We start from the raw sequence: 52,446 nt of genomic DNA on the forward strand, positions 1-52,446 counted from the left end.
AACGCCCGGTCCCATTCCGAACCCGGAAGCTAAGCCCTCCAGCGCCGATGGTACTGCACCCGACAGGGTGTGGGAGAGTAGGACACCGCCGAACATCCGTTACCGAAAGGGGACCCAACACACTGGGTCCCCTTTCGTGTTTTGTATGAAAGGAATGGCTGTGTCGGAAAGCAGTGGTGATCGTCGGAACTTCCGCGGAGACGGCACTCACCGTTCCGAAGGACACCAAGGACAGCAGGGAAACCGCGGTGGCCGCCCGTCGGATCGTCAGGGTTCACGTGACGACCGGCGTCAGGCGCCGAGCGGTGGGCAGGACCGTGCCGGCCGCCCCAACGGTGGCGGAGGCCAGTGGCGTGATCGCGACGATCGGCGCACCGAGAATCGCGGCGAGTACCGCGGTGGCGACAGTCGCACGGGCGATGCCCGCGGTGAGCGTCGCGGTGACGATCGTCGGCAGTTCGACAGTCGTGGTGACGACCGTCGCGGGACCGGCGGCGCCCCGCGCCGTCGTGGCGGCGAGGGCGGCTTCGGTCCGGCACGTGGCCGCGAGTCCATGGGCCCGAACCGTCGTGACGCTCGCCCCGACGAGCCGGATCTGCCTGACGAGGTCGAGGCCGGCGAGCTCGATCCCGCAGTACGCCGGGATCTGCTGAGCCTGGACAAGAACAATGCGAATGCGGTTGCCCGGCACCTGGTGATGGCCGGTCGGCTGATCGAGGACGACCCGCGTCTGGCACTCGCGCATGCCCGTGCCGCACGCCAGCGCGCCGGACGTATCGCGGTGGTTCGTGAGACCGCAGGAATCACGGCCTACCACGCTGGTGAGTGGGCCGAGGCACTGTCCGAGTTGCGTGCAGCCCGCCGGATGTCGGGTGGGCCGGGATTCCTCGCGGTCATGGCCGACTGCGAGCGGGGTCTGGGTCGTCCCGAGCGTGCCATCGAGCTGGGTCGCAGCGACGAGGCTCGGGCGCTCACCGGTGAGGACGCCAGCGAACTGCGGATGGTGGTCGCGGGTGCACGCATGGATCTGGGACAGTTCGACCAGGCCGTGGTGACGCTGCAGACTCCGGATCTCGACGCGTCGCGCTCGGGTGCGGCTGCGGCCCGTCTGTTCTACGCGTACGCCGACGCGCTCGTCGCGGCCGGCCGGATCGAGGACGGACTCAAGTGGTTCCTCAACTCGGCGGCCGCCGATCTCGACGGTGACACCGATGCGGAGGAGCGTGTGGCCGAGCTGACCGGAGACGGTCAGTGACGGAGGCAGTGGGTGTCCCGCTCCGCGCGGGGTACGACGTGTTGCTGCTCGACCTCGACGGCACCGTCTACCAGGGGCCGGAGGTCATTCCGGGTGCGCGGGAAGCCCTCGACGCGGGCGACGAGCGTCAGCTGTATGTGACGAACAACGCCAGCCGGAGTCCTGCAGAAGTCGCCGCTCATCTGCGTGACCTCGGCTTCCATGCTGCGGACTCGGACGTCGTGACGAGCTCGCAGTCGGCGGCGCGCTTGCTGTCGGAGCGTCTCGCTCCCGGTGCAGCCGTCCTCGTCGTTGGGACGGACGCACTCGCGGCCGAGGTCGAGAACGTCGGTCTCCGTGCCGTCCGGCGGTTCCAGGACGAGCCGGTCGCCGTCGTGCAGGGGCACTCGCCTGCCACCGACTGGGTGATTCTCGCCGAGGCCACGTTGGCAATCCGGGCGGGTGCGTTGTGGATCGCCGCGAACGTCGACACGACGCTCCCGACCGAGCGCGGGTTGGTGCTGGGCAACGGATCGATGGTTGCCGCGGTGCGGACCGCCACCGGGCGGGAGCCGATCGTCGCGGGCAAGCCCGCTTCTCCGTTGATGGAGGATGCGCTGAATCGTGCGGGCACCGGACGGCCGCTCGTCGTGGGCGATCGCCTCGACACCGATATCGCCGGCGCGAACGCGGTGGGTGCCGAATCGTTGCTGGTCCTGACCGGGGTGAGCACGACAGCCGATCTGCTGCGCGCCGACGAGACGCACCGTCCGACCTACGTCGCCGAATCGCTGGACGCTCTCAACCGTCCGGCTTCGGCATCTGCGGTCGGCACTCGGCCGGGGTGGCCGGTGGAATTCGTCGGGGGAGACCTCGTGATCCACGCTGCTCCCGGTGTCCCGGACGGGACCCGCACGGGCGCGTTCCTGTCGGTTCTCGCTGCCGCGTGGCGGCATCCCGAGTTCGTCCGTGTTCGCGCCGGTGACGACACGGCGCGCGCCGCCGTGTCGTACCTTCTGGGCGAGATGTGACGCCGCGACCGGTCGGGTCACCGGCCGGTCGCAGGTGGTCTGTTGTCGGGCGAATGGGCTAGGTTTGCAGCGATGAGCACGTCAGTACCACTTCCAGGCCAACACCTCCCGGACGCCGGCGGCGGAGCCGATCCGGCGGGCGTCCACCGCCGTGTCGACGAGCTGCTGTCGCAGCTCGGGGACGCTTCCGGTAGCTCGCCCCAGTCTGGTGATGCCGAGGAACTCGCACGTCAGGCACAGATTCTCGAACGGGCTCACGATGTTCTCGTCGAGTCCCTGGCAGCAGTGGACAAGGTCTGAGGTGGCACGTCGAGCAAGAGTCGATGCGGAACTCGTGCGGCGGGGGCTCGCTCGCTCACGTGAGCATGCGGTCGAATTGATCTCGGCCGGACGCGTCCTCATCTCGGGGAACGTGGCAACCAAGCCGGCGACCGCGATCGAGGCCGGCACGCCGCTGCTCGTGACCGACGTCGACGAAGAGATCTCGTGGGCGTCGCGCGGTGCACACAAGCTGATCGGTGCGCTCGACGCGTTCATGCCCGAGGGACTCACGGTCGAGGGTCGGCGGTGCCTGGATGCGGGCGCCTCGACCGGCGGTTTCACCGACGTTCTCCTGCACAACGGTGCACGTGAAGTTGTCGCCGTCGATGTCGGCTACGGCCAGCTCGTGTGGCGGCTCCAGTCCGATGATCGTGTCCACGTGATCGACCGGACCAACGTCCGATCCATCGATGCGGAGACCATCGGAGGTCCGGCCGACCTTGTGGTGACCGACCTGTCGTTCATCTCACTCAAACTGGTTCTGCCGGCACTGGTCGCCTGCGCCGCCGAGGGCGCCGATCTGGTGCCGATGGTCAAGCCTCAGTTCGAGGTCGGCAAGGAACGTGTCGGCACCGGTGGCGTGGTCCGCGACCCCCAGCTGCGTGCGAGCGCGGTGCTCGAGGTTGCGCAGGCCGCGGCCGAACTCGGGTTGCGGACGGTCGGGGCAGTGGCGAGCCCTCTGCCGGGGCCGTCCGGCAACGTCGAGTACTTCCTCTGGCTGCGCAAAGACGTCACCGCCGTCGCCACCGGCACCGCACCGGCCGAGATCGGGGGAGCCGGCGGTCCCGAGCCGTCGGTGGAGGACCTCATTCGTCGTGCCGTTCAGGAAGGTCCACAGTGACCGATACCCCCGCGACCGCCGGCCAGGAGGTCGCCGCGCCGCGCCAGATTCTGCTGGTCGCCCATTCGGGCCGTGCCGAGATCACCGAAACGGCCCGTCGTGTCGCGGCCATCTGTGCCCGCGCGGGCATCGCGTTACGACTTCTCGAGAACGAGGTCGATCTGGAGCGGGTCGAATCACTCGGGACGGGGTCGGACCGGCCTGACGTCTCCGTGGTACCGGAAGGGCCGGGTGCTGCCTCGGATTGCGAGATGGTGATCGTGCTCGGCGGCGACGGCAGCTTCCTGCGTGCGGCCGAGCTGGCGCAATCCGCGGATGTCCCCGTCCTGGGTATCAATCTCGGGCGGATCGGGTTCCTCGCTGAGGCGGAGGCCGAGCACCTCGAGGCGGCGATGGAGCAGGTGGTGCGGCGCGAGTACCGCATCGAGCACCGGATGACACTGGACGTGATGGTCCGGATCGAGGACCGGATCGTCCAGCGCGGATGGGCGCTCAACGAGGCGAGTATCGAGAACCGGTCCCGGCTCGGCGTGCTGGAAGTGGTCCTCGAGGTCGACGGCCGTCCGGTCTCCTCGTTCGGCTGTGACGGAGTGCTCGTCGCGACACCGACCGGATCGACGGCGTACGCTTTCTCTGCCGGCGGACCGGTCGTGTGGCCGGAACTTGAAGCGCTGCTGGTCATTCCGAGCAACGCGCATGCGTTGTTCGCGCGTCCACTGGTCACCAGTCCCGAGTCGATCGTCGCTGTCGAGACGGTAGCGGACAGCCACGACGGCCTCGTGTTCTGCGACGGACGGCGCACGCTGGAACTGCCGGCGGGTGCCCGCGTCGAGGTGATACGCGGCAAGGATCCGATCCGCTGGGTCCGTCTGGATTCCGCGCCGTTCGCGGACCGGATGGTGCGCAAGTTCGATCTTCCGGTGACGGGGTGGCGAGGGAGGAAGCGGTAACTGTGCTGGCGGAGATTCGGATCGACAACCTCGGAGCCATCTCGTCGGCCTCCGCTCAGTTCCACGCAGGCCTGACGGTACTCACGGGTGAGACCGGCGCCGGCAAGACCATGGTCGTCACCAGCCTGCATCTGCTCAGCGGTGCGCGCGCCGACGCCGGACGCGTGCGCGTGGGCGCGGCGCGTGCGGTCGTCGAGGGCCGGTTCACCGTCGACGACTCCGCCCCACAGGTCGACCGCGAGGTTGCGCGACTGCTCGAGTCGTGCGGTGCGGAGCGGGACGAGGACGGCAGCATCATCGCGGTGCGCACCGTGGGCGGCGACGGACGGTCCCGAGCCCACCTGGGCGGGCGCAGTGTCCCGGCCGGCGTGCTCTCCGAGTTCACCGACCCGCTGCTCACCGTGCACGGGCAGAACGACCAGCTGCGCCTCCTGCGGCCGGATCAGCAGCGTGCCGCGCTCGATCGGTTCGCGGACAAGACGATCGGCCCGCTGCTCACGCGCTACCGCAAGCATCGAGCCGAGTGGGTCGAGGCACGGACGGAGCTGATCGAACGGACCAGCCGGACGCGGGAACTCGCGCAGGAGGCCGATCAGCTGACGTTCGCGCTCGAGGAGATCGACCGCGCCGCGCCGACACCGGGCGAGGACACCGACATTGTCACCGAGGTGCGCAGGCTCGGTGATCTCGATTCGTTGCGTTCGGCCGCCGAGGGCGCGCAGGCCGCGCTCGCCGGCATCGACGACGACGCGCTGGGCGGAGCGTCGGCGGCCCTCGACCTGTTGGGTGAGGCCCGCTCGCGGATCGAGTCGTCGGACGATCCGGCCCTGGCGGGACTGGGGCCGCGGCTGGGCGAGGCGATCGCTGTCGTCGCGGACGTTTCGGGCGAGCTGTCCGGGTACCTGTCCGGGCTACCGAGCGATCCCGGTGCGCTGGACACTCTGCTGACCCGTCAAGCCGAACTGAAGGCACTGACGCGTAAGTACGCGGCAGACATCGACGGTGTGCTGGCGTGGGCCGACACGGCCCGTGAGCGGCTCGCGAAGATCGATGTCTCTGCGGACGCGCTCGCGGACCTGTCTGCTCGCGTCGACGAGACCGCGAAGCTCACCGCGGAGGCCGCGGTGAAGCTGACGGCCGCCCGCACGAAGGCGGCGACGAAGCTCGCGAAGGCGGTCAGCGATGAGTTGGCCGGTCTCGCGATGGGACGGGCCGCGCTCGACGTGTCGGTGCGGGCCCGCGAGGCCGGACCCAACGACTCGGCGCCGCTGGCGGTCGACGGCCGGGAACTGCATGCCGGAGCGTCCGGGGTCGACGAGGTGGAGTTTCGGCTGGCCGCGCACAGCGGAGCCCAGGCACTGCCGATCAGCAAGAGCGCGTCGGGCGGTGAGTTGTCCCGCGTGATGCTCGCGCTCGAGGTGGTGCTCGCGGGCTCGGATCGGGGCGCGACCATGGTCTTCGATGAGGTGGACGCCGGTGTGGGCGGCCGCGCGGCGGTGGAGATCGGACGTCGCCTCGCTCGTCTCGCGCGGACCCATCAGGTCATTGTCGTCACTCATCTGCCGCAGGTGGCGGCCTTCGCCGACACACACCTCGTGGTGGACAAGACCGACGACGTGCGCCGCGGCGTCGACAGTGGTGTGCGCACCCTGACCGAGGACGATCGGGTGGTCGAACTCGCTCGCATGCTCGCCGGCCTGGACGACACGGAGACCGGCCGCGCGCACGCCGAGGAGTTGTTGTCGATCGCGGGGCAGGAGCGCAGTACCGCCCACGCATAGCACGAAAACCGACTTTTCTGTTGGTATAGCTGTGACGGGTGTGGTAGTTGATACGGCGCGCCTCCACGATCATCCGCGTGCGACGGGCGATCATCGAGGTCATGAAGATGCCGGCGCTGCTCTCCCGAAAGACCGAATCCCTACCCGGAATCAGTGGCATCGCTCGAGTCGACCGCGACACCACCAAGTTGCTGCGTCGCGTCGGACACGGCGACATCGTCGTCCTCGACGAGATCGATCTGGACCGCGTCACGGCGGACGCCCTGGTGGCCGCCGGCGTGCTGGCGGTCGTCAACGCGTCCCCGTCCATCTCGGGTCGCTACCCGAACCTCGGTCCCGAGGTGCTGCTCGCCAACGGCATCGTGCTGGTCGACTCGGCCGGGACGGAGATCTTCAAGGCGATCAAGGACGGGTCGAAGATCCGCCTGCACGAGGGCAGTGTCTTCGCCGGTGACCGTGCCCTGGCGAAGGGTGAGGAGCAGACCGAGGCCGAGATCTCCGATCGCATGATCGAGGCCAGGACCGGGCTGGTCGACCATCTCGAGGCCTTCTCGGGCAACACGATCGAGTTCATCCGTTCCGAGAGTCCGCTGCTGATCGACGGCGTCGGCGTGCCGGACATCGACGTCGACCTCGAGGATCGCCATGTCGTGGTCGTGGCCGACGGACCGGACCACCAAGCCGATCTGAAGGCTCTCAAGCCGTTCATCAAGGAGTACTCACCGATCCTCATCGGTGTCGGCGCCGGCGCCGACACCCTGACGAAGGCGGGATACCACCCCGACCTGATCGTCGGCGATCCCGAGGACATCACCGCCGAGACCCTCAAGTGCGGTGCCGAGGTTGTGCTGCCGGCCGACCCGGACGGTCACGCGCAGGGACTGTCCCGGATCCAGGACCTCGGCATCGGCGCGATGACGTTCCCGGCGTCGGCGTCGCCGTCGGATCTGGCGCTGCTGCTGGCCGACCATCACGGCGCGTCGCTCATCGTCACGGTCGGCAGCACCGTCTCGCTCGACGAGTTCTTCGACCGCGGCCGCCGCGATACCAACCCGGCGGCCTTCATGACGAGGCTCAAGGTCGGGCCCAAACTGGTGGACGCCAAGGCCGTGGCGACGTTGTACCGCAGCCGGGTGTCCGGCGCGGCGATCGCGCTGCTGGTGCTGGCGGCGCTGACCGCGGTGATCGTGGCGCTCGTCGTCTCGAACATCGGCGGTGACGCAATGGACTGGGCAATCGACACGTGGAACAGCTTCGCGCTGTGGGTTCAGGGGCTGTTCAAGTGATTTCGATGCGTCAACATGCCATCTCCATAGCGGCGATCTTCCTGGCACTCGCGATCGGCGTCGTGCTGGGTTCCGGGCTGCTGTCGAACGGGATGCTCTCCGGGCTGCGGGACGACAAGGCCGAGCTGCAGAACGAGATCGAGGATCTGAACCAGGAGAACAACCAGCTCGGCGAACAGCTCATGTCGGCGGACGGTTTCGACTCCGCCGTCGCGGACCGAATCGTCCGCGACACCCTCGCGCAGCGTTCGGTGATCCTCGTCACGACGCCGGATGCCGATCCTGCCGACATCGACGGGATCAACCGTGTCGTGGCCCAGGCCGGTGGCGCGATCACCGGTCGCGTGTCGCTGACCAAGTCGTTCGTCGACTCCGTCAACGGCGATCAGTTGCGCACGACGGTGACGAACATCATTCCAGCGGGCATCCAGTTGCGGACCGGCGCGGTGGACCAGGGCAGTCTGGCGGGAGACCTGCTGGGCTCGGTGCTGCTCCTGAACCCGCAGACGGCGCAGCCGCAGACCACTCCCGAGGAGCGCGGTCTGGCGCTCGAGACGCTGCGTGGCGGCGGCTTCATCGACTACGACGGAACCGTTCAACCTGCACAGTTGGCGGTTGTGCTGACCGGTGAGGGGGATCCCGAGAACACCGGCGGTAACCGGGGCGCGGTGATCGCACGGTTCGCGGGAGCGCTCGACGGGCGTGGCGCCGGCACCGTGCTGGCAGGCCCACCGGCCGCCGCGGAGGGCAGTGGGCCGATCGCGGTGGCTCGTGCGGACGCGGCCGTCTCGGCGGTGCTCACCACGGTCGACAACGTCGATCGGGAGTCGGGTCGAATCACGACGGTGCTGGCGCTCCAGGAGCAGCTCGGAGGCGGTTCCGGACGGTACGGGACGGGTCCCGGCGCCACCGCGGTGACCGTCGGCGCGCCGACGCCGTAGGACAGGTGTGACGCCTGTCGCTCCCGAACTGGAGCGTCGTGCGAGGCGGCCGGGCGAGAAGGTGTTACCGTGAAGTCCCGTGGGTCGGCAGGCCCCAGAACGCTCAACTCAGACCAAGTCCTGCACAGTCGTCACGGGAGCCCCTTTGCCACAGTCACGCATCCAGTCGCGTAGCGCCACCAAGCACATCTTTGTGAGCGGGGGTGTCGCCTCCTCTCTCGGTAAGGGATTGACCGCTTCCAGCCTCGGTGAGCTGCTCACCGCGCGCGGACTGCGCGTGACGATGCAGAAGCTCGATCCCTACCTCAACGTCGATCCCGGAACGATGAACCCGTTCCAGCACGGCGAGGTCTTCGTCACCGAGGACGGCGCCGAGACCGACCTCGACGTCGGACACTACGAGCGGTTCCTCGACCGCGACCTCAACGCGTTCGCGAACGTGACGACCGGTCAGGTCTACTCCGCGGTCATCGCCAAGGAGCGCCGCGGCGAGTACCTGGGCGACACCGTCCAGGTCATCCCGCACATCACCGACGAGATCAAGAGCCGCGTCCTCGCGATGGCCGGCCCCGACGCCCAGGGCCAGGTGCCCGACGTCGTGATCACCGAGATCGGTGGCACCGTCGGCGACATCGAGTCCCAGCCGTTCCTCGAGGCGGCCCGCCAGGTGCGCCACGACGTCGGCCGGGAGAACGTCTTCTTCCTCCACGTGTCGCTGGTGCCGTACCTCGGCCCCTCCGGTGAGCTCAAGACCAAGCCGACGCAGCACTCGGTGGCCGCGCTGCGCAACATCGGTATCCAGCCGGACGCGCTGATCCTGCGCTGCGATCGTGACGTCCCGCAGGCGCTCAAGGCGAAGATCGCGCTGATGTGCGACGTCGACGTCGACGCCTGCATCTCCACGCCCGACGCGCCGTCGATCTACGACATCCCGAAGGTGCTGCACAGCGAGGGACTCGACGCCTACGTCGTCCGTCAGCTCGGCCTGCCCTTCCGTGACGTGGACTGGACGGTGTGGGGCGACCTGCTCGACCGCGTGCACAACCCGCGCGAGACGGTCCGCGTCGCGCTGGTCGGCAAGTACGTCGACCTGCCGGACGCCTACTTGTCCGTCACCGAGGCACTGCGCGCCGGTGGTTTCGCGCACCGCTCCAAGGTCGAGATTTCGTGGGTTCCGTCCGACGAGTGCGAGACCGAGGAAGGTGCCCAGGCCGCGCTCGGCGAGGCCGACGCCGTCCTGATCCCCGGCGGTTTCGGTATCCGCGGCATCGAGGGCAAGCTCGGCGCGATCCACTTCGCCCGCACCCGCCAGATCCCGCTGCTGGGCCTGTGCCTGGGCCTGCAGGCCGTCGTCATCGAGGCGGCGCGCTCGGTGGGTCTGAAGGACGCGAACTCCGAAGAGTTCGATCCGGACACCAAGCACCCGGTCATCTCGACGATGGCCGACCAGGAGCACATCGTCGCCGGCGAAGCCGACCTCGGCGGCACGATGCGCCTGGGCGCCTACCCGGCGGTGCTGGCCAAGGGATCGGTCGTCGCGAAGGCGTACGACAGCGAGAACGTCTCCGAGCGCCACCGTCACCGCTACGAGGTCAACAACGCGTACCGCGATCGCATCGCCAAGAGCGGTCTGCAGTTCTCCGGCACGTCGCCGGACGGCCATCTCGTCGAGTTCGTCGAGCTGCCCGCGGACAAGCACCCGTTCTTCGTTGCGACGCAGGCGCATCCGGAGCTCAAGAGCCGTCCGACCCGTCCGCACCCGCTGTTCTCGGCGTTCGTCGCCGCTGCCCTCGCCCGCAAGGCAGGTATGCAGGCGCCGGTCGACGCACCGGCCGATCCGGCCACCGCGGACAGCGTCGGATAGCGCACCCGTATGAGCCTGCCGGGGGAGCACGAGTTCGACACGGTCGACTCACGCGACGTGTACAGCGGGGCGATCGTGGCCCTGCGCGTGGACCGGGTCGCGATGCCCGGCGGGCGAGAAGCTGATCGGGAGGTCGTCGAGCATCACGGGGCAGTAGCCGTCGCGGTGCTCGACGACACCGACCGGCTGGTTCTGATCAAGCAGTATCGGCACCCGCTGGGCCGCCGACTGTGGGAGCTACCGGCCGGTCTGCTCGACGAGCCCGGTGAGGTGCCGTTGGATGCGGCGCGCCGCGAACTCGTCGAGGAGACCGGGCTGGCCGCCGACCGGTGGTCGGTGCTGGTCGATGTCGCGTTGTCGCCGGGGTTCACCGACGAATCGGTGCGGGTGTTCCTGGCTCAGGGTCTGCACGACGTCGGACGTCCGGACGCGCACGACGAGGAGGCCGACCTCGAGATCGCCCGCGTGCCGCTCGACGACGCGGTGGCGATGGCACTGCGCGGCGAGATCGTCAACGCGACCGCGGTGTCGGGCATCCTCGCGCTGGCGGCGGCCCGCGCACGCGGTGCGGTCCTGCGCCCGGCCGACGCGGACTGGGTCGACCGGCCCGAGACGTTCGCGCGACGCAAACACGCCGGGGCGGACCGCGGACCGGCATGACGGCGCTCGGCGGACAGATCGACACGTACCTGGACCACCTGGCCGTCGAGCGCGGTGCCGCGCGCAACACCCTCAGTTCATACCGGCGCGACCTGGACCGGTATGCACGGTTCCTCGCGGACCGCGGCATCGAGGATCTGCGATCGGTCGGTGAGGCCGATGTCAGTGAGTTCGTGGTGTCCCTGCGCAAGGGTGACCCCGAGAGCGGAACCGTCCCGCTCGCCGCGAGTTCGGCGGCGCGGGCGTTGATCGCGGTCCGCGGTCTGCACCGGTTCGCGGCCGCCGAGGGGGTGACGTCGGTGGACGTCGCCCGGGCAGTGAAGCCGCCCACCCCCGGCCGTCGTCTGCCCAAATCGTTGTCCCTCGACGACGTGCTCGCGGTCCTGGACGCGGCCGGTGGCGACGGCGCCTCCGACAACCCGCGCACTCTCCGCGACAGGGCGCTGCTCGAGTTGCTGTACTCGACCGGTGCGCGGATCTCTGAGGCGGTGGGACTGGACGTCGACGACCTCGACACCGAGTCTCGCGCGGTGCTGCTGCGGGGCAAGGGCGGCAAGGAACGCGTCGTCCCCGTCGGCCGGCCCGCGATCGCCGCGATCGACGCCTATCTGGTGCGGGGACGCCCCGCGCTGTCGGTGCGGGGCACGCCGGCGCTGTTCCTCAACATCCGCGGCGGCCGGTTGTCCCGGCAGAGCGCGTGGCAGGTCCTGCACACCGCAGCCGAGAAGGCCGGCATCACGGTCGCGGTGTCGCCGCACACGCTGCGGCACTCGTTCGCCACTCACCTGCTCGACGGCGGCGCGGACGTGCGCGTCGTCCAGGAACTCCTGGGCCACGCCTCGGTCACCACGACGCAGATATACACCATGGTCACGGTGGGTGCCCTCCGTGAAGTGTGGGCGCAGGCCCACCCCCGCGCACGTTGACGCGGTTGCGTGTTGGCAGTCGTTTGAGATCACGAAGCGGTAGCGTTACGGCATCAGCTATCGACAGGACGGGATCAACAGGACGGGGAGCATCGGACCGTGGTGACACCGCAGCCGCCTGAGGCGGAGCCAGCGCACCCGTATTCCAGGGGCGCGCTGTCATATGCAGAGAAGATCGAGATCGGGCAGGGCATCGAGACCGAATCGGAGGCGCCGTTGGGGCCCACCGGACGCCCGCTGCGCGAGGTTCCCGAACCGGCGCCCGTCAGCGGTCACGGGCCCGCCCGGATCATCGCGATGTGCAACCAGAAGGGTGGCGTCGGCAAGACGACGTCGACGATCAATCTGGGCGCCTCGCTGGCCCAGTACGGACGCCGCGTGCTGCTGGTGGATCTCGACCCGCAAGGCGCCTTGTCCGCGGGTCTCGGTGTGGCACACCATGATCTGGATCTGACGGTCCACAACCTGCTGGTGGAGCGCACGTCGATCGACGACGTCCTGATGCGCACCCGGATCGACGGACTGGATCTGCTGCCCAGCAACATCGACCTCTCGGCCGCCGAGATCCAGCTGGTCACCGAGGTGGGTCGTGAACAGACGCTCGGACGCGTGCTGCACCCGGTGCTCGACCGCTACGACTACGTGCTGATCGACTGCCAGCCGTCGTTGGGGCTGCTCACCGTCAACGCGCTCGCGTGCGCCGACAGCGTGATCATCCCGATGGAGTGCGAGTACTTCTCGCTGCGCGGTCTCGCGCTGCTCAACGACACCGTCGACAAGGTCCGGGACCGACTCAATCCCCGGCTCACGCTCGAGGGCATCGTCGTGACGATGTTCGACAGCCGCACGCTGCACGCTCGCGAGGTGATGTCGCGGGTCGTGGAGGTGTTCGGTGACCTGGTGTACGACACGGTCATCAACCGGACTGTGCGGTTCCCCGAGACCAGCGTAGCGGGGGAGCCGATCATCACGTGGGCCCCCAAGTCGGGCGGCGCCGAGGCCTACCGGGCGCTTGCCCGCGAGGTGATCCACCGTTCCGGCCGGTAGCGATGTGAGTACCGATGTCGCAGCGGCGGCGCCGGCCGAGCGGTCGGCCGGAGAGCAGTCGGGCTTCCGGCTGCGCCTGCGCAATTTCGAGGGACCGTTCGATCTGCTGCTGACGCTCATCAGCCAGCACCAGTTGGATGTCACCGAGGTGGCGCTGGCGGAGGTGACCGACGAGTTCATCTCGTACACCCGCAGCCTCGGCAGTGAGATGGGTCTGGATCAGACCACCGAGTTCCTGGTGGTGGCGGCGACCCTGCTGGATCTGAAGGCGGCACGACTGCTGCCCGCCGGCGAGGTGGACGACGACGAGGACCTGGCTCTGCTCGAGGCCCGCGACCTGCTGTTCGCGCGGCTGCTGCAGTACCGCGCCTACAAGCAGGTTGCGCAGCTGTTCGGAGAGCTCGAGACCGCCGCCCTGCGCCGCTATCCGCGGTCGGTGTCGGTCGAGGACCGATTCGTCGGGCTGCTGCCGGAGGTGCTGCTGGGTGTCGATCCCCGGCAGTTCGCGGAGATCGCCGCGACCGCGTTCCGACCGCGCCCGGTTCCGACCGTCGGACTGGATCACCTGCACGTCCCGACGGTGTCGGTGCCCGAACAGGCGGTACGGATCCTCGAGCTGCTCCGTGCGCGCGGCGCCGGCGTCTGGGCCCCGTTCGGGGATCTGATCGTCGAGTGTGAGAGCCAGGTGCAGATCGTCGCGCGGTTCCTGGCGCTGCTCGAGCTCTACCGGGAGCGATCGGTGCAGTTCGAGCAGCCCGAGCCGTTGGGGGATCTGCTGGTGAGCTGGACCGGCGAGGAAGTGTCGGCACCCGCGAGTGAGGAGGACTACGAATGACGTCGATCGATGCGGACGACATGAGCCCGTTCGAGGACGAGTTCGTCGAACTGCCCGACGACCGGCTCGCTGCCGCGCTCGAGTCGATGCTGCTGGTCCTCGATACTCCTGCCGCCCCCGCGACCCTCGCGTCGGCGCTCGGGCTGCCCGAGGCCCGGATCGAGACGATGCTGCGGACCATGTCCGCCGACTTCACCGCCCGCGGCAGCGGCATCGACCTGCGCTACGCCGGTGACGGCTGGCGGTTCTACACCCGCAACGAGTTCGCTCCCTACGTCGAACGCCTGCTCCTCGACGGTGCCCGCTCCAAGCTGACCCGTGCCGCGCTCGAGACGCTCGCCGTGATCGCCTACCGGCAGCCGCTGACCCGGGCCCGGATCAGTGCCGTCCGCGGCGTCAACGTCGACGGCGTGATCCGCACCCTGCTGGCGCGCGGTCTGATCACCGAAGCGGGCCCTGATCCGGATACCAATGCCACCACGTACGCGACCACCGAACTGTTCCTCGAACGTCTCGGCTTGGCGTCTCTGACCGATCTGCCGCCCATCGCGCCCCTTATTCCCGACGTCGATGTGATCGATGACATCGCTGAGAGCCTCGAAGCCGACCCGCGATTTGCGAGAATGGACAACGCAACACCTTCGACGGGGTCGGCAAACGCGCCGCACCCCGAGATCGACCCAGATAACTGACAGGGATCAAAAGTGAACAAGCCCGCTCGCCGTGATGGCACACCGGACCGCAAGAAGAAGCCGACGACAGGCCGCCCCGACGCTTCGGCAAAGAAGTCGCTGAACAAGCGTGGGAAGCCGAAGTCGACAAAGCCGCAGCGCGCCCAGGCGCCCGCGCCCAAGATCAGCAACGCCAAGCCCGCCCGCAACCAGTACGCGGAGGTCGATCGTGATCTCGCGCCCTTGAAGGGTGACGGGGTGCGGCTGCAGAAGGTACTCGCGCAGGCCGGTGTCGCCTCCCGCCGCGCAGCCGAAGAACTCATCGACCAGGGCCGAGTCGAGGTCGACGGCCGCATCGTCGTCGAACAGGGCCTGCGGGTCGATCCCGAGAACGCGATCGTCCGCGTCGACGGTATCCGCGTGGTCGTCAAGAAGGACCTCGTCCACATCGCGCTGAACAAGCCGCGTGGCTGGCAGTCCACGATGTCCGACGACCTGGGACGCCCGTGCATCGGTGACATCGTGTCCGAACGCGTCTCCGCCGGTCAGCGCCTCTTCCACGTCGGCCGGCTCGACGCCGACACCGAAGGCCTGATCCTGCTGACCAACGACGGCGACCTCGCGCACCGGCTGATGCACCCGTCGTACGAGGTGCCCAAGACGTACCTCGCCACCGTGCAGGGTGTCGTCGACCGCAACGTCGGCAAGCAGCTCAAGGCCGGTGTCGTGCTCGACGACGGCCCCGCCACGGTCGACTCGTTCGCCGTGATGGACATCAACGGCGGCAAGTCGCTGGTGAAGATCGTCCTGCACGAGGGCCGCAAGCACATCGTGCGCCGTCTGCTCGATGCCGTCGGGCACCCGGTGGTGCGTCTGGTCCGCACCGACATCGGTGCCGTCGCGCTCGGCGACGGGCGTCCCGGCACCCTGCGGGTCCTCGGCCGCGGCGAGGTCGGCGGCCTCTACGGGGCGGTGGGTCTGTGACCGCACCGACCCCACTGGTCGTCGCGATCGACGGCCCGTCGGGCACCGGTAAGTCGAGCGTGTCGCGTCGTGTCGCGACGAGCCTCGGCGCCCGCTACCTCGACACCGGTGCGATGTACCGGATCGCGACGCTGCACGTGCTGCGCCGCGGTGTCGACGTGACGGATCCCGCGGCGATCGCGGCGGCGACGGCGTCGCTGCCGCTGACGATCGGGACCGATCCGCAGACCGACGGCGTGCAGCTCGACGGTGAGGACGTCACCGACGAGATCCGCGGTGCGGCCGTCACGCAGGCGGTGTCCGCAGTGTCCGCGGTGCCCGAGGTGCGGACGTTCCTGGTGGATCTGCAGCGCCGCATCGCGGAGCAGGCCGGACGGATCGTCGTCGAGGGGCGCGACATCGGTACCGTCGTGCTCCCGGACGCGGACGTGAAGATCTTCCTGACCGCCTCCGCGGCGGCGCGGGCGACGCGACGCAACGCCCAGAACATCGCCGAGGGGCGTGGTGACGACTTCGCCGCCGTCCTGGCCGATGTGCAGCGTCGCGACCACCTCGATTCCACGCGCGCGGTATCTCCGTTGCGTCCCGCGGCGGATTCGGTGACGGTGGACACGAGCGAACTGGGTATCGAAGACGTGATCGGCAGGTTGCTGCTGGTGGTAGGCGACAGAACTGGAGCAGTGCAGTGACCGACGGTTTTACTGGAGATTCGACGGCGATCGAGTACGCCGGCGACGGAATCTGGAGCGAGGAGTCCGACTGGGACCTCGCGGACTACATCGACGGTGAGGACGGCGAAGACCACATCGCGGTACCGACCCTCGCGGTGGTCGGGCGACCGAACGTCGGAAAGTCGACGCTCGTCAACCGCATCATCGGCCGCCGTGAGGCCGTAGTCGAGGACATCCCGGGCGTGACCCGCGACCGTGTCTCGTACGACGCCAACTGGGCCGGACGCCGGTTCATGGTGCAGGACACCGGCGGCTGGGAGCCCGACGCCAAGGGGCTGCAGCAGTCGGTGGCCCGGCAGGCCGAGCTGGCGATGCAGACCGCGGACGCGATCCTGCTCGTCGTCGACGCCGTCGTAGGTGCCACCGCGACAGACGAGGCGGTGGCACGGGTGCTGCGTCGCTCGAAGACGCCGGTGATCCTGGTCGCCAACAAGGTCGACGACAGCCGCACCGAGTCAGAGGTGGCGTCGCTGTGGTCGCTCGGGCTCGGCGAACCGCGCCCCGTCAGCTCCATTCACGGCCGCGGCACCGGCGACCTGCTCGACGACGTCCTCGCCGTCCTGCCGGAGACCCCGCGTGAGGGCACCGGCGGTCAGGGCCCGCGACGGGTGGCGCTGGTCGGCAAGCCGAACGTCGGCAAGTCCAGCCTGATCAACAAGCTGTCGGGCGACGAGCGCTCGGTGGTCCACGATGTCGCCGGTACCACCGTCGACCCAGTCGACTCGCTGGTCGAGCTCGGCGGCAAGGTGTGGAAGTTCATCGACACCGCGGGCCTGCGCAAGAAGGTCAACCACGCCAGCGGGCACGAGTTCTACGCCTCGCTGCGGACCAAGGGTGCGATCGAGGCCGCCGAGGTCGCGATCCTGCTGATCGACGCGTCGAAGCCGATCACCGAGCAGGACCTGCGCGTCCTGAGCATGGTCGCCGAGACGGGTCGTGCGCTGGTGCTCGCCTTCAACAAGTGGGACCTGGTCGACGAGGACCGGCGGCTGATGCTCGAGAAGGAGATCGACCGCGAACTGGTCCGCGTGCCGTGGGCGCAGCGGGTCAACATCTCCGCGCACACCGGTCGCGCCGTCCAGAAGCTCGTTCCCGCGCTCGACACGGCGCTGGAGTCGTGGGACAAGCGCATCCCCACCGGACGCCTCAACAACTGGCTCAAGGAGGTCGTGGCGGCCACGCCGCCGCCGATGCGTGGCGGCCGCCTGCCCCGCATCATGTTCGCGACCCAGGCCGGCACCCGCCCGCCGACCTTCGTGCTCTTCACCACGGGCTTCCTCGAGGCCGGCTACCGCCGGTTCCTGGAGCGTCGCCTGCGTGAAGAGTTCGGCTTCGACGGCAGCCCCGTCCGTATCTCGGTGCGCGTGCGGGAGAAGCGGGACCGCAACAAGCGTTGACGGGTTCCCGGCTCGCACGGGTTTTGCAGGAATCACACCGGAGTTCTTCACCGAACAGGTGTGTGACGACGACAAAACCCGTGCGAGATCGGGTCCGCGATTGCCGAACATTGCCTCTGACCAGGCGATTAGCTTTCGCAAGCGTCACTGTTGTAATCTTCTGAGGCGCCCGAACGAGGGCGTGGACGGGCTGTGGCGCAGCTTGGTAGCGCACTTGACTGGGGGTCAAGTGGTCGCAGGTTCAAATCCTGTCAGCCCGACCGAGGAAAACCCTGGTGAGAGTACTTCTCACCAGGGTTTTTCCGTTTCTGGGACACTCTGCGACGCTCTGGCATAACCGCAGGAGATCTTGAATGCCGGACACCAGGCAGACACCAGGCAGACACCAGCCGGGCCGCCGGCCCGGTCGCGCGTCGGTCGGGCGCGGGGGAGTGGCGGTGCCTTCTATTCGCTTTCTCCCTGGAGGCGCGTAGTTCCAGAGTCGGGCGACGTACGGGAATTCGCCGGAGGCGAGCGCCGACGAATCGGATTACCGACCGGTCTGGTTGAATCCTGGGCATGAAACGGACAACCGCTGCAATCGCCCTCTCCGCCGCCGCGCTGGTGCTCGGAGGGTGCTCCAGCTCGGATGCTGGCCCATCTGATACCGAGCTGCGCGAGATGGCGTGTGGATCTTTCGCTTCGATCACGCCGGGTTTCTACGAAAGCACTGACGCGATCGGAACGCTGTCCGACTCCAACGCAAGCTCGTCAGATCGAGCAGATGCCCTGCGCGCCCAACTCGATCAGTCGTCATCGTCCAACAAGCGGACGCGGCCCTACGACTGCAACGATCCGCGCGATGCGAAGTGGTTCGATGGCTTCTACGAGTCGGTGGTCGAGGAAGAGCGCGGCGAGAAGTAGCGCGCCCAGAACGCCCCACCTCGCGCGGGGCGTTCTACGCTTCGAAGCTCGAGACCTCGCCGGTTGAGAGCCAGCGGTAGTCAACCCCGGTGTGCAGCGCCCAGAGCCTGAGCGTTTGCACAGAGGGCTTTCTGGTGCCATTGAGCCAGCGGCCGACAGCGTCTCGCGTGACCCCGAGGAACTCGGCAATCCCGATCGCCGTCTCGCCGCGGTGGCGGAGCGCTTTCCGCATGCGGTCGGTGAGGTCGAACTCGGGGATCACGCCCGTCTCAGCATCTGCCGGCATGGGATCCATTCTCCCACATTTATGGCGATTGGTCGCAAATGTGGACAGACCCATCGCTTCCGTGACAAGATCGCCACCACAACAGCAAAAAGGCCCGCCGCGAGCGGTAACTCGCGACGGGCAGTGTCCGACTATTGAGGAGTCGAACAGTGTCAGAGCATACCTCTCTCAAGAACGAGATCAAGCGAGACCTACGTCTCGCTGAAGAGCTCGCCGCTACCCCGTGCGCAGCCCCCAACGTCGAGCCGTTCGTGAAGGTTCCGGTGGCCGTACTCGAGGCCGGACTGACCCCGCAGGCGTTCAAGCTGTACGCGGCAATCCGCCGGCACGCGGATAACGAGACCCTCGAAACCTACGTGGGGCGCGAGCGGCTGGCCGAATACCTGGGCATGACGAAGGTTGCCAGCATCGACCGATACACCCGCGAACTCGTCGCAGCCGGACTCATCACCTCCGCCGAGCGGTGGAAGTCGAAGCGAGACAGTCGGGACTGGGTCCACAAGAAAGACGCCGATCACACGGTGCGTGGATCGAATCTGTACGCCATCACGGCAGGTCAGGGCGGGTCCTTTTCTGGGGGCCAGGCTGGTCCTTTCCTGGGGACCAAGGTGGCCCCCCAAAAGGGACACGAACTAGACCCCTCTAACCAAACCCCTGTAACTACCTCCGAAAAGACCTCGGTCGGCGGGGCCGCCCGCCCTGCGAAGTCTGTGGATAAGTCGATGCTCGGGGAGAAGGCGACGACTGCCCGGCCGCTGCATCCCGATTGGACGCCGAACAACGCGAACAGGTCGGTGGCGGCTGAGGTCGGCATTGACGTCGAGGTCGCGGCCGAGGCGTTCCGTGCGGAGATGGCCGGCGAGCGACGCAAGGGCTGGGGTGCAGCGTTCTCGGAGTGGCTGCGGTCGAAGCGTTCCGAGGATGCGGTGACGTCAGCTGCGGTCGACGCTGCGGTCGATGCCGTGGCGCAGGCGGTTCGGGCTGCGGCCCCGACCGATGGCATCGAGGTTGAGCAGGTGCGGCCGGGAGCGGCCCCCGAACGGGCCACGGTCGGGTTTTCGCCGGTCGTCGTCGATGGGATCACGTGGGTTGGGCAGCGGCTCGGCAGCCTGTCGGATACCGAGCGCCTGCTGGCGGGTGAGCTACTCGCCCGTGGTGTCATGCGCTCAGAGGTGTGGACAACGCTCCAGGACGAACGCAACCGCCCAGGCGGCGCCCACGCCACGACCTGGTCGGCGGTGGCGGCATGACGATCGACGACAAGCTCGAGCAGCTCCTCGCCACCTCCCGCGCACGGCTGAGCGCCGAGCTCCACGACCCGCAGCGCGAGAGCGCCGCCCACGCCTACGCCCGCAGCCTGTGGGGCCTCGAGGACGACCTCCGCGACCTGATGAACCAGATCCGCATAGGAGCTCCGCTGTGAACCGCATCCGCCTCGACGTCGTCGGCACCTACGTGATTGCCGCGCTGGCCTTCGCACTCTCGTACTCGAATCTGGTCGACCTCGCGGTGCGCGCCGGGTACTCGCCCGCGATGGCGTGGGCGTGGCCGCTTGCGGTCGACGGCCTGGCCGTGGTCGCTACCTCTGCTGTGATGCGTCTGCGCGAGGACCGCACCTACGCATGGATACTCCTCGGTGCGTCCACCACGGTGTCGGTTGTCGCGGGCGCTGCGGCGCACCTCCTGCCGGCGGGCCCGCTGCCGGGCTGGGCTGGCGCGGCCGTCGCAGTGATCCCGCCGCTGTGTCTCCTCGTCGCGCCGCACCTTGCCGTGCAGCTGCGACGCGACGCGGCTGGTGCGACGCATGGCGATGCGGCGCACGTGGATGACGAGCCGACTGCCACGCTCGAACCGGCCAGCAATGCGCCAGAAATTATTATTACCTCCGCTGACCAGGAACGACGCGCCGCGCCGCAGCCCGACGCACTGTTCGGCGTGCCCGTGCCGGAGGCGCGACAGAAGGCGACCGCTGCGTCGAAGTCTCGCGACGAGATACGCGATGAGGTGCTGCACCTGCTCGCGACGACGGACTTGTCGCAGCGCGCTGTCGCGGTCATGGCGGGCACGAGTGAGGCGACAGTGCGACGGATCAAGCAGCGCGACGCGGGCCCGCCGCTCGTCGCGGTTGGCGGATAGCTGCAATGTCCAATAGTCAGCTACCGACCGGTCTGGTTAGATCCTGGACATGAAACGGACAATCGCTGCAATCGCCATCGCCGCGTCTGCGCTCGCGCTCGGGGCGTGCTCGAGCTCGGACGACGGCGGTGCCGACTCGACGTCGACGACAGCGTCGGCCGCGCCCTCGACGTCCACCGCTGCGGCCGCTCCGGCAGCCGCTGCCGCACGCGAGGCGGACCCGCGCTGCGTCGCTGCCGAGGAGCAGTACACGCTCGCTGTGGCGAACGGGCTGAACGACAAGTCGCTGACCCTCGAAAACGCTCAGGTGATTGTCGACGGCGACCTCGTGTTCTACGGAGCCTCCACCGTGCGCCCGGACGGCAAGTTCGAGAACCGCTCGGACGTATGGGTCCTCAAGGGACTGATGCCGACGTCGTCCACTGGCGGGGCCAGCAGCACGACGGAGTGGCCGAAGACGAGCGCCCTCCTCAAGATCACTCCGGCTGACGAGCGTGTGCAGGCAGTTGACGCGTGCGTGGTGGCTCAGACCCGCAGTTGATGGTCGGGCCGCCAGAGACGACGAAAAGCCCCCAACCGTCCGGGATCTCCGGATAGTTGGGGGCTTCGTCATACTGTCGGCGGGCGACAGTTTCCACTGCGTCTACTAGCTGGCGACAGTCCACGAGAGGTACGTGTTCGCGCCCGCGGTGACGGTTCGATAGCTGGATCCGATGCCGCTGGAGCCGACAGCCCTGAGTGACAGGGTGTCGTTTGCGCTGAGCGAGACGGTTCCGGTCAGCGTTGCACCGGTGTTCCCGTTGGCCAGCAGCTCGGTGTCGTTCTTCACGACAGCGAACTGCACGAGGCTCCCGACCCCACCGGTCTGGAATGTCACCTTCGCGGTGAAGTTGACGGTCATCGCGGCACCCGACTTGAGTCCGTCGTCCACGAGGTTCGTCCCCGGGAAACCGGAGCGCGGGGTCCACGAGACGATCTTGGTGGACTCCGCGAACGTGACATTGGTACCGGGAATTACCTGAGTACCAACCTTGTCCATGCCCATCGGGAACGCGTGCTCGACGATCGTGCTCGCGGTGGCGATGCCGTCCATGAACAGGTCGGCTGCCACGACACCGACGGGGGTGCCGGACACGGTCGCGGTGCCGTTCATCGCCGATTGCGCCGTCGCATAGCCCTCGATCGCGACCGATGCTGCCGCGTCCATGCTCGCGACGACGTTCGCGTGGACGACGGCCGTGGCTTCGCCGACGATGCCAGCGGCACCGTCCGACACGACACCAGCTGTCCCGGTGTAGATCGGGGTCGGGGTGGCGTTCGCGAGGCTATCCATCGTGACGCGGGCGTCGATGTTGCGGTGCACGCGCGGTTCGCCGTCCATCGACGCGTCGGCGGCGACCACCGCGATCGCCGCCAGAGTGGCCGATGGGGCCCCGCTCATCGTTGCCGCGGCGTCGCGCCACGGCAGGATCTGCCAGAGGGCCGTCACCTCGCCGTCCATCGACACCGCGGCGTCGCGCTGCGGAATCGGCGCCGGCGGGAACGAGACGATCTTCTCGTCGACGTACGGGAGCGCAGCGAGGGCAGCGTCTCTCGTCGGCAGGATGGCGAAGGCTGTTTCTGCGCGCGGGAGCGTGGCCTTTGCTGCGTCCGGCCCCGGCAGTCGGGTAGGCCCCGTGTCCGGGGCCGGTAGCCGCACGGCTACGTCCAGGCGCTGTAGTTCGCGGAGAACGACGGTGTCACCTTGATCTGGCCCGCCGGGGTGACGGTGGCGTCGACGGTGTCGATGATGTCCAGCAGTGTGGTCCCGTTCCATCGGCACATGTGGGTGACGGTGCCCATGAAGTTGAACGTGATCTGCGAGCCGGTGACGACGCCGCCGGCGGCAGACCCGAATGTGGTGGACTGCCGGGCGTACCCGTTTCCGGATGCTTCGTTCGCGGTCCCGGCCGCGCCAGGGTTGCCGGTATGCAGGCTGTAGGTGGTGCCGAGCGAAGCCCAGTGGCTCGCGAGGGCGTTCGCGGTCGATGCGACTGCCAAAGCCATGTGTGTCTCCTCAGAAGTTCTGTGTCAGATAGTTGGTGCGCATCGCGCGACCGCCCATCCACACGTGGTCGTCGGTGCTCGAGGTGGCGGCGTTCGGGTAGCGGACCATGATCTCGAAGGCGGTCCCATCGGGGATGATCGCCGCGGTGCAGGCGGTGGATTCGATGCGCCACTTCACGGTCGCGCCGTCCACGGTGCCAGGCCATGTGACGCCGTTCGCCCACTTGATCTCGATAATCGTGCCCGGCTGGATCGGGCCTGCCTCGTTCGTGCGCTCGAAGATCCAGTCGCCGTTGGTGAGTTCGATCGTCTCGTCGAGTGGTGTCCATCCGAGGGTCACGGCGCCGCCCCATCCGGAATGACACCCGTCCCAGTGCCCACTGTGGGCGGGGAATAGTTGGTCGTGTCAACGGACATACGGGTCGCCGACAGAGACGACCAGAGGGTGCCGCCGATCATTTTCCAGGACGGCGAGGTTCTGTAGCTAGCAGACACGACGACCTTGTACCCGGCATCTCCGATCTTCTCCTCGCCAGTCGGGAAGCGTTCCGCGACAACAAATTCCGGAATCAGGACTGGCTTGAAAACTGGCGGTGCGGAATAGTATCCGGCATTTGAGGAGCCAGGGAAGCGCGTCTGGGAATAGAGGCCGGTCTGAGTCACGGTCCACGGCCCAGTGGGAGTGTCGCGGTATCGGACCATCCGAAAGATCTCGACGTTCACCTCGAAATACTGGAATGCCGTATCGACAGACTGTGCCGTCACCTGCGCGTTGATGTGCCACACACCAGGAGCCAGCAGCATGATCCCCGGAGCATTCGCATACCCCAACCCTGACCATGAAGTTCCCTCGACACCATGCTTCTCGGCATTCTTGTTCGCCGTCACGTACGTGTCGAACTGGCACGGAATCCACTTGTTGACGTTGCCGCTGATGTTCCAGTTTTTCGACATCGTGAGGTTGCAGAAGCCCGCGTTGTCGTCGAGGGCTTCGACCTTGCCAATGAGCGCCCGCTGGCCGTCGCTGATGTCCGCGAGCGGGCCTTCTGAAAACTTGTCAGGGTGAGAGGGATTGAGAAAGGACGGGCCTTTGCCGAGGACTGCAGCACCGAGGTTCTTGAAAAAGTTTACGACTCCGCCGACGATATCCGTGATGACGTCGAAGATGACGCCGCCCACCGCGATCAGGCCGTCGCCGATCCCCTTCGCTACATCAGCCAGGAACTTCCCGAGCTTGTTCATGAGATCCAGTGCGAAGTCCTTGATCCCGGAGGTCGACCCAGTGAGCCGACCGCGCATTTCAGTCTCCCACTCGGCCTGGGTCTTCTGCGACCATGCGGCGATGCCGCCGAGGCCGTCGAGCATTCCATCTGGGGTTTCGGGATTGGGTGAAGTCACGAGTCACACCTCGTCTCGCAGGTCGTCGGGGATTGCCGGCAATGCGCCGCTGCGGCCGTCGCGGTCCCATCGATGGACGTCGCGGATGTACCAGATCGACAGCCGGAACTTGCTGCTCAGGTCGGCGAACTTGTCGCGCAGGTCGCGGATTTGCTTGCCCTGCCATGCGGTCACCGCGCCGATGATCGCGAGCAGGACAGGCGTCAGTGCGGTGATCACTTCAGTGACCACCGTCAGCCCTCGCGGTTCTTGACGTACTTCTCGAGCTCGTCGACCTGCCGCTCAGTCACGCCGTTCGGCGTGAACTTGATGCCGACGACGGTGCCGAAACTGACGAGCACCAGCACGCCGGTCGTGATGTTCGCGGGCACGTCGACGCCGGCGGACACCACCGCCCACAGCAGTGCCACGACCAGGCCGACGGCCGCGGTCGCAGTGTTCGCGTAGCGCTTGATGATCGGCTGATCGGCCAGCTTCGCGCGAAGGATACCGGTGATCAGGTTGGGGTTCATCACATCACGTCCTTGAATCCGGGGATGCCGAGCTTCTGGCCGATGACCGCGAGCGCGTCGACGACGGTGCGGTTGCCGAGCTGCGGCCAACCGGGGTACTTGCCAAGCTCTGCGCTGCCAGTGAGCTGGTCTCGGATTTCCTGCTCGATATTCATGCCGCCTCCTGCGGGTGGTGTGGGTGTGGCGCCGCCACGGGCGTAGTTGATGACGACGTCGTACGGGAAGCCGGTGCCCGGATCCCAGTGGTCGGAGCCGCCGAACGCCTGCGAGCATTCGTTATGTCCGGCGATGCCTTTCGAGCCCGCCTTGAGCTGGGTGGCGTTCAGGCGTGAGAGCGGGATTCCGTAGTCCTTCGACCACTTCGCGACAACCTCACCCGCCTTGCGGAGCGCCTTGTCGTAGTCGCGGAGCCACACCTCGCGGGACGTGGCGGCCTGACCGACGACGGAGATATGCAGTCCGCGGCCGTTGGCCTGGTCCGACCCGGCCGCCCATGGGATGTAGTTGTCGTCGTTCGAGCGGACTGAGGTGCCGAACTTGTCGACGAGCACGTTGTAGGAGCCGCCGGCGCTGGGGCTCTGCTGATACCGGGCCACATCCTGCGCGGTCGTGTTCCCGCTGTTCTCGGTGGTGTGGAAGATGATCCACGCCAGGGAGCCGGTGTTGCGGGGCCCGCTGTCGTTGCTGGTGTAGATGTCGACGTCAGCCTTGTACTGCGCCATCCTCGTGCTCCTCTCCTTGCATTGATCCCTCGGCCTTCACCTGGTCGAGGGCGTCGTCCAGTTCCTTCCGCAGATGCGGCGGCAGTGCGCGGACGAGGTCGATAGCCTCCGATGTGGGCGGGTCCGGCTCGTCGATGGGAACCCACGTGCCGGCGCCGGTGAGCCACGCCTCTTCCGACTGAGGGAGCCGCAGCTTCAACGTCGGATCGGCGCCGAGTCGAGCGCCCAACTCGTACATGCGCTTCGAGACGAGCCGGTAGTACTCGAATGGAAGGATCGCGAGCGCGCCCTTCAGCTCCGGCAGCGACGCGAACATCCAGAGGAACATCTCCTCCGGATCGTCGAGATCGCAGTTCTCCCGCGTCGGGATCTCTTCAACCTTCACGACATCACCCCCAGTTCCTTCAGATCGGATTTGCCCTTGTCGATGGCGGCCATGAGGCGGACCAGCGGATCCTGCTGCAGCGCTTCGCCGCCCAGGACGATCTCGTAGTCGGGATCGCGGTCGACGCCCCACCCGAAGATGGTTTTCGACACCCGCTCGACGTGGATCCTCTGCGTGATGTCGCCGGGGATGCGGGTCGCGATCCGGTCGCCCTTCCCGAAGTGGCCGATGCCGGGCGCGCCAATGACGTACGGCGCGGCGTTGGCGATTTCCATCGACCCGGAGAACACGGTGCGCGTCTCGTACGCGCCGGCGCGCAGCACGGCCAGCGAATCGAGCGTGTACGCCTTCCCACCGGACGCGATGAAGAACTCGAAGTACCGGAAGTCGCCCGAGACCTGCGCGCGCTTGAGCAGTTTCACCGCGATCCATGCGAGGACTGTGTCCTCGTAGAACGGTTTGAGGATCGCGTCGATCGAGCCACCGACAGACCCGACCTGTAGAAGATTGCCGACGACATCGAACACGCCCTGCACGAGCGCGCTCATCGTCTCGTTCACGCCAGGCATCGAGTGCCCGCCGGTGACGAGCTGCACCGCGCGCGCCGGCCGCTGCTTGAAGCTTGATCGGATCACGCCCGGGCTGTCCGGCGGGTAGTAGACGTACGGCACCCGGGGATCGGTGCGGCGGTCGCCGGGCACGCGGTAGTCACCGACGACCGGCATGTCGGTGATCTGTTCCTCGATGTTCTCAACGAAGTCGTCGGTGTACGAGCGGATCGTCCGGACCAACCCGTCGAACAGCGTGCCGCCGTTCGAGGTGCCGGCCTCGACGCCAGACTTGTCCTCGACCCACACCACGAGAGCGCCGTGACGCAGCTTCGCCCCGGGCCAGGGCAGCGGGTCGCCTTCAAGCCACCGGCGCCACTGCAGCGATAGCTCGCCGTCCGCGAGCATCGCCTGCGCGGCCTCATGCCAGTATTTGAATCGGGACGTGAGGACGCCCCACGGGACGCCCTTCGCCATCCACTCCATGAAGCTGGACGGCTTCACGACGACGGTCCAGTTCGCCATGTCGAAGCCCTCCCACCAGGAGGACACCTTGAGAGGGTCGTCCGGGAGGGTGAAGATCGGCATGTTCTCGCGGCACAGGTTGATGTGCAGTGCCGTCAGCACGACCCATGGCGACGGTCCGGCGAGCCCGAAAATCTTGATCGGCTGGAATGCCGCCGGCATCACCGGCGTCGCCCATAGCAGTTTCGTGCGCAACTGTTCGAAATCGCTGAGGAACGTTGCGATCAACACCGAGTTGCCGAACTCGTCCGTCTGGACGTCGGTCTCCTCGAGCAGCCCAGACCACCGAATCCCCATGTGGTCGACGGAGATCAGGACGTTGCGCTTCTCGCCGCGCTTGATCCGCCCGTACATGTCGTTGAGCCACTGCGCTTGCGGGAACTCGAAGTCGATCGACAGGGTGCCGACACCGGTGTCGTTGTCCGGGTCCTCCCACTTCGCTTCGTTCTCGCACTCGACGATGTGCGCGAGGTCGGCGTTCGCGCCAGTCCACAGCCGCACCAACGGCGGCGTGCGACGCATCTGCTCGAGCTCCCGATGCTGCCGCTCGGTGGCCTCCCAGATCGCCGCGCACTGCTCGGCGAGCGACAGATCGAAGTCGACGACACTCACAGCAGCTCACCTCCCCACGGCTTCGGCCACAGCCGCGGCTGATGTAGCTCCGCCCGGGCCCCGCCCGCCGGCGCGCCGGTGTACGAGATCGGGAGCTTCGTCGGTGGCGTGTACGGCGGGATCTTGTGCATGAAGAACTGACGGCCACCGTTATCGCCCAACAGGTTCGTGCCCGACCAGGATTCGAGCATCAGCCGCATCGGGTCGTAGTTGATCCGCGCGCCCGCGTGTACCGAGTCGATCGGCAGCAGCGGGACGACCCGGCCGCCGAAGCGTCCACCCGGAACCCGCTTCCCCTTCGGCCCCACCCACGACGTGTCCGGGATCGTCCACGTCGCGCGAGTGAGGACCCAGGTCTGCATCATCGTGAGCGGTGTGGGGTTCGAAACCTCGATGAACCCAGACGCAGATGTGCTGGTGCCCTCGAAGGGCGTGACCTTCGTGCGCCCTTCCCAGAACGGCTGCCCGGACCTGACCTTGTAGATCGGGTTCAGGTACTGCTCATCCTCGAGGGTCGGATCGAACTCGGGATCAAGGTCCGTGTCGTCGTACCGCTGGATGAACAGACGGCGGGTGTCCCGCTTCGACTTGACGACGATCCGAGCGAGCTGCTCGTCCTCGTCCCATTCATCTGGTGCGTCGGTGATCATCTGGTCGAGCAGCGAGTCCAACTGCTCGATGTCCATGTCGGTTTCGTCGCCGAACAGGTGCAGACCCAGCGTCACGTCCCGCCACGGGAACGTGCGGTTCTTGAACCGGCCACCACGTTCCCGCGCGGCACGCTTCCACTCCGACGAGATCGGCGCCCCGTAGATGCCCTGTAGCTGCCCGGCTTTGATCATGACGCCCTGGCGGCCGGCGTTGCGTCCAGAGAGATCGAGCCGATATCCATTCGCGCCGATCAGCGCAATGTCGAGCATCACTACCTCCCGAAACGCATGATGGCGATCCGCTGCTGGTTCGCCTGGTCGCGCTGCCAGGAGTCCTGGTCTGCGATCGTCTGGTTGTTGTTGTTGATGATCTGGACCCGCGGACCGCCGCCGACGCCCGAGCCGACCAGCTCGTCGACCTTGCTGATGTTCGCCTCCGCGATGTCCCAGTGCTCCGGCTTCAGGATCGGTTCTGGCTTACTCAACGCGTTGTAGGAGAACGAGTTCGGCATCAGCCAGCCACCGTTGTCGAACAGGCCAGTGCCCTTGAAGAACGCGTTCATGTCCGCAATCCACGGGATGATGTTCGGGTCGCCGTCGATGCCGTTTTCGACCGCCGTCGGTGCGGGTGTTGCCGCGCCGGCCGTGGTGTCGGGCGTGATCGTGTACCGGTCCGCCGTGTCGAGAATGTCGCCGATCCCGAGTATCTCGACTGCCGAGTCCGCCCAGATGCCACCGATGTCGGAGCCCATCTGGCGGATTCGCTCGCGGCCAGAGAACGCCCGTTCCGGCTGCTGCGTCGATGCGCCAGAGGGGTCGATCGGCGGCATCGCCCCACCGCCGGCGTCGGTGGGGAATCCGGTCAGCGGTTCGAGTTGCTGCACGTTCGGCTGAATCAGCTGTGCCACCATCATCGGCAGGTGCGCGTGATCGGTGAACATCGGATCGTTGGCGCCGGCTGCGGGGCCGCCGTACTGACCATTCCCGCGTGCGCCGCCCATCTCGAAGTTCACACCGTTAGGCAGTGTGGCCGCGGTGTGGCCGCCGGCCGGGCCGCCGTTGAGCCAGCCCACCTGCAGGGACCCGGACGGGCCGCGACCCGGCTTGAACCCGCGGGCGGCGAGTTCGGCGCCTTCGGTCATCGTCGCGAACCGCGTCGCGAACGGATCCCGGCCGGTCGCGTAGTTCGCCAGGGCTGAGACGGCGCCGGAGCAGTCACCCCAGTTCACGCCGCCCAGTACGTACTGCGTGCCCTCGACGCCCTTGGCGAAGTTCGCAAGCTGATCCGGCGAGACCACACCACCGTCGGCGAAGCGCGGTAGCCGCGAGATCATATCCCGCAACGCGAGGATCGACCCGACGACCGGATGGTCCTCGTCGACCCCGAATGCGTCCCGCAGGTTCCTGGTGTAGTCGCCTTCCGCGAGCAGCGACCGAGCACCGAGTGCACCAGCGATGAGCGGCGAGTCCTCCTCGATCCCGAAGGGATTCGATCGGAACTCGCCTCCGGTGAGCGCGTGGAGGAACTCGGCCGGCGGAGTCCAGCCTGCGTTGATCGCCTGCAGCAGCGGCAGGTTCGCGGCGGTGGCCTGCGCGTTGACGACCATCTCTTTGGTGGACACCAGGGCGGTCGGGATCCCGAACGCGTCGACACCGAGAATCGAGTCCGACGTCGGGGTACCCGGACCCCACAGCATGCCGTCCTTTCGGCGGCCAGCGAGGCCACCGGCCGCGAGCATCGGCAGATCTGGCAGTCCGAGGGTGAACCCGTCCCACTTGATCGGCCCGACCTCGAAGCCAGGGATCCGGAACTCGATCGCGTTCCACGCCTGGATGATCCAGTTGATCGCACCCTTGAAGGCGTTCTTAATCCCGTCCCACATGCCCGACGCGGCCGAGGAGATCTTGCCTGGCAGGCCAGTCACGAAGCCGACGACGTCGTTCCACTTGCCGACGATCCAGTCCTTGACCTCGCCGACCTTGTCGCCGACTGCACCGAATGCGCCTTTGAGCATCTCGAAGCCAGAAGACAGGACACCCCAGGCCCAGTCCCATGCTGCAGTGACGGCACCCCAGACTGCGCCCCAGAGATCCTGGAACCAGGTCGTTTTCGTGGCGATCAGCACGACCGCCGCGACCAAGCCCGCGATCGCGGCGATGATCAGCCCGACGGGGTTGAGCATCATCGTGCCGTTGAGGAGCATCTGCGCCGTGTTCCATGCCACGGTCGCGATCTGGATGATCTTCACCGTGGCTGCGTAGCCAGCGAGCGCACCGAAGAACGGAGCCGCCACCAGTGCAAGCGTTTTCAGAGTGTCGGTGTTATTCATGACCCACGTCGCCATGTCGCCGAGCGCGTCGGTCAGTCCGCCCTGGATGGTGTTCTTCAGCTGATCGAGTGCATAGCCCGGGCCGGAGTTGACGGCATCGGAGACGGTCCCCATCGTCCCCTCGAAGCCCGCCATCGTCTCGCCGGCCGACGCCATCCCGTCGAGGAATCCTGGAATCTGATCCTTGCCAAGATCCTCGAGCGGGGTACCGAAGAGCGCAACCGCGGCGGCCGCCTGCTCGGCAGGGTCGTCCATCCCGTTAAGGCCGTTGACTATGTCGTTGAAGGCCTTGTTCGCAGCATCCCCGCCCTGCAATAGGGCGTTCGCGGTCTCATCGCCAGCGAGCCCTAGCTCCTTCAGCGCGTCCTGCGCTCCTGTGTCGCCGAGGTCAGTCGCCTTGATCGACAGCTCTTTGATGGCATCGCCGACCTTGTCCATCTGAATCTTGCCGCCGTCAGCAGCGTTGGCGAGTAGGCCGAACGCCTGCTCCCCGTTCATGCCCATGGATGCGAAGAACTGGCCGTACTCGTTCATCAGGTCGGGAAGTTCTTCACGCATTGCGAGGTCGGTTCGCTGCCAGCCTGCGGCCATCAGATCGAACGCCTCAGTGCTGTTCGCGGCGAGGCCATTCGTGATGAGCTGATCCGCCATCTGGACCGACTCAGCGACGTCCGTTCCGAAGGTGTCCGAGAACGTCACCGCAGCGGCTGCGATCTGGTCGATGGACTTCTCGCCCTCGGAACCCGCCACCTCGAACGTGGACGCGACCGCAGCGATCGCATCTGCCGCGTCCTCCATCGATCCGGACAACCCCTGCTTGTACAGAGTTCCGGCGGCGTCGCCGTACTCCTTAGCGAGCTCCGGGGTTGCGCCGAGCTGTGCGCCGAGACGTGACTCGATGTTCAGGTTGTCGAGTGCCTGCATCCCGAGTTCGACCGCACCGCCGATGCCGGCTGCGGCGATCGCGAAGTTCTTGAGCTGGTCGATGCCGTTGTCGACACCGCTGCCCATATCCTCGACCGAGTTTGAGAACCCGACGAGCTGTTGGCTGGCCTGCTGCGCGGAATCGCCAGCCTCCTCCGTGGCCTGGGTGACCCGCTCCTGCGCCCGCTCTAGCTGCTTCAGTGCAGCCTCGGACGCCCCGACAGTCTGGTTGTGCTTCTCGCGCGCCTGTCTGACGCGCTCCTCCGCGGCCGCCAGCTGCGACGTCTTCGCCTTGCCTGAGTCGCGGAGCTCCTGCAGCTTCAGCTCTTCGACGTTCAGCTTCGCGGCCGCGCTCATCTCGGCCTGGCGGGACTGCTCGATCTTCCGCGACGCGGTCTTAACTGCAGCCTCGGCCTTCGCGAGACCGTCCGCGATGCCGTTGCCGAGCTCCTGGCCAGCCTGCTGCCCAGCCTGGCCCATCGGCCCCTGTAGCTGACTCGACACCTGCGAGGCGATGCCCGGGATCACGGGCACGATCTGCACCGAGGCCCAGCCGATTGAGGTTGCCACCTACGTGTCTCCGTTCAGCTTGCGACGCCGAGCAGCGAAACGTGCTTCCGCCCTGGCGATCTGCTTGTCGGTGACCTGCGCCTGCTTCTTCGCGGACTTCGGTCGAGATGGGTGATCGGTGGGCTTGGCTCCACGCTTCTTGCCCGAGTTGGCGCGCAGCGCCCATAGGTCGGCCAGGAGATGATCGGTGATCGACCACGGCATCCGGCCGCCGTTGGCGTCGATGGCGAGGGCAGACTCGCGCGGCAGGCCGTTCTGGAGGCGAACCCAGACCTGCCGCAGCGTCAGCAGTGGCCGACCCTCGTCGTCGGTACGCCATAGGTCGCGGAGGTCGCGCCGGTAGAACTGGTCGAGATCAGCCTCGACCAGGTCCGCCTTCTCGGCAATCAGCCGCAGGAGCCCTAGGAGTTTCCCGAGCCGCCGGTACCGAGCTCCTCGCCGACGAGGTCCCACATCTCGCGGGCGGCCTCGGTCGGCTTCTTGCCGGCCTCCATGGCGCGCTGACAGAACGTCACGAAGCCCTGCTGGCCGAGGACCTGAACGAGCATCCCGGGGATGTTGCCGACGGCGCTGGCGGCGAAGAACTGCCAGTTGTCCTGCAGCGCAGAGCGGCGGATCCGGAACTCGTCACCGAATGCAGTGACGATGATCTCGACGTCCTCAACCTCGGCCTGCTGGGCGAGCTTCTTCGGCTTCTTCGGCTTCTTCGGCTTGCGGTCCTGCGGCCTCGGGGCGTTGGCAGGGATCCGGCGGGCGGCCGTGCGCTCAGCCTCCTCGGCGCGCAACTCGGCGGCTTCGAGGCGTCGCAGCAGCTCGTCCCTCTCCTCGTCCACGTCGGGCCCAATTGCCTCGGGTTCGTCGTTCTCGAAGTCGTCGAAGTCGTTGTCGTAAGGCATGAGTGTGCAGCTCCTAGTTCGTGTCCCGCCAGACGGCGGGTGCGATCGCCGCGACCACGCGGTCGGCGGCGGAAGTGTTGAGCCCGGCCTCGATGAGCCGGGCGTGCGTCGAGGTGATCTGGTCCACGAATCGGCCGGGCTCGCCAGGCTCGTCGTCAGGCATGGCTTCGGCGAGGAGGATCGCTTTCGCGACCTTGGAGCGCTGAGCGCCGCGAATCGGTCCCTCGATACCGAGTTCCCGGGCGGCCGCGGTGATCTCAGCGTCGGATGGGATGCGCGGCATTGTGTCCCCCTGTGCAGCGAGAGATGGAACCGGCCGCCCGCGGGCTGCACACCGCGGGCGGCCGGGGCACTACGCGGCGACGACTGTGACGGTGCCGGCAGGGGTGAGCGCTGCCGACGGGCTCGCGAGAGTGCCGCCGTTCTTGAGGGTGACGGTGAAGGGGCCGCCGGCGGATCCGGTGACCGTCACGTTCCCGGCGCCCACGATCGCCTCGAGCGCGGTCTTGACCGCGGCGCTGGTGGCGTCGAATGCGATACCGACGACGGTCTGCATGTCGACACGTAGCGGGAAAGTGCCGGCGGTCGTTCCGGCGGGCACCGTGACGGTCCAGCTCGTCGGGTCTCCGCCGGTCTGGTTCGCGGTGCCGAGCAGGTGACCATCCGCATCGGACATGATGTCCGCGGTGATCGGGAAGGTCCGGATTCCAGACTCAGACTTGGTCCACGCACCCGTGGTCAACAGGGCGGGTCGGCAGGTGTACTCAACCTCTTCGACGCCGTCCTCGCGGGTGACGATGAGCAGGGTGCGCTCGATACCCTTCGGTACGGAGATGAACCCGGCATCCTTGCCGTAGGCGATGCCCGCGGTGATCGCGTTGCGCTCGAGCGCGTTGAACGACAGCTCGAGGGTGCCCTTGCTGGTCTTGCCCTTGAATCGCGGGTGGCCCCACCCGTCGTAGAACGTCTTCTCGACGCCGGGCGTGTAGGTCACACCCTCAGTGCCGAGGAGGCCGAAGTCGAGCCACATCGAGCCGGGCGCATCTCCGGGCGTGGGGATGGCGGCCGAGAGCGGGCCGGCGTAGGCGGGGTCGAGGATGTAGATCTCACCCTCGTCGAAGACGGAAGCGTTGTCGGCGTTGATGACAGCCATGACAAATAGCCCCTTTCCGGGGAACGGGCCGCCGCGCGGCGGTCAGAACGGTTGAGTGCGTGCGCGAGTGCGCACGGTGAATCCGGCAATGAACCCGCCGGTGCTGGGGTCACGGTCGTCGAGGAGTCCCGTACCGGGCCGTACTCCGATGCCTGGCACTCGAATCGCGAGCAGCCACCCCATGCAGAGGCCTGCAATTCGGCGTGCCTCCGTGCGACCGGCCGCGTAGACGGTGACGCGGACCTGGTCGCCGGTGTAGACCGGCCACTCATCCACCCCTCCGCCGTCGCCGCCGACCACCACCGCGGGAGGGAAGTCGGGCGTCCACTTCGGCGGCAGGTTCTGTGCGACCGTCACGCCCTGGTTGCCGGCCATCTGAATGGCGAGGAAGTCCTTCACCGGCACAACGTGATCGACGGGGATCCTGCGGGCCCTCATCGCGACTTCACCTCGAGCCCGACCATGCCCGCAGCCTTCGTGAGAGCGCCTCGCTTGAGCTGCATCCCGCGGCCGCCGGGATGCTTGATCGCGACCGAGGCGACGTGACGGTCCGTGGTGTACGTGTCGATGCCAACCTCCACGTCGTCGTCGAGAAGCCCGCGCGCGTTCGCGGCGATGTCGGATGCGATGCCGTCGACCATCGCGACGATCTCCTGCGACTTCAGTAGCTTCTGGATGCCCTCGTGGTCGAGTTGGAACTTGACCGCTTTTGGCATGTCATCCCCTCTCGATCACCGCCAGCACCTCGAGCCCGCGGCGGCCAGTGCCGAACGCGCTGCGCCAATCGAGGATCCGCACGTCGCAGACCAGGCCTCTGATCTCGAGCTGGTCGTCGTCGGTCAGGTCCGGTGCGGGCATGAAGTAGGCGGTGTACTGGATGGAGTCGCCGTTGCGTGCCATCGATGAGTTGCGCCGGGACGCGCCCGGTGCGATCGCCTTGGCCTGCAGAGGCTCGCGCGTTTCAGTCGATGGGATCGGATCGTTGTTCGAGTCCAGTCCGCCGGGGCTCGTGCGAATCCGGTAGACGGTCTCGCTCATGGCAGCCTCGGTAGCCGGTAGCGGTCGAGCACGGCTAGCTCGTGCGCGAAGAAGCTCACGCCGCCCTGGCTCGCGCCGAACGAGAACGGGCCGATCGTCTCCTCACCGCCGCCGAGTTCGGACTGCGCGGCGCGAGCCATTGCGTCCATCGCGACCGTGATCAGATCGGGCGCCGTGGCGTAACCGTGCGAAATGGTGACCTCGACGCCGCGGTACCGGTCCGGCCAGCTGCCTCGCAACGTGCCGTCCGAGGACCACTCGACGTCCGGAACTGCCGCACCCCGTACCCGAACCTCGGAGACCGAGACCAGGTGCAGGGTGGGCAGATCCAGAATCGTTCCGCCATTGCCGTCGACGGTCAGTGTCTCGTTGACGACGGGGGTGACGTGCCATCCACAGTAGTTGCGGATGGCCGCCGACACCCCGTCGACCTGCACCTGGGTTACCCCTTGGCCGCTCAGCAGTTCCTCGAGCTTGTCGACGCTGATGAGCGGTTCCATGTCAGGCCCCCTTATTGCGGACGCGGGTGCGCGCCTTCGTCGCCGGCGCCGAGTTCCGCACGTACGGCTCGACGCCGAGGCGCGCGGCCTCGGCATCGTCGAGCTGCACCGTGTGGGGGATGCCGGCGATCTCGATCAGGTACTCGCGCATCACGGCTTGACGGCCGCAGTGCCGAGGGTGAGCTTCACCAGGCCCAGCGGCCGGCGGACGGCGAGCGCGACGCGCTCCTCGGCTCGGATGGTCACCAGGTTGTTGGTGAAGTCGTCGGTGTGCGAGTTGGTCGCCTCGACGCGGACGCCACCCTTTCGGTACAGGGTCGCGGACTGCGCGAACGCGCCGACCAGGACCGTGCCCGCGGCGATGGCCGGAGTGACGACCGTCCGCATGCCCCACAGCGGCGGATCGACAGGGACGCCACCGACGCCATACTGGCCCGCGAAGAAGCCGCCGCCGAAGTACTGGCCGTTCGCGTCCTTCGAGAGGCGGAAGGTCTGGTAGTCGACGGGGTTGATCACGATGCCGTCGGCGTTGAGGCCAGAGGCGGTCGAGATCTTGGTCATCGCGCGGAACACTGCGTCTGGGTTGTCGCCGATCCAGGTGCCAACCTCGGTCTGGATGCCCGGTCGGGTCAGCAGGCCGGTGAGGTTCTGGCCGGTGCCGTTGCCGTTGAGGAGCTGCGCCTCTTCGAACGCGGCGAGGTCGTAGAGCAGGCGGCCGTCGATCTCCGACTTGAGGAACGGGGCATCCTCGATGAACTCGTCGGACAGCTTGATGAACCCGGCGATCTTCTTCAGCGCGTCGACGACAGCCGTCGGGTTGACGTAGTGCATCTGAGGCTTTGCGCCGGCCTCGGCGACGGTGGCAAATCCGCCCTCGCGCGCACCTTCGACGAGGTAGCTGATCGCGTTGCCGCTGATCTGACCCTTACCGAGCAGGTCGGCGATGGTCAGCTTCGGCCGGTACGCCTGGACGACGTTCTTGTCGTAGTCGGTGAGCAGCGGAACGCCCGCGGCCCAGCCGGTGACGACGTGGCTGTCGGCCGCGGCCTTGAACTCGGTCTCGGATGTGATGGAGAATCGCTGGCCCTTGACGGCCAGCAGTGCGTCGGCCGCCTCCTTGACGAAGTGGTCGCCGAGCGAGGTGGCCTTCACCTTGGCGCCGCCACGCTTCGGGGCGCCGTCGCCGCCCGGATCCATGGGCTGGGTGCCGCCGTCGCCCGAGCTGCCACCGAGGGCGCCGAGTGCGGACAGGAGCTGATCGCCCTTGAGTTGAGCCGCCAGCTTCTCGTCGATGCCCTGAACCTCGGTGATGAGCTCCTGGACGGCCGTAGCCTCCTCGGTGGTCAGCTCGACGCCGGCCGCCTTCGCGCCGTCCATGGTTTCCTGCGCCTTCGCCATCAGCTCGGCGCGCTTCTGCTTGAGGTTCACTGTGAACCCCCTTCTGGCTCATGGAGCCTGAGTAGTTGCATGGTGAGCGCCAGGGAGACGGACGGGCTTGGCGTGGCCTGGTCCGGCGACTTGGTCGTCCCGGTAGGCGGTTCCGCACCGCTGGTCTGGTCCTGGTCTTTCTGGTCTTCGCCCTCTTGGGGGAGTACGGCTTTGAGTGAGGCGGCAGCGGCGAGCAGCTGATCGACTGTCTCGCGGATCGTGGTCTCGTTCTTCGCGGAGAGGACGCGGCCAGCCTTCGCGGCGAGCGCATCCGTCGCCGACTTCACGGCCAGGATCTCGGTCTCCTGGTTCGCGCCGATCGGCACGACGGACACCTCGTAGAGCTTTACCTCGTCGAGCGAGACATGGTCGGGCAGGCCGTCGGCCGCCTTGACGTCGTGCTTGGCCACCACGTCGAACGCGAACGACATCTGACCAACCCTGCCGCCCTTGAGTAGTCGGTATACCTGGGCGCCCTTCGGCGACTCCATGTCGAGCTGCGCGTGGATCTTGAGTCCGCGCTCGTCCTCGACGGCCGACAGGACAGACCCGACGTTGTAATCGGGGTCGGACATGTTGTGACCCCACAGGACCGGCAGCACGCCGCCGGACTCTGACCACTCCTTGAGGGTGGTCGTGAACGCGCCCTTGGCGACCACCTCGCCGTACGAGTCGACATTGCCGAATACGCTGGCGTAGCCGATGAACTCACCCTCGGCGAGCCCGTCAGTCTCATCCTGCTTGACGCGGATCGCGAAGTCCTTGAGCTTCACGGCTGCACCTCCTCGGTGTCAGTTGGTTCGCCGGTCAGGTCCTCTGTGATGGACTCGTCCACCACGCCGTCGGGTTCGACAGGCTTCTGGACCGTGACCGGCAGCAGTCCGAGGTGCTTGACGGGATCCAGTCCCACGAGGGCTAGTGCGCCCTGGGGGTCGAATCCGGATCGAATGAGCGCTGAGGCGGCATCGATGAGGAGCTTGAGGTCGCTGGCGGTGTAGACCTTCTCGGCCTGATCGCCCTCCGGAACAGCTAGGTTCAGCGGGGTAATGAGCTTCTCTGCATCGCCGCCGAGTGCTGGCATGTTCTGCGTACCGCGAGCCTCATCTGCAGTCATCCATGGCCGACCGACAGCGGTCTGCAGTGACGCTGCTTCCTCCTCGAAGGAGCCGCGCATCTTCTCCTTGACGTTGAACTCGACGAACTGCCCCGGCGCGATACGCGGCGCGAGGAAGGTGTTGATGCGGTCCTGGATCATCCGCAGCGTCGGGCCGAGCGTGTCGGAGTAGAGCATCCGCGAGAACTCCTTGACGTTGGAGTAGTTCGCGTTGTCGAGGATCCCGACCATCACCGGGTTGACGTGGTAGACGCTCGCAACCGTGGTCAGGGCCAACTTCGCCGCATCGACGTACTCATCTTCCTTCGACGAGAAGCCGAGCTTCTTGAGCTCCATCCCGTCTTCGAGCAGCGGCGTCCCGCCGGCGTTGCGGCCGTCGCCCGAGTACGAGTCGCGGTACTGCTTGGCGAACTTCGACTTAGCCTCAGGCGACCAGGCCGGCGCACCAACTGGGCGGGTCATGTAGGCATCGACGCGGCCGCCGTTGTCCCATCGCTGCTGCCGGTACTGCTGCGCAGAGATCTGCTCGCGCAGGACCGCCTTGAGGGCGGAGACCGGCGACTCGCCAATGCGTGAGTCCGTTGGCGCCCAGCCATGGAAGACGAGCATGTCCTCAGCCGGGACGATGACGGTCTCGGTGATCTCAGGTAGCGCGAGCTCGTAGTGCGCGATCGCGAACGGTCCGTCAGCCTTGGCCTCGGTCACCCACGTCGGGGGGATGGGCCGGATGGTCCAGCCCGAGTCAGACTTGGAGTCTTCGGTGACCACCCAATACGCAGTGTCATACAGGGCCAGCGTTGCGACCAGGTCGTGCAGCATTTCATACGTGGTCTGTTGCGGGTTCGGCTTGGCGATAAGCGCAGCGAGCGCGCCATCTCGTACCCGTGAGTGGTTACCGTCGGGCGATGCCTCGAACGAATGTAGGCCGAGTTGGGCGACGTTGCGGGCAAGGAAGTTGACGACCGTGCGCAGGTTCGGCTGGTCGCGCCACAGCTTTTCGACCGACTGTCCGCGTAGGCCATCGAGGTTGACGACGACCGCAGGTGCCGATCCTGCAGACGCTCCTGCCTGAGCCTTAGTGCCGAAGCCGAAGAAGGACGCAATGCCCATGTGCTTTGCCTCCTACAGCATGACGAAATCGGAGTCCTCGTAGACCGAATCTGGTTGTGGCTCTTCGGCCTCGGCCCAAAGTCCGAAGCGAGCTAGGGCCGCAGCGACGATCGGCGTTATGTCGTCCTCGCTGCGTCGGTCGAACGCCCACGCGCCGGCGGTTCCGACGTTCTTCTTCTCGGCCGTCGACAATGCATCGACGAACGCCTGGTCGCCGGTGTGCGATAGCAGGTCGTCGTCGAGGTCGTCGTCGATGGCACCGCACGCCTGCGCGAGCTGGCCTTCGGACGCCCAGGTGATCTCAATGCCCGCGTCGGTGAGCTCATGCTCGAGCGACGCGGCTGGCGACGACTTCGCGAGCACTACGGCGCGGAGTCGTTGCACCTCCCGCACACGGGCCAGCGCGGCGATCGCTTCTCGTGTCGATGCCCGGACAATCACCTCGAGGTGAGCGCCACCGTCAGCGCGCGGAGTCGCCGCAGCGATCGTGCACATCGATCGGTCTGGTGACATGTCGAAGCCGACCGCCGGTAGGCCGTCGGATAGGTCGGGGTTCGCCCTCCGGCGCGACGCCCAGAGGTCTAGATCTATAGCTGGTTCAAACTCGGCTGCGTCCAACTCCACCGGCCAATCGCCACGTCCGAGGATCTCGACGTCAAAGCTCTTGCGCCCTGCCTTGGTGGCGAAGCCGCGCATCAGCTTCCGAATCTTCGAAGCTGTCTGGATGACGCCATAGCTCGGGTTCGCGTACTGCCACGTGGCTTCGTCCTCGCGGTCCATATCCTCGGGTGCGCAGTACTCAGCGAAGTACAGCTCACGCTCGCCTGCGATACCGCGGGCCCGGATGGCGGTAAGCACCAGGCCGTTCACATGCTCGTCCTGATTCACCGCCGACGACGTGTAGATCGTCTGCGGATCCTTGGCGGCTAGCTGCGCCGGACCGAGCGCCGACATCTCGCCGTCGGTGAGGTTGTACGCCTCGTCGTAGATGACAAGGTCGAGCTTCGTTAGGCCACGGCCGGCGTCCGCCGAGCGGGTCGTGAACACAACCTTCGCGCCGGACTTGAGTTCGATCACCCCTCGACCCTGCGAGCACGTCGTCTTCTTGACCCGCTTCACCAGAGATGGCAGCGGCTCGATCAACGCCCACGTGCGCAGGTAGATATCCTCGGCGGTCGTCCAACGCTGCGCGGTGAAGATGATCGTCTCACCGAGAACGAAGAGGCCGTAGAGGATCCGCAGTGTCAGAATCAGGCTCTTGCCATTCTGGCGCGGGCAGATGATGCAGGCATCGGAATGCGTCCAGGTGCCGTCATCGTTACGAGCGAGCAGAGCTTGCAGGGTGTCCCGCTGCCATGGCATTGGGCGCGCCCTTGCCCGCTCGGCGAGCGTGGCCGCCTTGGCGCCGTGCTCGAGCGACCCAGGGAACGATGAGAGGATGTGCGGTTCCTGACGGCCCGTCAGTGTCGGCCAATCAGAAATCGAGGGCGTCGGCCTCACCAGAGTCGCCGCTGTCACCGCGCCTCCTCTCGATGTCCGCCAACATCTGGCGGAACACGGTCGCGAGCTGGCGCGCCTCCTGGGCCGCCGACTCGATCCGGATCTCGAGTACCTCAGAGTCGCCGCGGGTCGGCACCAGCCGCATCCACAGCTCCTCTTCGCCGGTCATCAGTCGGTGCAGCTGGTCTAGCCGGTCCTTGATCCGGCCGGCCTCAACGATCAGCGCGGTCAGCTCGTACGGGTCAGTCGGCGTTGCGAGCTGGTCGAAGATCTTCGCTCCGCCATCGCCGAGTTCGTCGTCCACCGCTACCGCCTTCGCACGTGAGTTTCGAGCCCGGTAAAAATGGATGACTCGGCGGCCGTAGGCAGTCAGCAGGTCAGGGCCTTCCAGCGATCCTGAGGCCCCTACCCCGTGCGCCTGGCGCCGAACCAATCCCGCGTCGTAATCCGCTCCACAGGGGCGCTAGCGGGCTCTACAGCGGGCCGTAGGTGGTCGCCGTCCCCAGACTGCCGACTGCGGTTGCAGTGCCGGTGTAGAAGCCGATCGGCCTCAGTTCCACCCTTGGATCTGGCGATGCTGTGGTCGGCTTCGAGTGGTGCGCCGTCGAAGTTCGCTCGTGCTTCGCGGTACATCGGTTGGAGGCACCAGTAGCACGGCGATCCGTCGATGTGACCGGCGAGGAGTCGCTTGCGCTGCACCTGATGTCGATAGCCGAGGCCGCGCTCGGTGGTGGTCCTGCCGGCCATGACCACCTCCTGAAGTTGAACCCACCCGAGCAGCCGCACCACCACTGCCGGCAAAAGCAGCGGATCGGCGTGCGGCTTCGCTCCCGCCCGCGGCATCTGGCCGTGGGCAGGTGACGTGAACCCGGGTGGAAGAGTGTCCCGCCCACGCAGCGCTCGTCAGGCCAATGTCGATGACTGCGTGGGCGGAAGTCTGCGCGCCCCACCGATCCTCGGGGGAGGACGATCGGTGGGGCGCGGTATCCCCGGGCGCTGGCAAGCTGCTCGCGGGGTGGCCGGGACTGCCGCGTTGGCGGCTGGTCGCGCCGGGAAGCGGCAGCGACTGAAGGTGTCCCGGAAGCAAGACCCGCCCCGACCGCGTTGGCGGTGAGGCGGGTTGACGGCCGGATACGTGCTTGGGCGGGGAACCGGCAGACCCACAGCTAGCGCCTACCCCGATCAGTGGATCGGATCAGCGCTGAGGCATCCGGGATCTTCCCCCAGATACGCCGAAAGGGTGCGACGACCTGATCGGTCAATTCTCGCACCCTTGCAGGCGTCAGCCTACCATACGAACCTCCCGTCCGAGGTCAGCGCGTAGCGGTGTGCCGTTGGCGTCCAACACATCCCCGAGTCGGTAGATGAACTCGCCCCGCTTGTCGCCCACCCTGACCGGCTTCACCTTCTTCGACTCGCTCAGCTGGTCGACCCTTCGCTTGGTCATCGGGATCCCCGCGTTCGTGGCCGTACTGGCGCAGTCCTTCGCCGACAGCTCCAGAGCTTCGAGCTTCGGGATCAGAGCGGGGTCGATGTAGAGCACCGCCCGGTCCTCGGGGATGTCGCACGCTCGCCTGCACTGCCGCACCGCGTACCGGATCTCGTCCTCGGCCTCCTCGCAACCGGGCGTCATGGCGAGCGACGTCACGTACCGATCCAGCCACGCGGCGATAGCGATTGCCTCACCGCCGCCGTCGTAGCTGCGCGCTCGGTGCTCGCAGACGTGGCGCGCCCATGAACCGAGGGTGGCTGTGAGTAGGTCTCTGGCATCAGCCGCGGCGACATTGAAGGGCAGCGGCTGCTCATCTGATCCGGAGCCGATGCCCGACCCGTCGACAGCGCATGCGCTCTGGCGAGTGAGCTGCACAGCCAGATCCTCCACCACGTCGGGTATCTCGCGCAGGAGTTCCTGCAGCTTCTCCATGTCGGCGCGGGTCATGAAGAACTGGTCAGTCATGGGCGAGTCCTTCCGATCGCATCCACTCACCGACAGCCCGTGCGACGCGTTGGCGTGGGGTTGCGGGTAGCTCGGCGAACGTTGGCGGTGGTGTCCCGAGTGGTGCGAAGTGCACGCCGGGGCCGATCTCAGTCCACTGGTCCGTCATGCGCACCCCCTGATCTCGCCGATGATGTACTCGATGTCGTAGCCCTTGCGCTCGGCGATGGCCTGCAGGTCGGCGCAGGTTTCGGCGATGCGATTCCGGGTCGGCCACATTGCGCCGACGGCCTGGTAGTCGTATCCGCCGATCAGCTTCCGCTTCGCCAGGACGACGTATCCGACGATCGGGTTGGTGTTGGTCATGAGTTCCTCCTGGCGGCTGCGGGTGCCACCCAGTCGACCATGTGGTGACGTCATCAGTTCCCCCTCGGGTGGTGTCGCTGGCAGTACCAGATCCAGGCGGTCAGGTATGCGACGGCGTCGCTGGTGGGCCGTCCGCAGTCGTTGCAGTGGTGGGTCATGGCCGGCCGGCCTCCCAGTTCTGGATCTGCGTGTCCGGGCCCGATCCCCAGAAGTTCAGCCCGTACCCCTTCAGCGTCCCGGCGGGCGCATACCGTCGCACCATCGCTACGAGCCACTCCTCGCCGACTGGATTCCCGCTGTGTACGTAAACCTCTCGCGGCCACCAGTCGTTCTCGCACATCCACAGGACTATCGGGCGCGTGGTCTCGTCACCGCCGAGGTCGTGGTCGAGCGATAGCGCCTCAAGTCGGCGTCTAGCAATCCAGCTCGGCACTAGGACATCGCGCGCGGCCATTGCAGTTTGCGCGAGCACCCACCCCTTGGGCGCGGGGCGTTCGTCGTCGACGAAGAGCTTCATTCGGTGTCCTTCGGGAGGCAGTGGGGCCCGCAGGCGGGGTTCAGGCGGACCTGGAAGACGAATTGCTCGCAGACCCAGCAGAAGCCGTCGGAGGGGTGGCAGCGGTTGCCAGCGGCGAAGTCGCGGCCAGCGAGCATCGGCGGCCCGTCTGCGATGAACAGCGCGTCCTCGCGGCGGATGACCTCAGAGCGACTCATCGCTCACCGTCCAGGGCTTCACGGAGGTCGTCGCGGATGCTGTCGAGCTCGCGGAGGGCGCCGTCGTATTCGGCCGCTTGGCGTTCGATGGTTGCCCGCGCCTCCCGCAGCTCGGCGATGAGGGCTGGTGTGGCGTTGTTCAGCGCATTGATCCATTCCGTGGCGCTGTCCGCGTCGCAGACCGCCTCCTTGAGCTGCTCAAGCTTGTCGAGGTCGATGTTCGTCATTCGTGGTCCTTGGTGTCGAGGGCGTTGAGGACGGCCTGCGCGGGCCGGTCCCGGATGACTGCGATTGCTCGGCGGAGGGCGTCGGTGCCGTCGCGGAGGTGACCGAGCATCCGATTGCAGGGCGAGCAGAGGAGCGCTCGAACGCACTTCCCGCACGAGCCGCCGGCTGGGCAACAGGAGTGGTCGTGGTCGACGGCTAAGCGTTTCGTGGCACCTGTCGCTCGCTGACAGATGTAGCAACGCCCGTTCTGGGCCCCCAGGATCGCCGTGTAGGCCTCAGGGCCGATTCCGTAGGTGGTTGTAACCCTGCGGCCGTGTGCGGCCTGCTTGGAGGCTTTGGCGAAGGCGCGGTGATGAGTAGTGCAGCGCGGGCCCGGATGTGGAGTCGGGCGCTTCGACGTCGGGTCGCAGTCCTTGCATCGCTTGGTGGTCATGCAATCACCGACAGAGGCCTGTGGATAACGCCGTCGAGGGCGTGCGAGGCGATGACGAACTCGCCTCGACCGGCATCAGCGACGACTCGATCTGATGCGAATCCTGCAGCCCCCCTGCGTGCGTTGCTTACGTGAGATGAACTCTTCTCTGAATCAACCCTCTTCGTAAGTACGTCTTCTCCGTACGTGCTCATGCCGTGCGCTCATCCCCGTCGCACAAGCCCGGATCACATGCGATTGGTACATGCCAGTCGCATGTGCGGGCCGCATCGAGATACTCAGCCGCTGCCCGAAGAATCTGCGGGCGATCGAATGCGTTGGCAAGCAGCGTGTTGCACCATTGGCAGAGCACTCCGCGGCGGCATCTCGGGCACGACCGCTCGCCGGAGCAGCAGCTATGGTCGTGGTCGATGACCCAGCCCTTCAATGAGGGCTCGGGATGGCCGCAGATCCGGCAGCCTCCCTGTGCGGCCGCAATCTCGGCCCTCTGGTCCGCAGTGAGGCCATGCCGGCGGATCTGGATACGCCTGCGATCGCATGGGCGGCAGTGGTGAGCGCGGTCGGGCCACAACGGCGCGGATGGAGCGAATTCGCTTGCCGACTTGTCTTCGTTGCATGTCGCGCAGATCATCCAGTCTTCTCCCATCGCTTGCGGGCTGCATCCTTCGCTCGCTGTTTTCGCTGCGCCGCCTCGTCTGAGGACTGCTGAAACTCCGTCCATCCGTTGATCTCCCATCCGCCGGGGTGTTCGTTCCAGAGGCCGACATCGACGAGGGCCCGCGCGTCTGCTCGGGTGGCGTGGATGAAGGCGAGGCAGAGGTCCGGAAGGAACCCGTCCGTGCCATGAGCGCCGGAGTAGCCGAGTGACGCGACGTACGCGAACGAGGCGCGGAACTTCTTCTCGGCGAGCAGCGCAAGGATCTTCGGGTTGCTCGCGAATTGAGTATCAAGGCGGACCCAGGGCAAGCCCATCAGGCGCACCCCCTTTCTTCTTCGTCATCGGGAAGCTGTTGACCTCCCATCGGGCACTGACGCCCGGCTTTGTCCTTGTGCCGCCAGACGCGGCCGGCGGGGTTTCTGGCGACGGTGCGCCAGCAGACGGGGCAGCGGGCGGTCATGCGGCCACCGTGAGCGATGCGGCCACACGAGTGCCGAGCCAGCGAGCTACGTCCACCGACACGGCGTTGCCGATCTGCTTCTTCACCTCGTCGGTCTTCCCATGGAACTCGTAGCTGTCCGGGAAGCCCTGCCCGCGCGCGCATTCGCGGTTTGTGAGCATCCGGAAGCGGTAGCCGTCCTCCGTGAGCGTCGCGACGCCATGGTGGTTGCCGCCGGCAGTGATGGTCGCGAGCGGGTGCTGGTCGGCGCGGCGAGCCTTCGCGTTGCGCCGATAGGTGACCAGGTGCGGCACGTTGCGCTCGGTGATCTGCTCGAGCTGGTCGGCGACGTACAGGCGCCGGGTGACGGGCTTGCCCGGGTTCTCGTCGAGGATCGTCGACGCGGGTTTCGGCGCCAGCCCGGGCAGCGTGAGGTCGACGGCGCCGTGCCTGGTGAACACTGCGAAGTACCGGACGCGGCGCTGCGCTGCCCCAAGGTCTGCCGCGTCGATGATCGCGATCTGCTCGCGGTAGCCGAGAGCCCGCATTCCATCGAGCCACCACGGGTACAGCGACCACGCCTGGAACTCGGGCACGTTCTCGACGATCACCGCCTCGTACTGGTGCACCTCGGCCGCGGCGATCACGGCGAACGCAGTTGCCCGGTCCACACTTCCAGCGTCGGCGCGCAGTCGCTCCAGCTCCGCCGGCGGCTGCTTCCGGCCGCCAGATCGTGCGTGCCATACGCAGGATGGTGATGCCCACAGGCCGAACGTCGTCGGAAACGAACGCCAGTCGACCTCGGATAGGTTCGCGATCCGGTGCTCGGTGTCGGGATGGTTCTTCTCGTGCGTCGCAACCGCTGTCGGCCAGTGGTTCGCAGCCACCGCTACGTGATGCCCGGCCTGTGTGAGCCCTTCCGAGCTGCCGCCGGCGCCACTGAAGAGATCGGTCCAAGTCGGCGTCATGGCGTTACTCCCTCCAGCGTGTCGGCGAGGCATTGCCCGAACTTCGCTGCCTCCCCGTCTCGTTCACGCCAGTAGTCGGCGAGGGCCTGGACGCGGGCGATGGTGTCGGCGTCGCTCACGGCGTGCCTCCTGTCCAGGTGATTTCGTCGGCGTGGCGGTGTACGCCACGGTGGCCTTGGTCGCGTCCGCACTGGATGACGACCACCGCATCCCGGTAGCCGGCAGTGTCGGGGACCCGGGCCTCAAGGCTCGCTGGGCAACGGTCACTCACGGCGTCTCCTCGGGCAGGTGCAGGACAGTCGCGGGGAGGGTGATGTCCTGCGTGGGGAACTCGTTTGGGTCACCCGTGAGCCCCCAGTAGGAGTGGAAGCGTTGGAACACCAGACCGTTTGGTGTGCGCACGACGGCTCCCATCGGCAGTGCACGCAATGCGGTGATGGTCTCCACCACACGCGGGCGGGAGTAGCCGCGCTCGGCCAGGCGCTCCGCTAGCTCGGCAGCCCCGAGTGAGTGACCACCGTCCACCGCTCGGATGTCCCGCGCAAGTTCGTCTTGCTGGTTCATGCCACCTCCCACGGGCCGTGACCGACACTGCGGCGAACGAGGGTGGAACCGGGCCACTGCCTAACGCATGACTCCGCCTCGCCTCTGGTGTGCATCGCCGAGACAGTGCCGCCGAACCTCGGGGCACGCTGCACACCCCACTCCTCGCTGTCGGCCTTGATGTAGCCGGCAGCAAGGATCGCGTCGGCGACACTGTTCGGGGTGCCATTGAGCCCGTGCGTGTAGACCAGGTTGGCGAGTTCGTCTCGTTGGCTCACGGCGTCTCCTTCGGGGTCGGCCAGGTGTTGTCCGGGCGGCGGTACCGGCACATGTCGGCGGCGGGGTACGACGTGTGCCCCCAGGCGATGGATTCCTTAGCTGCGGCATACAGCTTCCGTAGTGGTTCCCCGCACGTGGAACAGGGTTTGAGTTCGTAGCTCACGGCTGGTCACCGCCCTCCGCGAGGAGGTGGCCGCGGCCGTAGCGGAGAGCGCACTCCGAGCACTCGCGATGCCGCACGGGATGACCGGCAGCATCCGCGTAACCGGCATCGCTTCCTGGGAACTCGGTGTGCTCGAGGTACACGTCGCCGGGCTGGATGCGGTACTGCCCGCAGCAGTAGTGCGACTTCCGGGCTACCCGGCGGCGAGGGATCGTCTCAGCCACGTCGCTCACCGCCCTCCGCCACACGAGCAGCAGCCGCCCGGAGGTTCTGCGCCGACTTGTGCGCCAGCTCAACGAGCCGATCAGTGAGTTCCTGATCCTTGGGCGTATCCATCACAAGGTCCGCGAGCATCAACGCGTGGTTGCCGACGATCGTGGCCCCGGCGTCCAGTGAGGCCGCCGCACTGTCGAGCTTGTCCTGGTCCACGATCTGTTTGCCGGCGTTGGTGAGTGCAGCCACCACATGCGCGGCGTGAGCGGTGACGGGTCCGACCCATCCGCACAGGCAGCGCGACGTGCTGTTCGGTCGGTACGAGGTGACCCGGTGCTCGGCGATGATCTGTTCCGCAGTGCTCACCGATTGCACATTTGAGTGCACATTTGTGTCTATTTGCTGTTCCGTGCTCACGACCGGCCTCCCTCGATCTCGCGGACTGAATCGACATCCCACTCGCCGTCGTTTGCCTCGTGGGCGCACTGGCCACACAAGGCTCCGGGCCAGGCGTGGGACTCGGACGCCTTCTCCTCCGCCTCTTTGGGGCTGTCCGCCTCAACGGTGATCACCCAGTCCAGCGTCTTCGTGACGACTACCTCGTAGGCGCTCACGCCTTGTCTCCGTCCACACGCACAAACGGGGCGAGGTCGGCAACGTCCGCCTGCGTGATGGACGAAATGACGTAGTACCGTCGCCCATCGACCTTGATCGTGGGTTCGAGATGTGGATACTTCGCCGACGCAACCTCCACCCCATCGGGCACGTCCTGCCATGTCTTCCAGGGCTTCTCCGGTGTGCCATCCGGACCGCTGTCTGGGACAGACGCAGCAGGCGGGGCGCTGAGGTACGGGTTGTTCGACTCCTCGCCGGGAACCTCGCCGTCGTGCCACCAGTGATTGCAGGCATTCCAGCCGTCATCCCACGCTGCTGACTGCATGTCACGCGCTTGACCCTCGGTGACATGTTCGGCAGTCAGGCCCAACGCCGACAAGACCGTGTCCAGCGTGTCCGTCAGCGCCTTCTCCATCGCCTCTGACACCGTCCCGCCTTCGGGGAGTAGACGCCCATCAGCCGCAAGCCGATTGAAGGCCGCCTCGATCGCGTGACGCGCAATGCCGCGGTCGTCGTGATCCCACGCATACGCGCCAGGGATCACCCGCTCGGCGTGCTGGGCAAGCTCATCCAGGTACAAGTCGCGGGCAGACTCAGCCTCCAAACGGGCGGCCTGGTCTTCCATGTTCACTGCAGTGATGGGAAATCCCCCATCACGCATCCAGTCCGCGTGTGCCCGCAGCGATGCAGGCGTGACCTCCAGCGCCGGCCGCTGCCACTCGTGTGGTGCATCGGCTCGCGGGTCGCCGTACGTGTTGATCGTGTCGGTCATCGGGCCTCCTCGACTTCGGGGCGGTAGAGGATGGTCGCAGGTAACGCGATGGTGTCGAGAGGCCACAAGCGGTCGCCGTGGATCCACCAGATCCATAGCTGTCCACGTGCGCTGCGGATCTCACCTACGCCGGCACGGTCGCTGATGACCGTCCCCTCCAGCAGCTGCGAAGCCTCCTCGATCGTGGCGACCTCAGGGTGCAGGGCTGCGAGGATGGCGTCGGCGATGTCCGCGTAGTCGCCTCCATCGAGGGCTTCGAGCAGGTCCATCAGCTGCTCGCGGGTGCTGTCGCTCATCGCTGGGTCTCCTTGTCGGGGTTGGGGATGCCGCGTGCGGGCCATCCCCACGGGTCGGGGAGGTTGGTGCGGGGCTGGAAGACGTGCGGGGCGTGCTTGGCGGCGATCAGATCGGGGTCTATCCAGCGGTCACGCATCAGATCTCCACCGCCTCGGGTCTGCGGCCGCGACGATCTCGCCGGCGGCCAAGGTGATTGCCACCGCCACCCCCGCCGCCGTGACACCGACGGCGAGGGTGAAGGCGGAGAGCTGGGCGCGGGTCATGCGGAGGCTCGCAGGCGGGTGACCTGGCGCTCGGAGATGCCGAGCTGGTTGGAGATCTGACGCGCGGTCAACCCTGCGCGAGACAGTGACGTGACAGATTCGCGGTACTCGGACGTTTGGGTCCTACGCGCCCGCGCGGGCCGAGTCCTCGGGTTCGAGTAGTCGACGCCCGCCCATATGCCGAACCGCTGCCTCGACTCGTCGGCCCACTCCCCGCAGGCGGCGCGGACGGGACACGCGGCGCAGATCGCCTTCGCCTGAGCCTGAGCCTGAGCGAGTCGCTCCTTAATGTCCGGGAACCACAGCTCGGGGTCGTGGCCACGGCATGCGGCACTGTCGCGCCAATCCTGTTCAGTCATAGGTCTTTGCACCTCCAGCATCCGGGGCACAGCAGCGTGTGCCGTTGATCGAGAATCTCGGGGTCGTAAGTCGAGAACCCGTACAGGTCATAGGCGCTGGTCACGACAGCTCCTGGTCGTGTACGCCGCCCCGGTCGTCGAGGAGGACGGTGCGGCCGAACCGCACCACCGGAACCTCCGAGGGCTCCTGGTATGCCTCGACGATCCATCCGCACCGCTTCGACCGCTGAGGGTTCGCGTGCACCGACTCGTCGCCCATGTTGTGGCACTCCGGGCACAGCATCAGGTAGTTCGACGGACGCTCACGATCGGCTGACATCCGCCGCAGTCGGTGATGAAGCACCGTCTCGCGATACAGCCCGCACCGCTCGCACCGACCCTCAGCGCGGGCTACCGCGACCGGTGCGGCCTTGGCCAACGCCGCTGTCGCATCACGCTTCCGCTTCGACTGACCAGCCTTCATTGGCGTCCGCTTCATTGGAGTGCGTTTCATGACCCACCGCCGTAGCCGGCGAGTGATGCCTCCGCTCGGACGCCCGCGCCGATAGAGCGGCCGACGTCGATGCGGGACTGCAGGGTCCGCATCGAGCGGGTGAGGCCGCGGACCTTCGCTTCGGCGACCTCCGCCGCCAGGCGCTCGACGTGCGTCTGCACGATCGCGGTCTGCTTCCGGAAGTCCATGGCGCCCTCGGCCTTCAGGAACGCCTTCGCCTCGGCGAGTTTCGCGTCCTCGCGCAGATTCACCGCCTCCATGTCAGCGGCGTTCAGTGCCTCCTTCACCTCGTCGAGCTGCCTGGACAGCTTCGCCAGGTTCGATGCGACCTCGTTCGCGTTCTGTGGCGCGCTCATGCCAGGTCCCGGAAGTGGATGACCAGCGACTTGATTGCATCCACATTCGTTGCGTCCCGAAGCTCCGCACCGAAGTCGAGCCGGAACTTCTCCGACGCATGCTTCGGATCCACGCCCTTCGCGGCGAGCACCTCGAGCAGTTCGTTCCGTGCCTCATCCGCCGGCGACAGCGGCTGCCCCTTCGCCTGCGCTGCATCGTGGAGATCGCCCTTGTGCCACAACTCGAGTGCCGCACCGAACCGCATCCCGGCGTTCCGCAGCGCATCACCGATCGCCTCCTTGATCGCATTACCTCCGGACTTGCCGTCCGCGTCTCCGTAGCCAAGCCGGGTGACACCACAGAGGGTCAACCGGATCCACAAGCCGCCGTTGCGGTCGAGAGCGGGCAGGCCGTCTGTGCCGATGGCGAGCGGCTCCCACGACCACTCCGGATCAACATCGAGGAAGCGGTCCGTGAGCGCGGCGTGACCGACGTAGTCGAGGTGAACTGCAGGCAGGCCGTGGTACCCGCCACATTCCCGACACTTCCCCTTCTCGGCGTTCTTGTTGTACGGCTTCGGTAGTTTGTTCACCTGATGCTCAGGGAAGGGCTCACGGAGCTTCTTCAGTCCGTCATGGTCGGTCATGCTGCACCGCCGTCGAGCTCGAGGATCGTCGACAGTGACAGGCGGCCACTGCGGACCATGCCCTGCACCAACTCGACGACGTTCTTCTCGGGCGTGAACCGTGGAGTCGACGGACGCGCCTCGGGAACCCGCACCCGGACACCCTCGACGCCGTCGTACTCCGCCGGCGCCCCCGCGTGCATGTGATCGGCGAGCGCGTACTCGATCACCGACTTGCGCCCCTGCTCGGTCAACTGGAACGACGCCACAGACTCGCCGAACATGTCGAGCGCCCAGGGCAGCACGCGCGCCTCGTCTTCGATCTCGACGGTCGGCTTGGGCTGTGTCGGCTTCGGCACCGACGCATATCCGAGCTGCACCGACTTGTCGTCGTCGGCGTAGGCGTAGACCGTGCCGCGTGTCAGCTCGGCCTGCAGCTCCACCTTCTTCGCCGCCTCGGCGTCGGCAACGATCTTCTTCACCGCGGCGATCGCGGCGAGGTCGGTCACGATGGATTCGATGCTCATTCGTCATCCTTGGGGTCGTCGAGGAGCGCCGCGACCTGCTGCAGCTGCTCCCCGGTGAGTTCGATTGCGAGTTCGGTTCGGTCGTCGGCCAGTTGAAGGCGCACGACGCGACCGCTGCGGGGCCAGCCGGCGAGTGTGCCGATCGCGGTTAGTTGGGTGAATCCGTCGCGGATGTCGATCACGCGATCACCACCGGCAACTCGACGGACTCAACCCGGCAGGGCGTTTCGCCGAGCCAGAGCTGGCCCTCTCGGGCGCCGACGGTGAAGGTCCGACCCAGCGCACCGAGCTCGCGGAAGCGGGCACCGGGGGCCAGGAACCAGATCTGCGAGGCGTCGACGATGACGCGGGTCTTGCGGGTCATGACGCACCTCGCTCGATGGCGCTCGCGAGCTGGTGGAACGGGTCAGCCTCGCGGTCGGCCCTGGCCTGC

Annotated in this window: 75 protein-coding genes, 1 tRNA gene and 1 rRNA gene; 23 read left to right on the top strand and 54 right to left on the bottom strand. The window is 67.0% G+C overall.

Features of this window, described 5'->3' with window-relative positions; translation table 11 throughout:
* From rrf to J2X34_RS26750, 3 genes are all read left to right on the top strand, one after another.
* Window positions 1–94, top strand: a 5S ribosomal RNA gene (gene rrf, locus J2X34_RS26740); the annotation flags it as partial.
* A gap of 60 nt (window positions 95–154) precedes the next feature.
* The gene (locus J2X34_RS26745; protein WP_397484742.1) at window positions 155–1,255 is read left to right on the top strand and encodes a hypothetical protein; all 1,101 of its coding nucleotides are present in this window, start codon (window positions 155–157) and stop codon (window positions 1,253–1,255) included.
* Entirely contained in the window at window positions 1,252–2,265 is a 1,014-nt protein-coding gene (locus tag J2X34_RS26750; RefSeq protein ID WP_258558096.1) for an HAD-IIA family hydrolase, read from the top strand. The genes J2X34_RS26745 and J2X34_RS26750 overlap by 4 nt, the downstream gene beginning before the upstream one ends.
* 81 nt (window positions 2,266–2,346) lie before the next feature.
* On the opposite strand, the gene J2X34_RS26755 is transcribed toward J2X34_RS26750, so the two are convergent.
* Window positions 2,347–2,523 (bottom strand): hypothetical protein, encoded by a 177-nt coding sequence (locus J2X34_RS26755; RefSeq protein ID WP_429520189.1) that lies wholly within the window; start codon window positions 2,521–2,523, stop codon window positions 2,347–2,349.
* A 43-nt stretch (window positions 2,524–2,566) separates the two neighbouring features.
* Here J2X34_RS26755 and J2X34_RS26760 point away from each other — a divergent pair, with 43 nt between their 5' ends.
* From J2X34_RS26760 to J2X34_RS26835, 16 genes are all read left to right on the top strand, one after another.
* Window positions 2,567–3,427: a TlyA family RNA methyltransferase gene (locus J2X34_RS26760; RefSeq protein WP_114723490.1), complete on the top strand. Its 861-nt coding sequence runs from the start codon at window positions 2,567–2,569 to the stop codon at window positions 3,425–3,427.
* Window positions 3,424–4,377, top strand: a complete 954-nt coding sequence (locus tag J2X34_RS26765) for an NAD kinase (protein WP_114723491.1) — start codon at window positions 3,424–3,426, stop codon at window positions 4,375–4,377. Before J2X34_RS26760 ends, J2X34_RS26765 begins: the two co-directional genes overlap by 4 nt.
* Window positions 4,378–4,379: 2 nt before the next feature.
* Window positions 4,380–6,158 carry a DNA repair protein RecN gene (recN, locus tag J2X34_RS26770; RefSeq protein ID WP_114723492.1) on the top strand — a complete coding sequence of 593 codons (1,779 nt, stop codon included), beginning with the start codon at window positions 4,380–4,382 and terminating at the stop codon, window positions 6,156–6,158.
* A 101-nt stretch (window positions 6,159–6,259) separates the two neighbouring features.
* Complete coding sequence (gene steA / locus J2X34_RS26775; protein ID WP_429520248.1) at window positions 6,260–7,444, top strand: putative cytokinetic ring protein SteA; 1,185 nt, start codon at window positions 6,260–6,262, stop codon at window positions 7,442–7,444.
* A complete protein-coding gene (locus J2X34_RS26780) occupies window positions 7,441–8,385 on the top strand; it encodes a copper transporter (protein ID WP_429520190.1) in 945 nt (314 codons plus the stop codon). Before steA ends, J2X34_RS26780 begins: the two co-directional genes overlap by 4 nt.
* Before the next feature lie 145 nt (window positions 8,386–8,530).
* On the top strand, window positions 8,531–10,249 hold the full coding sequence (locus tag J2X34_RS26785; RefSeq protein ID WP_174910488.1) for a CTP synthase: 1,719 nt from the start codon (window positions 8,531–8,533) through the stop codon (window positions 10,247–10,249).
* Between the two features lie 9 nt (window positions 10,250–10,258).
* Window positions 10,259–10,909, top strand: a complete 651-nt coding sequence (locus tag J2X34_RS26790) for an NUDIX domain-containing protein (RefSeq protein WP_174910487.1) — start codon at window positions 10,259–10,261, stop codon at window positions 10,907–10,909.
* The gene (xerD, locus tag J2X34_RS26795; RefSeq protein WP_114723496.1) at window positions 10,906–11,835 is read left to right on the top strand and encodes a site-specific tyrosine recombinase XerD; all 930 of its coding nucleotides are present in this window, start codon (window positions 10,906–10,908) and stop codon (window positions 11,833–11,835) included. Before J2X34_RS26790 ends, xerD begins: the two co-directional genes overlap by 4 nt.
* A 156-nt stretch (window positions 11,836–11,991) precedes the next feature.
* Window positions 11,992–12,882, top strand: a complete 891-nt coding sequence (locus J2X34_RS26800; RefSeq protein ID WP_397484746.1) for a ParA family protein — start codon at window positions 11,992–11,994, stop codon at window positions 12,880–12,882.
* A gap of 4 nt (window positions 12,883–12,886) precedes the next feature.
* Window positions 12,887–13,717, top strand: coding sequence for a segregation and condensation protein A (locus tag J2X34_RS26805; protein WP_114723498.1), 831 nt, complete (start codon window positions 12,887–12,889; stop codon window positions 13,715–13,717).
* The gene (gene scpB, locus J2X34_RS26810) at window positions 13,714–14,409 is read left to right on the top strand and encodes an SMC-Scp complex subunit ScpB (RefSeq protein WP_114723499.1); all 696 of its coding nucleotides are present in this window, start codon (window positions 13,714–13,716) and stop codon (window positions 14,407–14,409) included. Before J2X34_RS26805 ends, scpB begins: the two co-directional genes overlap by 4 nt.
* 12 nt (window positions 14,410–14,421) lie before the next feature.
* Window positions 14,422–15,372, top strand: coding sequence for a pseudouridine synthase (locus J2X34_RS26815; RefSeq protein WP_114723500.1), 951 nt, complete (start codon window positions 14,422–14,424; stop codon window positions 15,370–15,372).
* Window positions 15,369–16,061, top strand: a complete 693-nt coding sequence (gene cmk, locus J2X34_RS26820; protein ID WP_174910480.1) for a (d)CMP kinase — start codon at window positions 15,369–15,371, stop codon at window positions 16,059–16,061. The genes J2X34_RS26815 and cmk overlap by 4 nt, the downstream gene beginning before the upstream one ends.
* On the top strand, window positions 16,058–17,500 hold the full coding sequence (der, locus tag J2X34_RS26825; protein WP_114723502.1) for a ribosome biogenesis GTPase Der: 1,443 nt from the start codon (window positions 16,058–16,060) through the stop codon (window positions 17,498–17,500). The genes cmk and der overlap by 4 nt, the downstream gene beginning before the upstream one ends.
* Window positions 17,501–17,686: 186 nt before the next feature.
* A tRNA-Pro gene (locus tag J2X34_RS26830) sits at window positions 17,687–17,760 on the top strand.
* A 298-nt stretch (window positions 17,761–18,058) separates the two neighbouring features.
* On the top strand, window positions 18,059–18,403 hold the full coding sequence (locus J2X34_RS26835) for a hypothetical protein (protein ID WP_429520191.1): 345 nt from the start codon (window positions 18,059–18,061) through the stop codon (window positions 18,401–18,403).
* Window positions 18,404–18,437: 34 nt separating this feature from the next.
* Here J2X34_RS26835 and J2X34_RS26840 read toward each other — a convergent pair whose 3' ends face one another.
* Window positions 18,438–18,689 carry a helix-turn-helix domain-containing protein gene (locus tag J2X34_RS26840; RefSeq protein WP_429520192.1) on the bottom strand — a complete coding sequence of 84 codons (252 nt, stop codon included), beginning with the start codon at window positions 18,687–18,689 and terminating at the stop codon, window positions 18,438–18,440.
* 149 nt (window positions 18,690–18,838) lie between these two features.
* Here J2X34_RS26840 and J2X34_RS26845 point away from each other — a divergent pair, with 149 nt between their 5' ends.
* The 4 genes from J2X34_RS26845 to J2X34_RS26860 are packed head-to-tail and all read left to right on the top strand — an operon-like array spanning window position 18,839 to window position 21,366.
* Window positions 18,839–19,939: a helix-turn-helix domain-containing protein gene (locus tag J2X34_RS26845; RefSeq protein WP_429520193.1), complete on the top strand. Its 1,101-nt coding sequence runs from the start codon at window positions 18,839–18,841 to the stop codon at window positions 19,937–19,939.
* A complete protein-coding gene (locus J2X34_RS26850) occupies window positions 19,936–20,112 on the top strand; it encodes a hypothetical protein (RefSeq protein WP_429520194.1) in 177 nt (58 codons plus the stop codon). The genes J2X34_RS26845 and J2X34_RS26850 overlap by 4 nt, the downstream gene beginning before the upstream one ends.
* Entirely contained in the window at window positions 20,109–20,825 is a 717-nt protein-coding gene (locus J2X34_RS26855) for a DUF2637 domain-containing protein (protein WP_429520195.1), read from the top strand. Before J2X34_RS26850 ends, J2X34_RS26855 begins: the two co-directional genes overlap by 4 nt.
* A 49-nt stretch (window positions 20,826–20,874) precedes the next feature.
* Window positions 20,875–21,366: a hypothetical protein gene (locus J2X34_RS26860; RefSeq protein WP_429520196.1), complete on the top strand. Its 492-nt coding sequence runs from the start codon at window positions 20,875–20,877 to the stop codon at window positions 21,364–21,366.
* A 105-nt stretch (window positions 21,367–21,471) separates the two neighbouring features.
* Here J2X34_RS26860 and J2X34_RS26865 read toward each other — a convergent pair whose 3' ends face one another.
* The 52 genes from J2X34_RS26865 to J2X34_RS27120 form a co-directional block, all read right to left on the bottom strand.
* Window positions 21,472–22,524 carry a hypothetical protein gene (locus tag J2X34_RS26865; protein ID WP_429520197.1) on the bottom strand — a complete coding sequence of 351 codons (1,053 nt, stop codon included), beginning with the start codon at window positions 22,522–22,524 and terminating at the stop codon, window positions 21,472–21,474.
* A gap of 2 nt (window positions 22,525–22,526) precedes the next feature.
* Window positions 22,527–22,871, bottom strand: coding sequence for a phage tail fiber protein (locus tag J2X34_RS26870; RefSeq protein WP_429520198.1), 345 nt, complete (start codon window positions 22,869–22,871; stop codon window positions 22,527–22,529).
* Window positions 22,872–22,881: 10 nt separating this feature from the next.
* On the bottom strand, window positions 22,882–23,211 hold the full coding sequence (locus tag J2X34_RS26875) for a DUF7264 domain-containing protein (protein WP_429520199.1): 330 nt from the start codon (window positions 23,209–23,211) through the stop codon (window positions 22,882–22,884).
* Window positions 23,208–24,269: a hypothetical protein gene (locus J2X34_RS26880; RefSeq protein ID WP_429520200.1), complete on the bottom strand. Its 1,062-nt coding sequence runs from the start codon at window positions 24,267–24,269 to the stop codon at window positions 23,208–23,210. Before J2X34_RS26880 ends, J2X34_RS26875 begins: the two co-directional genes overlap by 4 nt.
* A gap of 3 nt (window positions 24,270–24,272) precedes the next feature.
* Window positions 24,273–24,488: a hypothetical protein gene (locus J2X34_RS26885; protein ID WP_429520201.1), complete on the bottom strand. Its 216-nt coding sequence runs from the start codon at window positions 24,486–24,488 to the stop codon at window positions 24,273–24,275.
* 14 nt (window positions 24,489–24,502) lie between these two features.
* Window positions 24,503–24,781 carry a hypothetical protein gene (locus tag J2X34_RS26890; protein WP_429520202.1) on the bottom strand — a complete coding sequence of 93 codons (279 nt, stop codon included), beginning with the start codon at window positions 24,779–24,781 and terminating at the stop codon, window positions 24,503–24,505.
* Window positions 24,781–25,503 (bottom strand): peptidoglycan recognition protein family protein, encoded by a 723-nt coding sequence (locus J2X34_RS26895; RefSeq protein WP_429520203.1) that lies wholly within the window; start codon window positions 25,501–25,503, stop codon window positions 24,781–24,783. Before J2X34_RS26895 ends, J2X34_RS26890 begins: the two co-directional genes overlap by 1 nt.
* Window positions 25,484–25,888: a phage gene 29 protein family protein gene (locus J2X34_RS26900; protein ID WP_429520204.1), complete on the bottom strand. Its 405-nt coding sequence runs from the start codon at window positions 25,886–25,888 to the stop codon at window positions 25,484–25,486. The genes J2X34_RS26895 and J2X34_RS26900 overlap by 20 nt, the downstream gene beginning before the upstream one ends.
* Window positions 25,885–27,573: a hypothetical protein gene (locus tag J2X34_RS26905; RefSeq protein WP_429520205.1), complete on the bottom strand. Its 1,689-nt coding sequence runs from the start codon at window positions 27,571–27,573 to the stop codon at window positions 25,885–25,887. Before J2X34_RS26905 ends, J2X34_RS26900 begins: the two co-directional genes overlap by 4 nt.
* A complete protein-coding gene (locus J2X34_RS26910; protein WP_429520206.1) occupies window positions 27,570–28,493 on the bottom strand; it encodes a hypothetical protein in 924 nt (307 codons plus the stop codon). The genes J2X34_RS26905 and J2X34_RS26910 overlap by 4 nt, the downstream gene beginning before the upstream one ends.
* Before the next feature lie 2 nt (window positions 28,494–28,495).
* Window positions 28,496–32,047, bottom strand: coding sequence for a phage tail tape measure protein (locus J2X34_RS26915; RefSeq protein WP_429520207.1), 3,552 nt, complete (start codon window positions 32,045–32,047; stop codon window positions 28,496–28,498).
* Entirely contained in the window at window positions 32,048–32,500 is a 453-nt protein-coding gene (locus J2X34_RS26920) for a hypothetical protein (protein ID WP_429520208.1), read from the bottom strand.
* Window positions 32,449–32,943 (bottom strand): hypothetical protein, encoded by a 495-nt coding sequence (locus J2X34_RS26925; RefSeq protein WP_429520209.1) that lies wholly within the window; start codon window positions 32,941–32,943, stop codon window positions 32,449–32,451. The genes J2X34_RS26920 and J2X34_RS26925 overlap by 52 nt, the downstream gene beginning before the upstream one ends.
* 13 nt (window positions 32,944–32,956) lie before the next feature.
* Window positions 32,957–33,226 (bottom strand): hypothetical protein, encoded by a 270-nt coding sequence (locus J2X34_RS26930; RefSeq protein WP_429520210.1) that lies wholly within the window; start codon window positions 33,224–33,226, stop codon window positions 32,957–32,959.
* A gap of 69 nt (window positions 33,227–33,295) precedes the next feature.
* A complete protein-coding gene (locus J2X34_RS26935; protein ID WP_429520211.1) occupies window positions 33,296–34,096 on the bottom strand; it encodes a hypothetical protein in 801 nt (266 codons plus the stop codon).
* A 42-nt stretch (window positions 34,097–34,138) separates the two neighbouring features.
* Window positions 34,139–34,534 (bottom strand): hypothetical protein, encoded by a 396-nt coding sequence (locus tag J2X34_RS26940; protein WP_429520212.1) that lies wholly within the window; start codon window positions 34,532–34,534, stop codon window positions 34,139–34,141.
* Window positions 34,531–34,812 carry a hypothetical protein gene (locus J2X34_RS26945; protein WP_429520213.1) on the bottom strand — a complete coding sequence of 94 codons (282 nt, stop codon included), beginning with the start codon at window positions 34,810–34,812 and terminating at the stop codon, window positions 34,531–34,533. The genes J2X34_RS26940 and J2X34_RS26945 overlap by 4 nt, the downstream gene beginning before the upstream one ends.
* 1 nt (window position 34,813) lies before the next feature.
* The gene (locus J2X34_RS26950) at window positions 34,814–35,134 is read right to left on the bottom strand and encodes a hypothetical protein (RefSeq protein ID WP_429520214.1); all 321 of its coding nucleotides are present in this window, start codon (window positions 35,132–35,134) and stop codon (window positions 34,814–34,816) included.
* Entirely contained in the window at window positions 35,131–35,634 is a 504-nt protein-coding gene (locus J2X34_RS26955) for a hypothetical protein (RefSeq protein WP_429520215.1), read from the bottom strand. The genes J2X34_RS26950 and J2X34_RS26955 overlap by 4 nt, the downstream gene beginning before the upstream one ends.
* Window position 35,635: 1 nt before the next feature.
* Window positions 35,636–35,788 (bottom strand): hypothetical protein, encoded by a 153-nt coding sequence (locus tag J2X34_RS26960; protein WP_429520216.1) that lies wholly within the window; start codon window positions 35,786–35,788, stop codon window positions 35,636–35,638.
* Complete coding sequence (locus tag J2X34_RS26965; RefSeq protein WP_429520217.1) at window positions 35,785–37,062, bottom strand: phage major capsid protein; 1,278 nt, start codon at window positions 37,060–37,062, stop codon at window positions 35,785–35,787. Before J2X34_RS26965 ends, J2X34_RS26960 begins: the two co-directional genes overlap by 4 nt.
* Window positions 37,059–37,835 (bottom strand): HK97 family phage prohead protease, encoded by a 777-nt coding sequence (locus J2X34_RS26970; RefSeq protein ID WP_429520218.1) that lies wholly within the window; start codon window positions 37,833–37,835, stop codon window positions 37,059–37,061. Before J2X34_RS26970 ends, J2X34_RS26965 begins: the two co-directional genes overlap by 4 nt.
* On the bottom strand, window positions 37,832–39,286 hold the full coding sequence (locus J2X34_RS26975; RefSeq protein WP_429520219.1) for a phage portal protein: 1,455 nt from the start codon (window positions 39,284–39,286) through the stop codon (window positions 37,832–37,834). Before J2X34_RS26975 ends, J2X34_RS26970 begins: the two co-directional genes overlap by 4 nt.
* Window positions 39,287–39,298: 12 nt before the next feature.
* On the bottom strand, window positions 39,299–40,804 hold the full coding sequence (locus tag J2X34_RS26980; protein WP_429520220.1) for a hypothetical protein: 1,506 nt from the start codon (window positions 40,802–40,804) through the stop codon (window positions 39,299–39,301).
* Window positions 40,761–41,090: a hypothetical protein gene (locus J2X34_RS26985; RefSeq protein WP_429520221.1), complete on the bottom strand. Its 330-nt coding sequence runs from the start codon at window positions 41,088–41,090 to the stop codon at window positions 40,761–40,763. The genes J2X34_RS26980 and J2X34_RS26985 overlap by 44 nt, the downstream gene beginning before the upstream one ends.
* Window positions 41,091–42,068: 978 nt before the next feature.
* A complete protein-coding gene (locus tag J2X34_RS26990; RefSeq protein WP_429520222.1) occupies window positions 42,069–42,743 on the bottom strand; it encodes a hypothetical protein in 675 nt (224 codons plus the stop codon).
* 144 nt (window positions 42,744–42,887) lie between these two features.
* Window positions 42,888–43,142, bottom strand: coding sequence for a hypothetical protein (locus J2X34_RS26995; RefSeq protein WP_429520223.1), 255 nt, complete (start codon window positions 43,140–43,142; stop codon window positions 42,888–42,890).
* Window positions 43,143–43,242: 100 nt separating this feature from the next.
* Entirely contained in the window at window positions 43,243–43,605 is a 363-nt protein-coding gene (locus tag J2X34_RS27000; protein WP_429520224.1) for a cyclic-phosphate processing receiver domain-containing protein, read from the bottom strand.
* Window positions 43,602–43,802 carry a hypothetical protein gene (locus J2X34_RS27005; protein WP_429520225.1) on the bottom strand — a complete coding sequence of 67 codons (201 nt, stop codon included), beginning with the start codon at window positions 43,800–43,802 and terminating at the stop codon, window positions 43,602–43,604. Before J2X34_RS27005 ends, J2X34_RS27000 begins: the two co-directional genes overlap by 4 nt.
* On the bottom strand, window positions 43,799–44,029 hold the full coding sequence (locus tag J2X34_RS27010) for a hypothetical protein (protein WP_429520226.1): 231 nt from the start codon (window positions 44,027–44,029) through the stop codon (window positions 43,799–43,801). Before J2X34_RS27010 ends, J2X34_RS27005 begins: the two co-directional genes overlap by 4 nt.
* The gene (locus J2X34_RS27015; RefSeq protein WP_429520227.1) at window positions 44,026–44,463 is read right to left on the bottom strand and encodes an endonuclease VII domain-containing protein; all 438 of its coding nucleotides are present in this window, start codon (window positions 44,461–44,463) and stop codon (window positions 44,026–44,028) included. The genes J2X34_RS27010 and J2X34_RS27015 overlap by 4 nt, the downstream gene beginning before the upstream one ends.
* A gap of 190 nt (window positions 44,464–44,653) precedes the next feature.
* Window positions 44,654–45,199 (bottom strand): endonuclease domain-containing protein, encoded by a 546-nt coding sequence (locus J2X34_RS27020; RefSeq protein ID WP_429520228.1) that lies wholly within the window; start codon window positions 45,197–45,199, stop codon window positions 44,654–44,656.
* Window positions 45,091–45,435 carry a hypothetical protein gene (locus J2X34_RS27025; RefSeq protein WP_429520249.1) on the bottom strand — a complete coding sequence of 115 codons (345 nt, stop codon included), beginning with the start codon at window positions 45,433–45,435 and terminating at the stop codon, window positions 45,091–45,093. The genes J2X34_RS27020 and J2X34_RS27025 overlap by 109 nt, the downstream gene beginning before the upstream one ends.
* A 142-nt stretch (window positions 45,436–45,577) precedes the next feature.
* Window positions 45,578–46,528 carry a DNA cytosine methyltransferase gene (locus J2X34_RS27030; protein WP_429520229.1) on the bottom strand — a complete coding sequence of 317 codons (951 nt, stop codon included), beginning with the start codon at window positions 46,526–46,528 and terminating at the stop codon, window positions 45,578–45,580.
* Window positions 46,525–46,647 (bottom strand): hypothetical protein, encoded by a 123-nt coding sequence (locus tag J2X34_RS27035; RefSeq protein WP_429520230.1) that lies wholly within the window; start codon window positions 46,645–46,647, stop codon window positions 46,525–46,527. Before J2X34_RS27035 ends, J2X34_RS27030 begins: the two co-directional genes overlap by 4 nt.
* A gap of 148 nt (window positions 46,648–46,795) precedes the next feature.
* Window positions 46,796–47,092 carry a hypothetical protein gene (locus tag J2X34_RS27040; protein WP_429520231.1) on the bottom strand — a complete coding sequence of 99 codons (297 nt, stop codon included), beginning with the start codon at window positions 47,090–47,092 and terminating at the stop codon, window positions 46,796–46,798.
* Window positions 47,089–47,349 carry a hypothetical protein gene (locus tag J2X34_RS27045; RefSeq protein WP_429520232.1) on the bottom strand — a complete coding sequence of 87 codons (261 nt, stop codon included), beginning with the start codon at window positions 47,347–47,349 and terminating at the stop codon, window positions 47,089–47,091. Before J2X34_RS27045 ends, J2X34_RS27040 begins: the two co-directional genes overlap by 4 nt.
* A complete protein-coding gene (locus J2X34_RS27050) occupies window positions 47,346–47,513 on the bottom strand; it encodes a hypothetical protein (protein ID WP_429520233.1) in 168 nt (55 codons plus the stop codon). Before J2X34_RS27050 ends, J2X34_RS27045 begins: the two co-directional genes overlap by 4 nt.
* Window positions 47,510–47,737, bottom strand: coding sequence for a hypothetical protein (locus tag J2X34_RS27055; protein ID WP_429520234.1), 228 nt, complete (start codon window positions 47,735–47,737; stop codon window positions 47,510–47,512). Before J2X34_RS27055 ends, J2X34_RS27050 begins: the two co-directional genes overlap by 4 nt.
* Window positions 47,730–48,092, bottom strand: a complete 363-nt coding sequence (locus tag J2X34_RS27060; RefSeq protein ID WP_429520235.1) for a hypothetical protein — start codon at window positions 48,090–48,092, stop codon at window positions 47,730–47,732. The genes J2X34_RS27055 and J2X34_RS27060 overlap by 8 nt, the downstream gene beginning before the upstream one ends.
* Before the next feature lie 47 nt (window positions 48,093–48,139).
* On the bottom strand, window positions 48,140–48,340 hold the full coding sequence (locus tag J2X34_RS27065; RefSeq protein ID WP_429520236.1) for a DpnD/PcfM family protein: 201 nt from the start codon (window positions 48,338–48,340) through the stop codon (window positions 48,140–48,142).
* The gene (locus J2X34_RS27070) at window positions 48,337–49,113 is read right to left on the bottom strand and encodes a hypothetical protein (protein WP_429520237.1); all 777 of its coding nucleotides are present in this window, start codon (window positions 49,111–49,113) and stop codon (window positions 48,337–48,339) included. Before J2X34_RS27070 ends, J2X34_RS27065 begins: the two co-directional genes overlap by 4 nt.
* Window positions 49,110–49,409 carry a hypothetical protein gene (locus J2X34_RS27075; protein ID WP_429520238.1) on the bottom strand — a complete coding sequence of 100 codons (300 nt, stop codon included), beginning with the start codon at window positions 49,407–49,409 and terminating at the stop codon, window positions 49,110–49,112. Before J2X34_RS27075 ends, J2X34_RS27070 begins: the two co-directional genes overlap by 4 nt.
* Entirely contained in the window at window positions 49,406–49,546 is a 141-nt protein-coding gene (locus tag J2X34_RS27080) for a hypothetical protein (protein ID WP_429520239.1), read from the bottom strand. The genes J2X34_RS27075 and J2X34_RS27080 overlap by 4 nt, the downstream gene beginning before the upstream one ends.
* Complete coding sequence (locus J2X34_RS27085; protein ID WP_429520240.1) at window positions 49,539–49,673, bottom strand: hypothetical protein; 135 nt, start codon at window positions 49,671–49,673, stop codon at window positions 49,539–49,541. The genes J2X34_RS27080 and J2X34_RS27085 overlap by 8 nt, the downstream gene beginning before the upstream one ends.
* Window positions 49,670–50,032: a WhiB family transcriptional regulator gene (locus tag J2X34_RS27090; RefSeq protein ID WP_429520241.1), complete on the bottom strand. Its 363-nt coding sequence runs from the start codon at window positions 50,030–50,032 to the stop codon at window positions 49,670–49,672. Before J2X34_RS27090 ends, J2X34_RS27085 begins: the two co-directional genes overlap by 4 nt.
* 100 nt (window positions 50,033–50,132) lie before the next feature.
* Window positions 50,133–50,351, bottom strand: a complete 219-nt coding sequence (locus J2X34_RS27095) for a hypothetical protein (RefSeq protein WP_429520242.1) — start codon at window positions 50,349–50,351, stop codon at window positions 50,133–50,135.
* 170 nt (window positions 50,352–50,521) lie between these two features.
* Window positions 50,522–50,881, bottom strand: a complete 360-nt coding sequence (locus J2X34_RS27100) for a hypothetical protein (RefSeq protein ID WP_429520243.1) — start codon at window positions 50,879–50,881, stop codon at window positions 50,522–50,524.
* A complete protein-coding gene (locus J2X34_RS27105) occupies window positions 50,878–51,507 on the bottom strand; it encodes a hypothetical protein (protein WP_429520244.1) in 630 nt (209 codons plus the stop codon). Before J2X34_RS27105 ends, J2X34_RS27100 begins: the two co-directional genes overlap by 4 nt.
* Window positions 51,504–52,013, bottom strand: coding sequence for a hypothetical protein (locus J2X34_RS27110; protein WP_429520245.1), 510 nt, complete (start codon window positions 52,011–52,013; stop codon window positions 51,504–51,506). Before J2X34_RS27110 ends, J2X34_RS27105 begins: the two co-directional genes overlap by 4 nt.
* Complete coding sequence (locus tag J2X34_RS27115) at window positions 52,010–52,195, bottom strand: hypothetical protein (RefSeq protein ID WP_429520246.1); 186 nt, start codon at window positions 52,193–52,195, stop codon at window positions 52,010–52,012. Before J2X34_RS27115 ends, J2X34_RS27110 begins: the two co-directional genes overlap by 4 nt.
* Window positions 52,192–52,377 (bottom strand): hypothetical protein, encoded by a 186-nt coding sequence (locus J2X34_RS27120; RefSeq protein ID WP_429520247.1) that lies wholly within the window; start codon window positions 52,375–52,377, stop codon window positions 52,192–52,194. Before J2X34_RS27120 ends, J2X34_RS27115 begins: the two co-directional genes overlap by 4 nt.
* Window positions 52,378–52,446: the final 69 nt, after the last annotated feature.

Origin of the sequence: Rhodococcus sp. BE178 (genome assembly GCF_050433545.1) — a bacterium.
Lineage (GTDB): Bacteria > Actinomycetota > Actinomycetes > Mycobacteriales > Mycobacteriaceae > Prescottella.

Excerpts from the sequence above, each read along its gene's own strand:
- J2X34_RS26745 (WP_397484742.1), top strand. The coding sequence starts at position 155 with ATGGCTGTGTCGGAAAGCAGTGGTGATCGTCGGAACTTCCGCGGAGAC.
- steA (WP_429520248.1), top strand. The coding sequence starts at position 6,260 with ATGAAGATGCCGGCGCTGCTCTCCCGAAAGACCGAATCCCTACCCGGA.
- J2X34_RS26790 (WP_174910487.1), top strand. The coding sequence starts at position 10,259 with ATGAGCCTGCCGGGGGAGCACGAGTTCGACACGGTCGACTCACGCGAC.
- xerD (WP_114723496.1), top strand. The coding sequence starts at position 10,906 with ATGACGGCGCTCGGCGGACAGATCGACACGTACCTGGACCACCTGGCC.
- scpB (WP_114723499.1), top strand. The coding sequence starts at position 13,714 with ATGACGTCGATCGATGCGGACGACATGAGCCCGTTCGAGGACGAGTTC.
- J2X34_RS26835 (WP_429520191.1), top strand. The coding sequence starts at position 18,059 with ATGAAACGGACAACCGCTGCAATCGCCCTCTCCGCCGCCGCGCTGGTG.
- J2X34_RS26840 (WP_429520192.1), bottom strand. The coding sequence starts at position 18,689 with ATGCCGGCAGATGCTGAGACGGGCGTGATCCCCGAGTTCGACCTCACC.
- J2X34_RS26850 (WP_429520194.1), top strand. The coding sequence starts at position 19,936 with ATGACGATCGACGACAAGCTCGAGCAGCTCCTCGCCACCTCCCGCGCA.
- J2X34_RS26860 (WP_429520196.1), top strand. The coding sequence starts at position 20,875 with ATGAAACGGACAATCGCTGCAATCGCCATCGCCGCGTCTGCGCTCGCG.
- J2X34_RS26870 (WP_429520198.1), bottom strand. The coding sequence starts at position 22,871 with ATGGCTTTGGCAGTCGCATCGACCGCGAACGCCCTCGCGAGCCACTGG.
- J2X34_RS26890 (WP_429520202.1), bottom strand. The coding sequence starts at position 24,781 with ATGAACCCCAACCTGATCACCGGTATCCTTCGCGCGAAGCTGGCCGAT.
- J2X34_RS26895 (WP_429520203.1), bottom strand. The coding sequence starts at position 25,503 with ATGGCGCAGTACAAGGCTGACGTCGACATCTACACCAGCAACGACAGC.
- J2X34_RS26910 (WP_429520206.1), bottom strand. The coding sequence starts at position 28,493 with ATGCTCGACATTGCGCTGATCGGCGCGAATGGATATCGGCTCGATCTC.
- J2X34_RS26925 (WP_429520209.1), bottom strand. The coding sequence starts at position 32,943 with ATGCCTTACGACAACGACTTCGACGACTTCGAGAACGACGAACCCGAG.
- J2X34_RS26930 (WP_429520210.1), bottom strand. The coding sequence starts at position 33,226 with ATGCCGCGCATCCCATCCGACGCTGAGATCACCGCGGCCGCCCGGGAA.
- J2X34_RS26935 (WP_429520211.1), bottom strand. The coding sequence starts at position 34,096 with ATGGCTGTCATCAACGCCGACAACGCTTCCGTCTTCGACGAGGGTGAG.
- J2X34_RS26940 (WP_429520212.1), bottom strand. The coding sequence starts at position 34,534 with ATGAGGGCCCGCAGGATCCCCGTCGATCACGTTGTGCCGGTGAAGGAC.
- J2X34_RS26945 (WP_429520213.1), bottom strand. The coding sequence starts at position 34,812 with ATGCCAAAAGCGGTCAAGTTCCAACTCGACCACGAGGGCATCCAGAAG.
- J2X34_RS26950 (WP_429520214.1), bottom strand. The coding sequence starts at position 35,134 with ATGAGCGAGACCGTCTACCGGATTCGCACGAGCCCCGGCGGACTGGAC.
- J2X34_RS26955 (WP_429520215.1), bottom strand. The coding sequence starts at position 35,634 with ATGGAACCGCTCATCAGCGTCGACAAGCTCGAGGAACTGCTGAGCGGC.
- J2X34_RS26975 (WP_429520219.1), bottom strand. The coding sequence starts at position 39,286 with ATGGGCATTGCGTCCTTCTTCGGCTTCGGCACTAAGGCTCAGGCAGGA.
- J2X34_RS26990 (WP_429520222.1), bottom strand. The coding sequence starts at position 42,743 with ATGACTGACCAGTTCTTCATGACCCGCGCCGACATGGAGAAGCTGCAG.
- J2X34_RS26995 (WP_429520223.1), bottom strand. The coding sequence starts at position 43,142 with ATGACGTCACCACATGGTCGACTGGGTGGCACCCGCAGCCGCCAGGAG.
- J2X34_RS27000 (WP_429520224.1), bottom strand. The coding sequence starts at position 43,605 with ATGAAGCTCTTCGTCGACGACGAACGCCCCGCGCCCAAGGGGTGGGTG.
- J2X34_RS27005 (WP_429520225.1), bottom strand. The coding sequence starts at position 43,802 with ATGAGTCGCTCTGAGGTCATCCGCCGCGAGGACGCGCTGTTCATCGCA.
- J2X34_RS27010 (WP_429520226.1), bottom strand. The coding sequence starts at position 44,029 with ATGACGAACATCGACCTCGACAAGCTTGAGCAGCTCAAGGAGGCGGTC.
- J2X34_RS27015 (WP_429520227.1), bottom strand. The coding sequence starts at position 44,463 with ATGACCACCAAGCGATGCAAGGACTGCGACCCGACGTCGAAGCGCCCG.
- J2X34_RS27020 (WP_429520228.1), bottom strand. The coding sequence starts at position 45,199 with ATGGGAGATCAACGGATGGACGGAGTTTCAGCAGTCCTCAGACGAGGC.
- J2X34_RS27025 (WP_429520249.1), bottom strand. The coding sequence starts at position 45,435 with ATGGGCTTGCCCTGGGTCCGCCTTGATACTCAATTCGCGAGCAACCCG.
- J2X34_RS27030 (WP_429520229.1), bottom strand. The coding sequence starts at position 46,528 with ATGACGCCGACTTGGACCGATCTCTTCAGTGGCGCCGGCGGCAGCTCG.
- J2X34_RS27040 (WP_429520231.1), bottom strand. The coding sequence starts at position 47,092 with ATGAACCAGCAAGACGAACTTGCGCGGGACATCCGAGCGGTGGACGGT.
- J2X34_RS27070 (WP_429520237.1), bottom strand. The coding sequence starts at position 49,113 with ATGACCGACACGATCAACACGTACGGCGACCCGCGAGCCGATGCACCA.
- J2X34_RS27075 (WP_429520238.1), bottom strand. The coding sequence starts at position 49,409 with ATGAGCGACAGCACCCGCGAGCAGCTGATGGACCTGCTCGAAGCCCTC.
- J2X34_RS27080 (WP_429520239.1), bottom strand. The coding sequence starts at position 49,546 with ATGCGTGACCGCTGGATAGACCCCGATCTGATCGCCGCCAAGCACGCC.
- J2X34_RS27085 (WP_429520240.1), bottom strand. The coding sequence starts at position 49,673 with ATGACCCGCGCCCAGCTCTCCGCCTTCACCCTCGCCGTCGGTGTCACG.
- J2X34_RS27090 (WP_429520241.1), bottom strand. The coding sequence starts at position 50,032 with ATGACTGAACAGGATTGGCGCGACAGTGCCGCATGCCGTGGCCACGAC.
- J2X34_RS27095 (WP_429520242.1), bottom strand. The coding sequence starts at position 50,351 with ATGTCAGCCGATCGTGAGCGTCCGTCGAACTACCTGATGCTGTGCCCG.
- J2X34_RS27100 (WP_429520243.1), bottom strand. The coding sequence starts at position 50,881 with ATGAGCGCGCCACAGAACGCGAACGAGGTCGCATCGAACCTGGCGAAG.
- J2X34_RS27105 (WP_429520244.1), bottom strand. The coding sequence starts at position 51,507 with ATGACCGACCATGACGGACTGAAGAAGCTCCGTGAGCCCTTCCCTGAG.
- J2X34_RS27110 (WP_429520245.1), bottom strand. The coding sequence starts at position 52,013 with ATGAGCATCGAATCCATCGTGACCGACCTCGCCGCGATCGCCGCGGTG.
- J2X34_RS27120 (WP_429520247.1), bottom strand. The coding sequence starts at position 52,377 with ATGACCCGCAAGACCCGCGTCATCGTCGACGCCTCGCAGATCTGGTTC.